Below are 57,671 nucleotides of genomic sequence, written 5' to 3'. Positions count from 1 at the left end.
GATTCGGGTAACGAAAGAGGCCCAGCCTGGGGAATATGAAATCAGCAGCCAGGTGCAATATCAGGCCTGCGATGAATTTCGCTGCTTGAGCCCGACAAAACAGAAACTGCATGTTACTGTTCTAGTGGACCGACTCAATTCAGTAAAAGAATGAGAGAAGTGACCAATCGACTTACCGATTGACGTGGCAGATCTGTTCGGTCTTATTGATTTTTTTCAGTAAATTCTGAACAGCTGCATCTGAGACAGCAGTTTGTTTTAGATTGAGTTCGAATAGTTTTGTCATCTTATTAAAGAACTTCAAGCTGGCGTCGGTCACTGCTGTATTATTGAGTGATAATATTTGCAAACCAGTCAAACCCTGCAATTGACTGAAACCAGCATCTGTCAATTTCGTATCATCCAGATAGAGTACCAGCATATCGGATTTCGTTTTAATAATTTCCAGACTGCAATCTGTGATGTCAGTCCCGTTCAATTGAATTGACTTCAAGGCAGGTAATTTCATTAAAGTCTGGACGCCCTGGTCTGATATTTGGCAATTATTGAGTGATAAACCGAACAACATGTTCATTGAGGTCAAATATTTTAGTCCGGCGTCGGTCACCTCCGTGTTACTTAAATCAAGAGTTAACTCAATATGCGATTTTCCTAAGATAGATAAGCCCGCATCAGTTATTTGATTGCCTGACAGATTAATTGATGACCATTGTTTTCCGTTTCGCAGCAGGTATATCAACCCTGCATCAGTAATCTGATTATTGGATACATCCAACATTTCCAAGCTGGGAAAGTCAACGATTTGCGACAGACCAGCATCAGTCAGCTGAGTCTGATCCAAATACAGCCTCTTCAAAGCCGGTAACTCCTTCAGATATTTGATGTCAGCATCATTAATATCTGTTTCTGAAAGGATCAGATTTCTTAATCGAGTAAGTCGCTCTAAATTTTTGAGCCCCGCACCGGTGATTTTTGTTTCATTGAGAAAGAGTTCCTCCAATTGATCCAGATTTCTGAGAGCAGCTAATCCTGAGTCCGTAATTTCAGTCTCATTGAGCATGAGAGATTTGAGATTTTTCAAACCCTGAATTTGCTGCATTCCCTCATCCGTAATTTGAGTTTCATGAAGATAGAGCCGTTCCAACTTTTTGAATTGACTGACATATTGAAGACCACGATCAGAAACTGCAGTCTTTCCTACATTTAACGTATTCAGGTCTGAACTATTTGAAAAATGCTTTAGAGACTCATCTGTAATTTTTGTTCCAGCAAGAGTTAATTCAACAAGCTTTACTTGCGGAAGTTGCTGGATACCAGCATCAGAGATCTGGTTGTTTGTAATAAACAGACTTTGTAAACCCTGTAAATCTCCAAGTAGTGTCAAACCCTGATCCGTAATTTCGGTACCGATAATCCACAAGGAGGTAACCTCAGTCAGTTTGCTGACATGGACAAGGATCGAATCGTCTACTGGAATTTCATTTAACATCACCATACTGACCGTTTTGTCTCCCAGACTTCCGGTACTTTCATCCGTTCCCGGTGCAAAGATGACTTTACCCCCCGCATCTCTGATGGCCTGAATTGCTTTATCTCGAGGAGACTGCATACATCCCTGGCAGATAAAACAGCACAGCACTAAAATCATATTTTTTTTCATTGTGATTCTCTGGTGAGTATCAAACTATTTTGAGTAACTATCAATTGATCAACCTCAAGGCAATAGTTTCGAGTAAAATCTACCCGCTGTCCCAACGTTCTCCCACGAAGCTGTCATTGATCATTTCAATCTGTTCACGGATCGCAGTGATGTGTTCATGATGCAGTCCCAGCGTCAAGACGTTAAATGCCGCCTCCGGGGTGGGATTGTGATAGTATTCATCCGGCGTCCGCGCAGGCATTGTCGTGTCCAGGGGGAAATCAGTGACTCTGACAAATGCCAGAATACAGCAGACCCGCTGAGCATTGTTTAACTCATTGTTCTGCGGAACCGCTGTGCTCTCATACTCCAGGTCGAGTAACCGGTTCCAGACGGAGTGGACGACTTGAGTATCACCGTCGAACAAATCGACTAGAAAAGCAGGCAGGAATTTCAGAAAGCCCCAGTAGGACATGAATACCGGCGCTTCGTGGTGAAAAGAAATCAGACTGTGATCCAGTTGATCCCAGCGTTTCCCCGAAAAGTCCCGGATGATTTCGTCATAGTCATCCCCGCGGCTGTGAACCAGCTGGTCTCCGTCGCAGTCTGTGAAATGAGTCGCCGGTGGAAACGAATCATAAATACTGTCAATGACGATCTCCCGGTAGTCACGATTCCAGTCTCTGTTTTTAACAATAATCATATTGGCATGTCTTCATGTGAAGGAGTTTCACTTCCTGCCTCCATTATAACAAAAGGAAAGCGAAACTCCCGAGCCCAGATTCACTGGTACTCTGTGAATCCGTTTCTACGTTTTTTCCAAATCTCTGGTAGCAACCCAGTTCCGGTTTGCGTTTTTATTATCAGAGGGAAAAGCCTTTAACCATTCTACAGGGCTCCCCCTCATAACCTCTTACTATAACATGACATACAACACAGATCATAAACCCTTGTATTTATACCTGTCTTAAAACATTCGTTATGGAAACCTCTGTTTCCACCTGCTGACGCTTTTGAACGAGCAATCGACTGCAGTATCGGGCCAACTGTATTTTTTAGTTTGACACTTGTTGTCCGATAGGGGGATTTTACTTATGCGAAAAATCAACACGTTGCTCACAATTCTGGCGTTATCGATGTTTGCCACAGACGCCTTTGCCCAGCGAGGAGGCGGGGGTGGCGGCCGTGGAGGGGGAGGTCCACGTGGTGGTGGAGGTGGAGGCCAGCAGATGGGTCAGCAGGGTGGCGGAGGTGGACAGTGCCAGCAGGGAGGCGGAGGAGGCGCTCAGATGGGCGGCAGCATGATGCGTGGCGGTGGCATGAATGGAATGGGAGGCATGCAGACTGACACAACAGACACCACGGCCCTGGTCACTCAAATGATGTTGAGCCTGGATCAGAATCGGGATGGTATGATTGTCGGCAACGAAGTCCCTCCCAAGATGCGTTCCCGCGTGAAAGACGCCGATGCGAATGGAGACGGCATTTTAAATCGCATGGAACAACTGGCCGTCATTGATCGGACTAAAATTCTCAGCGGCCGTTCCGATGTCAACGGGCTCGGTCTCAATGAAGACATTTTCAAGCGACTGGATACCAATCTGGATACCTTTGTCAGTCCAGACGAAGTCCCCCGTTCTCTTCAGCGTCTGTTCCGCACGATCGATACCAACCGGGACGGAAAGATCGATACCGATGAGCAAAAGGCAGCTCTGTACAAGATCAAAGGAAGACTGAACCCGGAAACCCCCCGCGCAAAAGAACCTAAAACTTAAACCTGTGCTGTTGGTGATCATCGCTGTGCCGGGAATCGATTAAGACTCTAAATGGTGTAACTCCTTGGGGCAACTGTTACCTCGAACTCCGAGATCGAGAACGGCAGTTTGCTTAGCCAGTCGACGATTGATTCCCGGCACTTTCTCTTTTTGCCGTTCAGCTTCAACCGGTCTGATGAAATAGATTCTCAAAATAACTGGCGACACGTTCCAGCTCAGGCGGTTCACTGCGGAATGCGATATGACCGTCGGGGCGAATCAGAAACAGGCTGGGATCGATGACACCAAATCGGGCATGCACTGTTCCTTCAATGTCATGCAGCCAGTATTTCTGAAGCAGGGAGTCCGACTTGAACTCTGGTGGCGGGTTTGTCGAAATAATCCAGAAAGCTCCACAGCCCTGAAGAATGGGAGTGAAATCATCGACCGCAGGCAACTCTGTCTGGTCTGTCGCCATCCAGAACAGACTGTGTCCCTCGTTGCAGATCAAATGGCTCAACTGCAGGATTTCTGCTGATCCAGATTTCAGCAGCGGGCCGGCATCAGGAGTGCAATCGCCGGGCAGTGGTCCGAACCATTGTTGCCGGGCATCGTCGCCAGCCGCATGATACCCACTCACCAGAGGGCTGTCGCGATAGTGTAATTCCAGTTCGGATTCTGCCTGGGCTGCCTGCAGCTTGCCCCTGGATGTATACAGCATGGCACATAAAGCACGCTTGACCCGCTCGACAGCAGCCGGGTTATCGGGAATACTGCGCAGTTCTTCTGCAGTGTCTCCCGAAGCGCCCACAGCGTCTGCCGCGGGCCGCCGTTCCTGCTCATAACTGGCGAGCAGTTTCGCATCCGCCGTCCCCTGGATAACCAAAGCCAGTTTCCAACCCAGGTTGAAGGAATCGTGAATGCCCGTATTCATGCCATGCCCTTCAATCGGACTGCAGGCATGTGCCGCATCCCCCGCCAGCAGAACTCGCCCCGATTGATAATGGGCACTCAATTGTCGATATGTGTGGTACAGCATCGGTTCATCCGGGTCCAGCAGCCGCGAACCGGGAGACAGAGAATCGAGACCGGCGTTGATCTGTTCCAGTAGAGCCGCGTTATCGATCTCATCATCGGCCCGGAAATAAATCCGCCAGCGATCCTGTGGCAGGGGAATCGGATTCAAAGCCGGTGCTTCAATCTGAATCGCCGCCCGATCATTAGCATGCTGCCAGTCTTTGATTTGACCATCGATTACTCCCCAGCGCCGCAGATAGCGATGACTTTCCACATCAATGCCACACGCCTCTCTGACCCGGCTGTGAATTCCATCCGTTCCTACCAGCCAGTCTGCGATTACAGTCTGTTCTGTTCCCTCTGTGGATCGCAGCTGCGCAGTAACCTGTGATTCATTCTGCTCCAGGCCGCTCAGTTCCCACCCCCGTGTAACGGCACCTCCCAGTTCAATGAGTCGCTCGGTCAGGATTTCTTCCGTTTCATTTTCCGATAAATTCAGGTCGTAAGGATGCCGGCACTCCAGGCTGTTGAAGTCCGTCTGCGCGACGATCTGACCATAGGCGAAGATATTAAAGCCCCGCATCAGATGCCCCCGCTCCAGAAACGCATCGATGACGCCCATCGACTCGAAGATTTCCAGAGAGCGGCTGTGAATTACGGTCGCACGATCAAACGGCAATGGCTCCGGACGCCGGTCGATCAGCAGAAAAGCAATGTTCCGTCGTGCCAGTTCCACAGCGAGAGAGAGCCCCGTCGGACCGGCACCGACAATGAGTACCGGAGTGCGTTCAGGCAGACTCGAATTTCCCTTCGACATCGGCTTCCCTTCAATGAAGAGTCTGTTTAAATAGCAAAGTCAGAGCATCGAGAAAATGATAGCTAATCTAAGGGATGCCTGCTACTGCGCCTGTCGCAGAGATGCCCGATGCCCACTCCCAGCAGTGACGTCAGGATGCACACCAGCACGATCACCCGGATTGGCAGACTGTCGCCATGTATCCAGTTCACTCGAAACCAGTCAGCGATCACAAACATTCCCACAAAACCAAGCGGCAGTCCCGCAATGAATCCACCAATCCCGAGAATGATTTTAAACATGTGGTTTCGCCTTTCACTTCTCAACGGGAATCGTTCTGAAGCGCACCCTTTTAATTATACCCTTTTCTGACGAAATCCAGCGAGTTAATTCCTGGCTTTTGAGACTGCAGACAGCATCGCCTGCAGTGATTCACGCGCAAACTGTTTCTGCTTGCGGCGTACATAGGGAGCAGCGATTTTGGATAGCAGTTGCTGCGGTCGCGAGAACGCATAAAGATCGTACCAGACCGAATCATCGTCGGCCCGCCATTCCACCTGAAAACGTTCTTCGCCACACTCTGCATGCTCAGGCAGTGTGCCATACGCGAACGCAAAACGTTGAACGGGTTCCGTCTCTTCCAGCGTATACACAACCCGACTCGCATTCAGAACCCACAGACCCAGCGCGTGCGCCAGAATTGCCACCGTCTGTCCCGGCTCTGGTAACGCGTCGGGACGATGCAGGCTCACCCAGTTCAATCGAAAATGCTGCCAGTCACACAGCGCCCGCCTGGCCTGTTCATAAACGGCTCTCCCCTGCCCCAGACAGATCCGGTTATGATCGACCTGAAATCCATCAGGCGGAGTTGGTGCCCGGGTTGCTCCGATCGAGGAGTAGGTCAACTCCAGCTGAGACTGAATCGCGATGAATTCGTTGATCTGTTCTGCAGAAGGTTGCTGAAGAAGAAACATGGTTTCCTGATTTTTTCGTAAAAGTAATGAACCGCCGGCAGCGAACTTGCGTTACCATAGATAGAGATTAAGCAGTAGATTCTCTCAACAGAAGTGTATGGGCTCTATGGACCTGATAAATCCCAAGATGGTTGAACATGGAGGAATGGAGGCTGAGTGCAAAGCCTTTCGGATACGGAAAAAATACCGAAATGGTGGTGTGGCGGGGCTGACTCTGGCCTCAATCATGGCTATCGGCATGATGCTGGAAATCAGGGCTGAAGCGCCCCCGGATCGACAGATGTCACAAATGATATTTGCAGGTTCCCTCTGCACTTTCTTCGCGAGCATTTCTCTCTGGATGGTCCTATCATATTATTTCGATTCTCTGACGATTCAAGGCAGTAAGGTTATTGAGCAGGGAGTCCTGCTGCGGAAAGAACTCGACCTGGAACGCATCAGACAGCTCCGCTGGATCGCCAGTCCCTCTGGTGGTATCAAACTGAAAACCCTGACTGATAAAACCACGATCTATCTTGAAAACTTTCCGTGTGAAGATCGACTCTGGATCGTGGAATATCTTCGAGCGCAGATTCCCGAACCAAATCAAGAGGGCTGGGATCTGTTTTGTCATCGTGTGGCGATGCCGCTCAGGCGATATGATCCCCAGGCACTGCCTGTCCCGGATAATGATGAAGTCCTGCTCACCAGGAAACGCTGGGACCGGCTTCTGATTCCTTGGATTCTATTATTTACAGTGGGGGGAATCCTTGCCGCCTGGAAGTTTAACCTACCGCACCTCTTGTCTGCTCCTTTACTGCCAATGATTGTCTGGTTGTCCATGCGTTATTCCACTCCCAAACAGGGAATGGTATCGCAAAAACTCAGTGCGGATAAAGAGTCCCGTTCATATCTCATTTTTCTGGGAGGAATGCTTGTAGCATACTTGATATTATTGAATGGTCTGAAGTTTATCGCTAACCCACCTGTCAGTGAATCTACAATTATGTTCTGTTTGACAGTAATCTGGTTTGCAGTCGTGCTCTGGAAAAGCCACCGGATCGAAAAAGCTCAACAAAAAAAACGACTGGAAGCATCGAAAGCTTCTGTCGCAGAATGGGAAGCCGGACCTTCTCCTCAGACTACGGACAGAAACGTGGGTTCGAGATTATGATGGAGCGACCTGAAATTTCAGTTGTCCCAGTCGATATGGATCAAATCGAACAAGTCATTCAGCCACAAAAGCAGTTTCGTACTGACGGGATTATTAATCTGGTCTTTTTCTCTCTAATATCCATCGGTGGTGGGCTTGCAATGTGGCTCTCAGCACCGGTCGACCGGAGAAACTATGCTTTTCTGATTGTGGGCATTTTATACCTTCCGATAGCATCCATCTCTATCTGGAGTATCCTGGTCTGGAAGGGTGTCTCAGTCATTCTTCACGGTGGTAATCTGATACTGCAAGGCATCTTTTCCAGGCGCGAACTAAAACTGTCAGAGATTGAGGTTATCCGGTGGAGCCTGTATTCTCATGGTCAGATTAAAGTCCGAGCCGTCTCCCAAACCGGTTGTATCAACTTGTTCTATTTTAAAAAAGAAGAACAACTCTGGATGATTCAATTTTTCCGAAGTCACTTCCCGGAAACCCAGCAGGAAAACTGGCCGCTGTTCTGCCATAAGATTGCACTACCACTCCGAAACCGACATTTGAATAAACCACGAACACCTCGGCCCGATGATTTTCTACATACCCGAAAGCGCTGGGACAAATTAACCATCATCTTTGCCACTGTGACAGCTCTGATCAGCATTCTGCCAGCCTGGTACTTTCAACAAATCAAATACTTACTGTTACCAATTCTGCCACTGTGTGGCTGGTTTGTCCGTTATTCGATTCCAGAGGAAGGCATCCCTGTTTCGACAAGTGAAAATAAAAACTTCAATGAAGCAGCTTATTTCTTTGGCATCTGGTCACTGGCATGGCTCATCATTTATCTTCCCTTCAGATTTGAACTGCTACCTGCTCCCGCCGGAATCAGCGTTGGCTGGACAATCACTTTTATCTGGATCCCCGGCTTGTACTGGAGGCTTTTTCTGATGTACCGGAGAGAACACCAGAGGGACCTGGAGGATGCGAATCTGTCAGTACAGGAATGGGAAGTCGGCAATTCGTCTTCCGACTGACGTCTGACCGACTCCCTCCTTCATTCTGTTCTGCAGCATCTCTTTCGTTAACCGTATGTTGGCTTCTGTGGCCAACCCACGGGGGAGTCTTCGAACGCTTCCTGGCGACCGTAGGGTGTGATATCCAGCAGGCTGTAGGCATTCGTCAGACCTTCACAGCCTCGCGCAAAAGTGGAATAAGTGTGATAGATGTCATCACCCATCCGGAAAAAGACGCTCATGCCATGCATTTCACCCGACAGAAAATAGGGCTCGTCATTTTGGCGCTGCTGAAGTTCCGCCTGGGAACGATAGTTGTATTGGGGCGGCGTGATCTTGTCATCGAGCGTCACATGGAAATCGTAGTTGAAATCGTTGCCATTGGAAGAAACCCAGGTCCGGTCCCAGCCCTGATCGGCCTTCATCTTCAACAGTTTTTCCAGCGGTGCCCGTGAAATCAAAGTAAAAGTCGTATCGCGTGCGTTGAGCATCGACAGATCCCCCATCGCATTGATCAGCCCCGTGCAGCCTGCACAGCCTTTCTCCCAGTCAGGGGCAAACATGAAGTGATAGACAATCAGCTGGCGACGCCCTGCAAACAGATCCAGCAGACTCAGCTTGCCATCGGGCCCGTCGAACTGGTAATCTTTCTCCAGCTTGACCATCGGCAGCTTACGCCGCAGCGCATTGACACGGTCCAGCTGCTGCGTCAGTTTCTTTTCAGCAGTTAACAGATCCAGTCGTTCGCTCAACCACTGTTCCTGGGTCACAATCTCGGGATGGGCGACAGCGTTTTCGGTACTCATAGTAATTCTCCTCGGTTAAGAATGTTTTCGGTAAGGGAACATTGCTCTGCCGGTCAGCGGGTGGGCAGAGAGGAAATGTTTCAGCCGCAGGAACACAAACAGCGTCAGGACCAGACAGCTTGCCACGATCAGGAACAGCCTGAGCCAGGCTGCAACGGCCAGTGAAAGTCCGACTCCGGTGAAAAACGTCACCCAGGCGGCGACACAGACCGGGCATTTGGGCATCAGAATCAGAACCAGAGCCGACAGAACGGAAGCGAACGTCTGCCGATACCCGGAACCTCGTTTTCGAGGCGGGATCTCGGCTGATGTCCCCGAATGAGTCAGGCGATCTGTCCGACAGCAACAGGCATCGTCAAGTTTCATCAGCTGCTCCTGATAACAGGGTGAGTTGGTGTTCTACCCTGTAGTCGATTCACTCGCAGTCGAATCGACAGGAATCAAATCTTTTTTCCGGCATCTCTTTTCAGTGGAATCCCTTCTCAATCTGTAACCGAACACAGCCGGACTGACTGTGACCCTAAGCTCATACGTACACTTCATTTAATGACCTTTTCCCGTGTTTCGTTAGGCGGTATTTTCGGCTTCGTTCATATCGAGTTTTCCATATTCTCAGGAATATTCTTGACTTATGACGCAAATCAAGTATTGTCGACAGTGTCGACAATTTTTCCGTTAACACAAACTTCAAACTTCATACTTCAAACGGGTTCCCCATGTACGAAACCCTGCAAGCCAAAGCCTATCGAACGATTCGTGAGCGACTGCTTTCCGGCGTTGATCCTCAGGGAACACGTATTTCCGATTACGTCTTATCGAAGTCCCTGGGAATCAGCCGCGCCCCCATTCGCGAAGCGATGAACCGGTTGATTTCAGAACGGCTTCTGGTTCAAAAAGCTGGTTTAGGGGTGTTCGTTCCCCAGCCCTCTCGCGAGGAAATTAAAAACCTGTATCAGGTTCGTGAGTGGCTGGAAATCGGCGCATTGGAAACGGTTGTCGGCCGGTTGGACCCTGCAGCGTTGCAGATCATGCAGGATTCCTGTTCCGCGATCCGCAGGATGGCTGAAGATCTGGAGCAAACCAATTCGTGCCTGGAGCGCGGTACATCCTTTCCCCGCCTGAGTGTCGCCGATTCTGAATTTCATCTGACAATCATGCGGGCGACGGATAACAAACTGCTGCTCGATCTGATTCAGAGCAATCGGGTTCTTGAGCAGGTCTGGGATATCAGCGTCCGTACCTACTCTGCCGAAGTCGTACATCGCATCTGTGATGAACACGAAGAAATCCTGGCAGCAATTAAAAGCCGCGACCTGGAACTGAGCCGGCAGACTCTTTGCAATCATCTTCGGATTGGACGTAACATTACCCTGCGTCATTACGATCAACAATTGCTTCAGGATTGAAGCCACCCTTTACATACTGAAAGTGAACCACTTGAAATAAGACCTATTTCGATTTCGAAATACAGCTCGAATCATTACACAGTAAAGCCAAATGCCTGGAAGGAGATATGATGAAATCGTCGAGCCGAAAAGCAGGATTTACTCTGATTGAATTACTGGTTGTCATTGCCATTATTGCGATTCTGATCGCATTACTGTTACCGGCGGTCCAGCAGGCACGCGAAGCAGCGCGGCGGAGCACGTGTAAAAACAATTTAAAGCAGATCGGTCTGGCGATGCACAATTATCATGATACACATCGTGTGTTCCCGTTTGCTTATCGCCTGGGTAATAATAAAAAACGGACCTGCTGGTTTCATATGATCCTCCCGTTTATTGACCAGGCGCCGCTCTATAACAAATTCGTAGCCGTTCCGGATGTATCTGCGAACGAGTACATCAGTCGTCCCGGCTTTTCAGCCATTTATACGGCGGTTGTGCCATCCATGATGTGCCCATCAAATCCGGGTGTTCCCGGTCGCAGTGTCGGGGGAGCCGTCGGTTCATTTCAAGGCAGTTATGGTGTCTGTTATAGCGGAACCCAGCGAACCGGCATCACCATCAATGTCACAGACGGCATGTTCTATTACAATTCGTGTACCCGGCTCCGCGACATCCTGGATGGTTCGTCTAACACCATTCTGGCCAGTGAAGGAATTGTGCGTCCAAATACAAGTACCACTAAATATGGAGAAATTGGCGGCTACTGGGGCGCCTGCTACTGGGGTTCCTGTGGATTCACAACAGCAGAACCTCCTAATACGACAGTGGCAGATGTGAATTACAGTTGTAAAACCACATCTCTGGCGAATGCCCCCTGTACGAATAACACAACGGCAGGTCAGCAGTATAATTTCGCCCGCAGTTATCACGTAGGGGGAGTCCATGTTCTGCTGGGGGACGGAACGGTCCGTTTCATCTCGGAAAATATTGACACACCCACATTTCGAAACCTGGGCAGCATTGCGGACGGAAACGTACTCGGCGAGTTTTAACCAGTTCCCGTTTCAGAGTCGTTGCCCACCACACCGTCATCAATCAGAGTATCTGATATCAATCAGGTTCTATAGATTCCCTGTTTTAGAAGAATTAAACGATGAAATACCTGCGAGAATTCTGTTTTGTCATCTGTCTCGGACTGTTGTCAGGTGGATGCGGAAGCCCCTCTGGTGATGCACCAGTGACTTATGAAGTAAACGGGACCGTTACCTTAGACGGTGAACCGGTTTCAGAAGGAGCGATGGTTTTTCTGGATGCGGAAGGAAACGGCAGAAGTTTCGGAACACGCATCGAAGCAGGCAGTTTTTCCACAGCCATGACAGCCGGCAAGAAAAAAGTGGAAATCACGGCAACGCGGGAATCAAAAACGAAAATGGAACCCGGCCCCAGCGGTGGACCTCCTGTCCCCGCACTGGAACAGTATATTCCGAAAGAATACAACACACAGACCACACTGGAAGCAGAGGTCGGTGCAGATGGAGAAAACGAGCTCAAGTTTGATTTGAAAAGTAAACCATAACTCAGGTCAACGATTCAGTTCACAGTCCCTCCCCTTCAGATCGTCGAGAACATGACTGTAGACGCCTTGCTCATCTGGTCGACTAAAGTAATCAGCTGGGTGCAGCAGACATCCTTTTTCCTGAATTTCTGCGACGACTTTTTCGATCCAGTCACATAATGAGTCAGCAACCTGGACCAGAACATCGGGTGAATGGTTCATAAACAGCACGCTCCCCTCCGGGAAGTCTGATTCCTTTGTCGCGATGCAGGTAAAATCTCCATTATCAAAACTGTGAAACAGAATTATCTCTTCCACATACTGCAGTACCTCTGAGTCATACAGCTCTTCCAAAAAAAGCTCCATGCCGTTGGTGACAGCATAAAATTCGCGCAGTTCCTGAGGAAGAGGCATCTGCTTCATCAGACTTTCCAGCTCTTCCGCAGACAGCGGTTGCTGCAATTCCACAACAAGTTCCCCGCCATCCTCATCTTCCGCCGTCAGATCGGATATTTCCTCCAGTAGTTCTTTAATGCGTGACATCGCACCACTCTCTCAATGATTGGGTTTTTATGACAAATAACAAGTTTTACTTCCAGAGCACATCACAGTTCAGTATTGCGTCTCTCTCTATCCGGCTCGCTCTGCTGTAGCCAGACTGCAGACAGTCTAAACAGCTCTGATGGGTGCAACTACTGTTTTATCTGATTATTTCGTGGAAACAGGAGCGACGTCCTGTTTCGAACGAGAGAAGCTGCCCAGTTTACCTGCCATCAATGCACCATATTTAATCATGGGGCGCTCAATCAGATAATAAGATAACAGGGCAATGAAATAACTGATCACAACTGAAACAACAACTAACAGCAGACCAAGCAACAGGGGATAATCGCCCGTGATCTGCGGACTGACGATTGCCAGTAGCCCCCAGGCAAGCCAGTAGAGAATGATAAAGTGATAAATGTAAAATGAGTAAGACACCTGCCCCAGTTTACGAACCAGCGGAACGTCTAATACCCGGCTCAATGGAGGATTGGACCTTCCATCGGCAATAATGGCAATCAGAAGCGTAGCAGATACCGCTTCCAGCAAAAGAACACAGAACAGATTTCCGGGCGAGAATACAGAGCCAGCCGAGATCAGACAGACAATACTGATCAGAAACAGTGCATTCCAGACCTTCTGATGGACATGCTGATTCAGTTTTTCCATCAAGGTCGGCATCATCAATCCCAGGTAAAATACATATCCATACAGAAAATAGAGACTGCCCGGGAAAAGCCCACGAATCAGGCTGCAGCCGAGCAGAAGCAACAGGATCAGCAAATTCGCTTTTGTCCCCACGCTACGGCTGAGATAATAAGCCAGCGGGAACACGGCGGACATGACCAGTTCCACCTTCAATGTCCAGGCCACCTGATTCAGGTTGGTTTCCAGCAACGCATAATTGGCCAGTACGTTGTCCAGGGTAAGCGGATTCTGATACCAGGCTTTGAACCAGACAGACGTATTGGGATACGCCGCATAGGTATAAAAGCAGCTCAGAGAGACAATCATCAGCGACAGGCAAACCAGATGCGCAGGATAAATTCGAAACAGACGTTTCACATAAAAGGCAAAACAGGTTCCGACTGATTTTGATTTTCGATCCAGTGACAACCCGAGCACAAAACCACTCAAAACGAAAAAGACCGTCACCGCCGCGCCACCATTAAAGGGAATGAGCAGCAGTCGCGTGATGATCGCCTGTGTGCCCTGCGTCTCCCATAACGGGGTCATCCAGATTATTTCGTTCTGATTGACGGAAAAAACAATCAGACAATGCCCGACTGCGACCATCAGAGCAGCAATGCCCCGCAATGATTCGAGCCTGGTGATAAACATGGTCTGTTTCCGTCTGTCTGTGGTCATAGCTGTGAACTCAGGTAGTTACCTCAGTTTAGCCATCCCCAAGGGGCAGACACAAACAGAAAAACGAAGCAGAACAGCGTTTCCAGTCTGAATTTTGTCAAAGTCAGTTTATTTCACCGGTTTCCCATTCCGTCGATCAAATTGAAACGGTTCTGTTGAATTATCGGTCACGGTGACTTTCAGGGGTGGTGCGATCCCCCCCTGATCGACTTGAACACGCAGCAGATTTTTCGCAGTAAAAGGACGATCATAGATCCAGGTATGTCCGTCACCATGGATGTAAAGAATCGGCTTGTTAAAGGTAATTGCTTCTGCATTGAAGGGGTCGAAAAAGTCATTATGAATTTTCACAGGTTTGGCATGCCCGAAAATGACCAGACTACTGATTTCCTTACCGAAGCGACGCAGATTGCTGCGTACCCAGTCCAGATTCTCGGCGTGGCGCTGTTTCCATTCCGCAGGATCGTGAACCCGACCGCCAACCAGATTCAGACCAATGAACAGGACATTCCCTTTCACAAAGGAAAAATTCTCTTCCCGTTCCAACTGGCGAAAGATCCGAAAAGAATGCTGCCAGCGACGATCGAATCGCATGAAATATTGTTCCCAGAATTTCCAGGCTTCCGTGGGATTGGCACAGTCGTTCCATTCGTTGTCTCCCGGAATAATAAAGACCGGGACCGTTGATTTCGCCAGCATGCCCGCGACTTTCGCATAAACGCCTTCATTACAGGGGGTACTCCCCGTTTTGATATCGCCAACATGTACAACGAATTCCGCATCGTCCGGCAATTCCGAAATCTGTTTCGGCAGCTCGATATCTTCCGCTGGTTTGTAGGGAACGTCCCCCATCACATAAAAAGTGACCTGAGTTTCAGGTTTGCTACTTTGGCTATCATCTTTCTGAGCAAAAGTGGTGGAACCGTACAGCAACAGGAACGCCAGTAAAAATAGACGAAATCGCATCGTTTTGTCTGTCCTCAAGCAGAATTGAATTAAAGTGCCACTCCCCCGGGTCGGAAGCATGCACTAAAAGCATGATGCGCGAAGAAGAGAACAGCAAGCGTTCAGCGATGAATATTGTGATTCGCGAAGTGAATTTATCCGAACAGTTTACTGGCTGTCGGGTAGACGAATACAAACCAGTAGCCGCTGAGAAAACTGATCGCGGCGAAAAAAGCACAACTGGGATTGAACCTGTTCCCGAAGATCATAAAAGCAATCCAGATCACACCAATCGAAGTGATTGAACCCTTCCAGACATACTGCCAGGACGGACAGTGTTCTGCAAGCCGCTTATGCCTTTCTATGGAATCAAGGGACGATTCGCCTTCAACCAGAGATTTCCCCTGATCACCATTCAGGCCCAGCTGAGTGAGGGTGATGACAAACGGTAAAAAAAAGAATCCCGCCATGAAAAACAGGATGACGTTTGCATTTTCAGAATTCAACATTCGAAGTAACGCATGTGTCTCGTCAAAGGTGGAGAAAGTCATGACTGCGCTATAGAGCAGTGCCAGAGGTCCGAAGAGTGAGAACATATTTGTCATCAGATTTTCTGCCTGTTACTGAAACTGCATAAAGAACCGACTGGAAGCGTCGATTGCCAGAAACAGTAATACCAGAATCATCCACGTATTCATAAAGTAACTGATCCTCACTTTGCGCCGCTGTTCGAACGACAGGTTCTCTCCTCTGAAAGCAATCTTTATCAGCAGCAGGAGCGAATACAGTTGCAGAGGAAATAATAGGATGCCATAGACGGCCGTCTTCCAGGCTCTGTCGACCATTTCATTCAGATCGGAATCAGGGGTCTTTGCCGCACTTTCTTCTTCGGCTGCTTCGTCTTCTTCCCACTCACTGTCAAATTCTTCTGCTTCTTCGTCCAGACCTGCTGGATTGCGCCAGTCCGCTTCGGTAATCGTCACCGGTTCATGGCCGTTTACAACGTCGAATGCACGCGGCGCATCTGACTCGGCAACCTGCACCTTGACCCCGCCGATTGCATTCCCCAGGTACCAGGCCATGCCCACCGCAGCTTCATCGGACATAAACGATCGAATACCCGCCGCTTCCAGCTGATTCTGAACCAGACTCGCTTCCACAGGTGAACTTAACGTCGCAACAGTGATTAATTCTTGTGACACAATAATATTCCCCCATTCGATCTAACATGATTCCATTCAGTTTACTAGTGGAACTGATTCTATCGTGAAACAGGCTGGACAGATTTGATAGAGAATTAAAACGCCTTCTTCTCCGCCCCAGAGGCTGATGACTTTATCTTCTGGCTCACCTCTGACTGATGCCAGATAATCCATGGTTTCTCCGCAGGCTTTACACTTGGTATGACCAAATATTTGCATCTGACTCACACCGCCATACAGAGCACAAAGCTGATTTCTATCTGGGGAAGAGGCGGCGTCTTCCTGATCTTCAAGCTCATCCAACCAGAATTCTTCCAACTCTTCGTCAAAGACAACTTCTTCAGGTTCGCCTAACAGGATGGCTTTGGACTCAGGCAATACATCCGGATATTTGCCATCCGGTAAAAAAGGAGCGTCATTCCTGACCTTCAAATCATCCTGATATATAAATTCCACTTCAGAGTCTGACTTGAGCCGATACTGAATTAAAGGTTGTTCATATTGAAAGGCATTGTACAGACACAGAAAACGGCAGCCTGGTATTACCAGGGGAATCGCTGGATCAGCTAAATCAATCGTATACAGCAACTGCCAGGGAGCCGTCCCTTCTGGCGGAATAACACCGTCATGTGGTGGAATTCCACCAAACTTATGTAAGTAAGTTGAATCTTCAAAAGGGACAGCAGAGAGCATATTACTCATCACTGCATCATCCTGGTCATAAAACAACTCAAGCATCTGATGCCATTCTCATTTATTTTTTATGATCAAAACCGTTTTATGGCACTTTGACAATCACATTATCATAGTGAATCGACTCTTTCGGTGTGACCAGGCCAATCTTGTCTTTGGTCGCATGCGCGATTCCAGGTGACTGCAGGGAACCGATCAGCTTGCCATCGATAAAGGCCTGCATCAGATCTCCTTTGATGCGGACGGTAACGGTATACCACTTGTCCTTTTCCAGCTTCACCGGGAAAACGGCCTCCGACTTTTTCAGAATAGCCTGTTCTTCCGGCGTCAATTTTTCTTTCGCCTGGCGTTTCTTGAAGATCTCATTGTTAAACACGCCAGTCTTACCATCACGCAGAGTGACTTTGGTGGGCGAGACAACCACGCGACACAGGTGCCCCGCATGCGATCCTTTAAACTTGTGCTGGTTGAATGTCAGGTTGGTGGAAGGGGAACCCGCAAACTTGAGATCAACGGTCAGCTCCACATCGCTGTAAGGTTTGGTCAACAACTGATGCACGGCGGCATGTCCGCCATCCTTGAGCTCCACCCCCTGCAGGACACCATCTTTGATGACGGAAGAACTCTTGTAGAGATTCCATTGCTTGCCCAGCTGGGGTTCTGAGAAATCATCAGTAAACAGTGTTTCCTGGAAGTAATCTGCGGGAATGGCTTCGGGGGCTCCCGCGAAAGCCGAGAGCGGAGAAAACAGACAGACCAGAGTCAGCAGACTACGTTCAAATGGCATGAGGAGCACCTTTATGATTAGTTTGAAGGAATGGATTCAGAAACAGGTTCCATGAGATAAGATTTATTTTATCCCGGTCAGAGACGCAATTCACTCCTGAAGCAGAAAAAGTGATCAGATTTCCAGAGGATATCCGCTGGGTATCACTTCAGAATCGAATCCAGTGCAGAAAGACAATTCCAGTCGGAATACTTACATCTCACATCGTTTTACTGAGTTCATACACATACAGGACCGGCATAACCAGCAGGAACAACCAGCCGATCAAATCCAGGATCGAAGGGGGCGAATCGCGACGCAGTCCGCGTGTGAGTCCGGTGACGGACAGGGATTCTTTATTCCAGATAATGACCAGACCGGGCAGCGACATCAGTACGGCAAATGTCGCCTCCCAGAGTCTGCTGTCAGAAAACTTACCAATCGTCGCGCCCAGAATACCGTTGGCAACCACAACCAGCAATGTGATGATTCTTTCTTTTGTGAGTCTCATGCTGCAGCCTCCCCTTTGTGGTTACGTCCGACTTCACTGCTTCACTGTATTCATGATACGAAAAAGAGGATCGACGGCAAATTCCGGATCGGAGAAAGGAGAAAGACGGGGGAAAGAATCAATCTAATCGATGGTCAGTCAGCAGGACTGTCTGTTTTAATTTCTTATCCAGAATCATGAACTGGATCTTTCGAACCTGGATCGCTTGCATGCCTGTCAGAATACCGGGATCCAGAGTTTTTCGACAATGTAAACGGAATCGCGGTTCGAGGATCACTGCCAGCCATTTCATCCCGAAAGAGAAACAGCCTGGTAATCCTGAACCGCGAAACACAGGGACCAAACTCTCGTTTACTCAGACCTGAATCAGCACATTCAGGTCTCCTCGTTTACTGTACCAGGGCGGCGGCGGCAAAAGCGCCTTCGACAACTCCATCGGTGGAACGTAAATCTGTGTTTGGTCTTAAAAAACTATCATAGGTGTACGATTTTTTAATCTTCACATAAGTGTTTTTATCGCCTCCCCAATGGGAATTGATCACCTCACACACCGCCCAGCCCACTACATGAAATTCCACACCACTCCCATTACCCATCACGGAATCATATATGGGGATCAACTTTGTCTTACCTTCTGCTCTTACAACGGCAGATTTCATTCCGGTTGAGATTCCCGGGTCGCCATTCAGGTACATTGGACGTGAACTGTCGATATATTCGGTCGAATCATTTCGCCCTTCAGCAGCAAGTGCATCCAAGTCTTCCTGCCGTAACCCGACATCAATCTGGTCCCGGATATCAGAAGTACTGTTATAAGGCTTGCCGATATCACAGGTCCCCCAGTTACCGGGGATTTCTGCTCCGATATTATCTTCCAGTCTGCCATCACCATAAATGGTCCAGATCTCGCCGACCTCTGTAGTATCCCATTCTGCTTTGGGAATGGTGAAAGGCATGACCCCGACACCAGGCGCGAGCAGGCTCCCTTTCTGCAGGATCGCCGTTGAAGTGGCATTTAAGTCCGATTCATTAATTCCCAGCAGACGGGCGAAAAACAAGGAAACGGGTGAGTTCGCCTGAGTATCAAAGCGGAGCGTCACCCGCACCGTGTCAAAGGTGCCCCAGTCGACAATGGTAAAATTGTCATACACGCTTTCCGGGTCGTAGCGTCCGATCTGAATATCAGCATCGAGCACCTGGAAGTTTTCTATTTCCTGGATATTTAAATCTGCATACTGACGCAGAGTGGCCTTCACTTTCGCGAGGTCCTGTGTGCCATTGACATCGGGGACCAGATCCCGCACCGCCGCCAGCACAGCAGCGTCGGCCGCGCGCTGCAGATCCGCCCGCTTCTTCAGCAGATATCCATAGTCCACCGCAAACGCCACCATGCCCAGCAGGGGAACCAGTAAAATCGCAGTAAACACTGCGATGGCCCCCCGACGTTCACTTTGTTGTCTCATTCCTGAATGGTTTACATACCTTCGATCCGGCATCGGCTTTCCCCTCGATAGACAGTGATGTTAGACTGTGTCCAGTTTTATTGTAGCGTCTCCAGGTCCATTTGGACCGAGTCTATTAGATTGATAGACGCCATGGTTAAATGTGTTGCGCTCTAGAAATCCTGTTGATGAAATGATTATTCACGACGCATAACTGTAGTCGTTTCGATGGAAACACCATTCAGCCCGGCAAAACCAGACAGCCAGCGCACGGAATTGAATTGAAAGATGACTTGAACGGAAACCGCTGAACCGGAGGGAATCGTTTCCAGATTTCCATTGGGGATTGAAGCATCTAAAGAATCGAGGATATTCACAGTCAATGCGCTGCCGATTTCACTGGAAGCCATTTGGGGAAACTGACCGGAGAAATAATTCAGCACCGCCTGCTCTACTTCAGACTGATTGAACACGTTATTTTGAGAAGCACGTCGTGCTCCTTCATAAGAGGCATCATTGACGAGTTGTGCGACATTCACATACTGACTGACGTCAATGGTTCCCATGGCGATCATGACTAAAAGCGGTATGACTAAGGCACTTTCCACAGCTGCGATTCCGCGGCGTTTTGAATTTTTCCGCAATGCATTTTCAGTATGATTCACGCGCATGATGCCTGACTTTCACTTCTTGAAACGAAAACAATTCATTCCCGCTTCATGATCGCCTGACCCTGTAAAACTGTATTTTCCAGGAATCCGGGGACTAACCATGAAATATCAGAGTAGTTCACTTCTACTCTGGCTGTAATTTCGACACCGGATATCATTCCGGTCAGATTTTCAGGAGAGATCGTCACACGACATTTTTCGACATCCTGAGAACTGGACATCGCGGACTGCAGAAACGCACGGATCGTTGCCTCGGCATCTTCGTGCGTCAGCGTACTGGTCAGGGCTGCACGGCGGCAGCCTGCACGAGCGGCATCAGAGAGAGCCTGTTTAATCATTCCCATGCGGACAAATTCGACCAGTCCAAACACGAGGAGAATGAAGAGAGGAAAGACAACCGCGACCTCGACAAGAGCTGTCCCGCGTGGTGAATTCGAGCTAAAAAGACGACGGTTCGAATAGTGAAGTCTTTGCATAGCCTGTATCTCTCTTTCTGATAAATGGCTCTACATAAACTTAACCTATTTCTCAAAGTTGGCTGAGAATTTATAACGATTTATCGGCCTGGGTAGATTTTTCGAGCGGGTTGAGCGGTTGCAACAATTATGCAGGCCTCTTTTTTTCCAGCGCCGATTCGAATTGCCCAAACCACTATACATCAGCGACTTATAAACAGAATCAACACTGTGAAACAGTTGTAAACCGGGATTTGTCATTTATCAGGAGAGGCATCTTTCAGAACTAAGACCACGTTTAAAATGTTGTTCTGATGTCGGACAGGATCCATGAATTAGCAGAAAAGGCTCATTCTAATCCTGTTCCGGCCAGCTCTCAGAGACCACGAACAGCCGCTCACTCTCCTGGTAGACCGTTCCCTCCGGTTTCAGGACACTGAGCATCAACGGTCGGTGGTTTTCCTGAAAATGCGTATCCAGAGTTTGCTTCAATTCAGAAAAGGTCAATAGCTGCCCATCATCCGGATCTCTGACAGACGGGGATAACCAGTCAGGTTTTTCCCGGATCTGATAAACGGCCTCTCCATACTGCTGTGTGAGCCAGTCCAGTTCAGAGTGATACAGCCAGACGCCTTTCAGGTGTGCCGGAGAGAGTTGCTCCGGAAGCTGAGCCGGTGGCGTCTGCCGGGGATGATAAAAAATGATGCCTTTGACATACGCTACCCGTCGTTTGACAGCAGGGAAATGTGTTTCGCTCAGCGTCAGCTGATGTTCGAATAGCCGCCGTCGTTTCTTTTCAAACGTATCTCTGGCATTGGGCCCGATGAAATGGCTGCCGGTTTGATTCTTATGCGGATAATGCAGATAAAATTTGACCGCTGTCTCCCAGTGGTTCAACTCACCTGCTACATCTTCAAACAGGAAATCGATTTCACCCACCGTCTGGTTTTCGACAAACAGCTGATGATGCTGCGCGATCACCTTGACGCGACGAACCCGCTCCAGCCAGTACAAAACCAGCCCTTCAAAGTACTCTCCGACACGAAAGCGGGAATAAGGCATCAGGAATTCTGACAGTTCCTCTGCATTGACTTGTGCCAGATCCAGTTCTTCAGACGCAACAATGTCTTCATCAGTCAGCGTAATGAGTGCAGGACTGGTAATGGCCCAGTGCAGGTCACGCAGAATTTGTGACGAATGCAAATCATGACTGAGGGGATGCTGCTTTTCTGGTTTCATTGTTCCCAGGCTGTGTCCAGTTTTATTGTAGCGTTTCCAGGGTCATTTGAACTGAGTATATTAGATTGAGAGACGCTATGGTTAAATGTGATGCGATCTAGCTTAAACGGTATCGATTAAGATAACCATACACACCAAGTAAAAGGATGAAATCAGGTTCCAGTCAACTGCCTTCGACTGGAAATGCCTGTAGCGAATGAATGAAGCCATTATCATGAAACAGCATATACGGGAATGTCTGAGCCGCCTGATCCTCTGGTTGAAAGGTCGAGAGCCTTTGCTATTGGTCGTCTGCCTGGGTTTTGCCGTCTCCACCTGGGCCTTTATCGAAATTGCAGATGAGGTCCTTGAACAGGAGACGCAGGCATTTGACAAGTGGGTCATTCGCTCTCTACGCAAAGCGGACGACCCGGCAACTCCGATCGGGCCCGTCTGGTTACAGGAAACAGGTCGTGACCTGACTGCGTTCGGCGGGGTGGCTGCACTGGTGTTCTTTACGGTAATCGTGTCAGGCTATTTGTGGATCGAAAAAAAGCCGCGCGTGATCGCGCTCCTGTCGGCGGCCGCTCTGGGAGGATTACTGGTCAGTTCCCTGCTCAAACATTTTATCAGTCGTCCTCGCCCCGATGTGGTGCCACACCTTTCAGAGGTCTATACCAGCAGTTTCCCCAGCGGACACTCCATGCTGTCGGCAGTCATCTATCTCACCCTCGGCGCTCTGCTGGCATCAGTTATCCCTCGAACTGTTTTGAAAGTTTATGTGATCAGTGTCGCGATCCTGCTGACCATTCTGGTGGGCTTAAGTCGAATTTACCTGGGAGTACATTACCCGACTGACGTCATCGCTGGCTGGATCGCGGGACTCAGTTGGGCCCTGTTCTGCTGGAGCATTGCCCGCTGGTTGCAGAATCGGAATCAGATTGAGGATGATGAAACAACCCGTGAAGAGGTTTGAGGGTCCGACTGAACTACTCTGTGAATTCCATCGCATACAATTTCGTATGGCGCAGTTGAAACTGCAGACGGATCGACTTGCCAGCCAGTTCTTTCAGCTGATGACCGCTGCTCCATTTCACGGGGAAGTCAACAGAATCCGCGTGGATCGCTTCACAATCAGCCGCAGTAAAGCCGGGAATCGCGTTGCCTGCTGCATCCAGAACAGCAACCGCAGCAATCCCGGTCCCCGAGACGTCGATGTTTAATTTCAATTGACTGCCGGTTATCGTCAGCGGATTCGTAGTGAGTACTCCCGTTTCATTGCCGGCATCCATAGAGACAAAGCCATCCAGACGCGAGGTTGCGCAGTAGATCCCTCCCAGATCCCGTTTTAACCATTCCGCGCGATTTTTCAGATCACGGTCCCAGACAACAGGACGACCGTGTGTGTGCGGCCAGCCGACAAAGTACTGATGCAGCTCACGGCCGCGGCGGATCATACCCGTCCCCATACTGACCAGTTGTAACTGAAGGTCGTCAATGAACTCAGGTTGAATCCAGGCATCCCGCTGACGGTCCCAGTGAATGCCATCGCGACTGACTGCCAGTTGCACATCAAAGGCTCCATCGTTGCGATTCAAAGCACGTTCTTTCAACTGAGGCCCGTGATACAGAAAATAAGCTGCTGGAAAGGCAAAATACGCGTTCTCTGCCCACGGATATCTGAAAACATTGCTGGTATAAAGTTGCACGTTTTCGGGATCTCGATCATCGGGACGCATCACAATCGGCAACTCGCGGCTGATCGTTGCTACTTTTTCCTTGCCCCAGACATGCAAAGGAGAAATCTGAGTATCGTACGGCCAGGGTGTCTCAATGTCCTTCACAGCCACTCGGCAGATCGAACGTTTCGGGTCCCAGGCGCGAAGGTAGACCGCATACTCCTGAGTTTGCGGATCCCAGCAGCCAGAAGGCTGACTATCGGGAACGCGAGGGAACAGTCGCACATCAGACTGCTCCCAGTGAATACCATCTGCAGAAGAAGACAGATACACGCCGGCCCGTGCAGGGTCTGGCCAGTGCCGATTGTGCAACAGGCGAAACCGCTTTTCCGCTGATGCGTGTGGATCAAGAAACACACCTGCTTCGACTGCTTCAAATGGGAAGATATTATTGAGTTTCGATTCCTGATAATCGCTTAACTTCAATTCAGGTCGTTTCCAGGTAAGGCCGTCCTCACTGGTTGCCAGACAGAAGTGCTTCTGCTTTTCACTATCATAAGCGCCGTAATACAGCATCGCAGTCCCGTCATGGTCCACCACACTACAGTAAAATATGAACCCCAGCGCTTCCCACGGCATTTCCTGTTTGAGTACGCGACGCAGCGTGTGAGGCGTGTTGTACTGGCGTTGCACATGCTCAGACATTTCGGGATCGAGCAATCGATCATCCAGAAATAACTGACGCCCGAGGCTCAGTTGAATTGTTTCCGGACGCTCTCCATCTGCATAGCTGTCAGGTAGATACATCAATAAAGAGCAAATGACGAACGAAAATAAAGAGTAGAATAGTCGAGACATTTTCAGATCAGAAATCATGAATCAGATGTATCCGAAGGGGCGAGGTGTTCCAGGCTGGTATCAGTTTTTGAGACGATATCGAGTGTTTCCGCATTTTCTATTTCAACAGTAACAGTTTATCCATTAGTATAGCAGTCAGGAAAGTGATCCGCCGCTCATCAGACAGATTGCCGGTCAGAAAAGGAACCGCTGCATGCAACTGACAAACAGACTGACATATCAACTCTCATTTGTATTCCAGTTAATGCTCGTACTGCAGGCACTTCTTTCTCTCAATGTCACAGCAGTCAATGCGCAGGAAAACACGTCTGCACTGGATACTCTGATTCAGGAGATTGAACAGAATGAGACGTTATACACCTCTCTTAATCTCGATCTGAAAGTGATGTATGAAACTTTTCCGAAACATACCGACCCAGACAAACAGATTGTCAATGAAACGAAATACGCAGTTCTGCTGCAGGGCAGGAAATTCCGTCGGCAGAGAAGTTCTCAGGGGCGTTATCAGATAGCATATAAATCTGTTCCGAGAACCCCCATGAAAAATTCACACAGAAGAATCTCAAACTCAATTGAAGTCTATGATGGAATGACTCATCGTGGGCTCTGGAACAGCGCCTCGCCTTCCCCTATCATCGAAGAAGAGCCAGAGTACGATAGACGAGGTGAGATTTCCGACGAAATCCCCAGTCTATCGAGTTTAGTGCGTCCTCATATGTTCCTGCTGGATGGAGGATGGCCCAAAGCCCCGCTCTCAACTTACCTGAAAGGAACCTCTGCGATCAGAGCTTATCCCAACCCGGGTCATTTTGATGAGAAACTCGTGATTGAAGTGCAGGTTATTGGCGAGGAGGAATTCCAGGGGCTGAACTGCACGAAAATCCGCTGTGAAACAACTCACCTGAACGGTACCCGCTATAGTGGCAGCGAACTCTGGCTGGCACATGATCGCAACCTGATTCCCCTGCGAAAAGTAAGCTATACCTACCGCTGGTCAAAAACGATTCCCGTCGCAGAATCGATAGTAGACGAGTGGCAGGAGGTCAGCCCCGGCGCCTGGTTCCCGAAAAAAGCACATACAGACCGCTACGATTCTCTCACGATCAAACGTGATGCTCGACAACAACTGTCCTGGCGAAAAACTTACGAAGTAAAAGATATCGATTTGAATCCGCACATTCCGAAAGATGCTTTTACAAAACTGGATTTCCCGCCTGAAACAAAGGTGACTGTGTATCGGAATGGGAAACGCATCGAGTAAACAGAAAACAGGACCGGAAATCCACCGGAATAAATTATGACGAACCAGATCATTCAGATTTTTTTAAAACAGCAGTCAGCACACAAAATACCATTCCCCGTTTTTGCGGTTCGAATCTTTCTCCTGCTGCTCTCTGTCACACTATCACCTGTGTTCGCTCGTGGCCAAGAGAAAGAGCAGGCGTCCTCAGTAGAACTGCAGAATTTGATCCAGGCAATAGAAGAACAGGAAAATCTATACCGGAACTTGCGGCTCAACCTGACTTGTTCAGAAGTCGCTCATGCTGGTTGGTTTCAAAGTGACGATTCCAGAAAAGTGCACCGCAAGTCCATGATCACTCTCGTAGTTCAGGGTAAAAAGTTCGCCGAGTGGACGATGAGCAGTGGAGCTTTTGTAAATCACTTTTTTGGCGGATCAGGCTGGGAGAATGAAGGATTTCCTTCTTAAGATACTGCAAAGAACAAAAACAAAACCCCACAGTTTGAGATCCTGACCGGAACCAGAGATATCACTTCTATTTTTGACGGAACCATTTATCATCAATTAATGGAAGAAAAATTAAGCACACAAGATGCAACGGAACCACCGCCTGCCAGCCAAAGTGGAATGTTTGCGCATCAATCTCCTGGATTGACGAATCTGGCCCGTCCGCATATGTTTCTGTTTGAACCAGTCGGTCCCCGTGTTCCCCTCTCAGTTTATCTCGAAGGCAGAGAAGCCGTCCGCAAATATTCAGGTAAGTCGAAAACGAAAAACAGGTACACAACCCGGATTCAGATTCTCGGTGAGGCGAAGTTTCAGGATCTGGAATGCACGACTGTCCGCATCGAAACGATAGACGCCAACGGAAAACCACGCTCTCGAACTGACCTCTGGCTGGCAAAAAAGCGAAATCTGATCCCAATACGCAGACTGAATTACTCCTACCGCGAGTCAAAGGATCTGCCGTGCTCAGAATCCCTGGTGAAAAGCTGGCAGGAAATCCACCCCGGAATCTGGTTCCCCGAACAGACTCTCACTGAACGTTTCGATTCGATAATTCTCAGACGCGAATTAATCCAGGTCACTTCGTGGCGTAACGATTATCAATTGGAAACAATCGAACTGAATCCAGTCCTGCCAGACGACACCTTTACGAAACTTGAATTATCGACCGAAGCCAAGTGATTATGTTTATGGTCGATTATTAATACGAAACCGCAAAATGTGGAACCGGGATCAATGCAAAGGTTATATAACGCGAATAAGTTCGAGAGTCTGATCTGCTTCATAATGATACTGTCAGTCACATTTCTGCCTGCAGCTAAATGTAGCGCAGAGAATGATACAGAAAAGACGGAAGAATTACAGAAACTGATTCAGGAGATTGAACAGAATGAGAAACTGTATACTCAGCTGAAACTCGAAGTGACCAATGTAGATGAAATGTTTCCTGCATCAAATGAGGTTGATCGTCAAATTCGTTTTGAAACGAATACAACCCTTTTCCTGCATGGGAATCAGTATCGCGAAGAGGAAATAAAACAGGGTCGATTTAAGGTTCACTATCTTATCCCTCCAGATAAAGAAATAAGAATGTATTCGAATACAGGAGTGATGAAAGAGATTCAGGCATATGATGGCAAAACCCTTCGCATTTTTTCGAGTACTGATTTAACTGCAGTCATAAAAGATGGAAAACCGATTCAAAAGAGCGATACTGATCGTACTAATGAGCCGCCGCGATTTTCAAATCTGGTCCGTCCACATACGTTTCTGTTTTTTAACAGCCGTCCTCATGTTCCACTGTCAACCTTCCTCAAGGGGCCAGACTCAATTTCCGCATATCCCGGCGTAAAACGTGAAATACGAGGAAAGTATCATGTGCAGATCCTAGACGAAGAGGAGTTTGCAGGGCTGAAGTGCATCCGACTCAGCATTCAAATCACCGCGAGCGACGGTAAACTGCTAACGCGGCACGAACTATGGCTGGCGCGCGAACGGAATCTTATTCCAGTCCGTAAGTTGACTTTTTCCAGCCACAGGTCGGATATAATCTCCCGATCAGATTCCAGCATCGACTCCTGGCAGGAAATTGCCTCTGGTGTCTGGTTTCCTGATAAGTCGCACCAGGAAGAGAATAATATTTTTACCATCATCCTGGAAAAACGGGAACAACTTCTCTGGCGCAGAATGTATGACGTCCCGACTATCGAACTGGCCCCGCAACTGCCAAAAGATGTTTTTACCAGCCTGATTTTTTCACCAGGGGCTTTGATGAAAGACAGTGATAGCGAGAATCAAAAACAGAAGAAATGAATGATCTCTGATGAAACGATTTGCTGCGATTGTCATCCAGCAACGAATCATGGCAACAGATATCAGCTCGATCAGAACTTATTAAACAACATCCGCCCAGAATTCGTAACACACTCCATTGTAAAGGAGCTTTGATATGTGGCAGGAAACACGACAGATAAGACAGCGCTTTATATCTGTTCACAGCATCGTATTGCTTCTGACTGTTTTTCTTCTGCCTGTCATTGCGCGAGGCGAAGAGCAAGCGCCCGCACTCTCAGCCGAACTTCGGCAACTGATTCACAAGGTAAAACAGAACGAAGCCTTGTATCAGAGTCTGAAGCTCAAAATGAAAATGACGGAAATCGATCATGCTGAGTTAATACAGTATGATGGTCCGAAACCCATCGAACGCCATTCCACGATTTCTCTCATCAGACAGGGAGAGAAGTTTCGGCAACAGATCCAGACGAAAGGCCGTTATGTGATGACCTTTTCACTCGGTCTGTACTGGCTTCAGGATGGTTATCGTGCAACTGATCCTGCAGGGACTCATGAGAACGAAACATGGATTCAGGTCGAATCGGGAACGAAAGAAAAGCTGACTCTGTTCGATGGAACAACGTTTCGCAGTTTCTGGGAAGAAAGCATGACCGCAGAGGGAAAAGAGGAACCGTCGCGTCGCTCGAAGCGTGGTCTGATTTCCAATTCACCGTCCGGAACTTTGAACCAGATCAGCCCTCATCGTTTTCTGTTTGAACCCGAACAGCTGCCAGCCCCGCTCTCCAGCTACCTGACCGGTAAAAAAGCGGTCCAGGCGCATACCGATCAGTTTGTTGCGAATACCCGGATCATTGAAACAGGTAAAGCGACTGTTCAGGGCTTGAATTGCATCACCCTTCGGATTGAAACCCTCGACTCGAGTGGAAAACCGCGTTCTCGTACCGACCTCTGGCTGGCACAGGACCGAAACCTGATTCCCCTGCGCAGGGAGTACTTTATCTACCACGTCTCAAAAGAACTTCCTGTTTCGGAGTCTGTCGTTGATCGCTGGCAGGAAATCCAACCTGGAATCTGGTTCCCCTGCCAGGTACATACGAACCAATACTATGCCAGAATGGGAAAACGGGTACCCAGTCAAAAACCATCAATGCATAAAGAGTATACACTCGAAAGCATCGAATTGAACCCACAGCTGCCGTCCGATGTCTTCACAAAACTGGACTTCGCACCAGGTACGCCAGTCACCGTTGTTTCTGACCGCAGACTGGTAAAACGCTACAGGCAGGGTGAGGAAAAATGATCTTGCTCCTCATGAACAGCATCTCCAGGACTCAGGAATTTTACTGAAACCTGTGAAGCAGTCCCTGCTTTACTCTTCTTCTTTCAGCATCGGAGGCACTTCCCCATCCACCGCGGGGGGGGCAGGTTCTTCGATCATGGGTGGCACATATTGTTCATCGGAAATGGTAACTCGACCTGAATCGTAGGTCGGGATCACACCGCCACCACCGAGGGCCTGATAAGTATTCACGATCGCAGCCAGTTGCTGCTGCTTCGTTTCAATCAGGACCACTTTGGCATCCTGCAGGTCACGCTGTGCGAGCAGCACATCCACATATTCGGCTCGGGCGTTCTGAAACAGCTTTGTAGCAACATCGACCGATTCTTCGAGTGCTTTCAACTGCTGTTTTTTGACTTCGACGCTGCGACCGTAATTCTCAACCTTGTTGATGCGGTTAACCACTTCCGTGAAGGCATTCAGAACAGTTCGCTGGTATTCATAGACCGCTTGAATCTGACGGGCATTCGCGTTGAGGTAATCTGCCTTGATGGCACGTCGGTTGATCACGGGAGCGACGAGTTCACCAACGGCATTGTAGACCAGTGATTCTGGTGTGATAAACAGATACCGGGGATTAAAGGCCGAATACCCTACGCCAGCATTTAATACCAGTGAAGGATAGAAGCGAGCCTTGGCAACCTGAATCTCAAGTCCTGCTGCCTGCAGTTCCCGTTCTGCCTGACGAATGTCGGCACGGTTATTCAGCATCTGTGAAGGCACACCAATATTGATCGTGTGCATGTTGAGTTCAAAGAAATCCACCTGCTTGCGTTCGACAGGCTGTGGATAACGACCGGCGAGGAAGTTAATTTTGTTTTCGGTTTCGATCAGTTTCTGCTGGATGATCAGCTTTTCACTCTGGTTCTTGCGAACTTCTGCCAGGAATCGCTGCACGGCCAGTTCGGTTCCGCGAGCTGCTTCTTTGTTCGCCTTGGCAACTTCCAGACTTCGTTCCTGAAGGCCGATCGTGATGTTTAATGTCTCTAACCGTTTGTCGAGCGCCAGTAACTCATAATAGTTTTCGGCAATCTCGGCAATCAGACGCGTCGTGATATAGTTCCGCCCTTCTTCTGTCGCCAGGAAACGTAAGGAAGCAGCGTCTCTCGAATTCCGCAGCTTTCTCCAGATGTCGATTTCCCAGGAAATATCGGCTGCGAGCAGGAAATTAGGCAGTGGCTCAGGAAACCCTTTTCCTGGAGCAATCTGTAATTGATCTTCAACGGCACCAGCGCGGGTATAGCGACCGGGTTTATCGATATCTGCACCAGCCCGCAAATTGAGGAAAGGCAGGTACGACCCTGTCCATGCATAGGCCTCGTTGTTGGCGATATCAATGTCCTGAGCCAGGATTTTCAGTTCCTGGTTATCAACCATCGCCTGATCAATCAGCCCCGAAAGCATTGGGTCATCAAACAGGACCGCAAAATCGAGTTCGGCCGAATTGGTTTCGTCGTAACTTCCGTTGAAGGTGTCCGGCATTCCGGGACCTTCATCCGCGTCTTGCAGACAGGGAATCCTACAGGCTGTAAGAGAAAGCATGAGAGATGAAACGACAGTTGGCCAGAGCGCGAGCCTCTTGAGTTTCGAAGTTGTAGATCTATATGAAAGGTTCATCTGCCTAATCCTTGACATCGTGACCAGTGTTATAAGTTCCTGGTTATCAACCACATCCGTGTGGATTTCATGTGTGGATTGTCAGTCGATGATCTTTAATTGGCGGCAGATCCAGATGCATGTAGAGACAATCACCGTTAGTTCTTTTTTCGACCTGTGATATGTCTCAACTTAATTGTTTTCATGGTAAGTTAGAATTATACAGGGGATAGAGAACCCGAGGGGAATGAACAACCGGAAAACATTGAGTCATCAAGGAGAAAGGGAGAAACCTCCTTAAGATCAATTTTACTTCGCAAGCGAAGGATCGACGATGCCTGAACCGATTTTGATTGATTCAAGCACCGAGTCCACTAGCGGTTTATGTATCGCGTTCGAACAGCTCACTCAGCGGCTCATCATGTTCGTCCCTGATCAGTTTCTTCCCGTCAGCCATCTTGCCGAACAGGTAGTAAAGTCCGGGAATGACCAGGACTCCGATCAAAGTACCCATGAGCATCCCACCGACTGCCGTAGATCCAATCGTACGGTTTCCAATCGCACCAGGACCGGTGGCACGGACCAGCGGAATCAGACCGGCGATAAACGCGAAGGAGGTCATGACAATCGGACGGAATCGCAGATTCCCCCCTTCGATGGCTGCATCTTTGATACTCAAGCCTTCCTGTCGACGCTGAACGGCGAATTCAATAATCAAAATCGCATTCTTACCGAGCAGACCGACCAGCATGACGAGACCAATCTGACAATAAACGTCGTTTGCCAGCCCCATTCCCTTCAGGAATAGAAATGATCCAAACAGACCCACGGGTAACGAAACGATCACCGCGAGCGGCAGGAGGAAACTCTCATATTGTCCTACCAGCACCAGATACACGAAGACAACAACGATGGCAAAAATGTAAATCGCAGTATTTCCCTTGTTGGCCTCGTCATACGCGAGTCCCTGCCAGCCGATGCCGTAACCATGGGGGAGTGTCTGTTCGGCAACTTCCTTGATCGCATTGATAGCCTGACCACTACTGTAGCCTGTTGCCGGAGCACCCTGGATGATCGCGGTTGTATACAGGTTATAGCGGTTAATTTCATTCATCCCCTGCATCTTCTTGATCTTCATAAACGAAGAGTAAGGTACCATTTCCCCATCCTCGTTTTTGACGAACATGTTTTCCAGGTCTTCCGGGTACCGCCGAAACTCGGGAGCTGACTGTACATAAACCTTATAGAACTGGCCGAAGCGAATGAAACCCTGCTCCCAGGTACTTCCGACGACGATAGAGAGGTTATCCATCGCATCAGCAATCGAAACACCTTTCTGCATGGCAACATCATTATCAATTACGATTTCATATTGAGGGTAGTTGCTGGCGAAGAAGGTAAACAATCCCTTGAGCTCTTTACGTTTTCCCAGGTCAGCCAGAAATTTCTCTGTGATTTTTCCAAACTCTTCGTAATTGCCACTGTTCGTCTTATCTAGCAGACACAGCGAGAAACCACCCGCGGCACCGAAACCGGGAACGGCCGGCGGCTCGAAGAACTCAAGTTTCACATTAGAAATTTCACGACATTTTTCCTCGAGCTTTTCAATAATCTCTTTCGAAGTCAGTTCACGTTCCGCCCAGGGCTTTAAGTTAATCAGACAGGTACCTGCGTTGGAACCACGACCTTCGGTCAAAATTTCATAACCAGCCAGCGAGGTCACAGAGGTCACTTCATCAAAGCCCTGGCAGATTTTCTGCAGTTCGTGTGACTTGGAGTTGGTATACTCGAGCGTTGAGCCGGGAGGGGTCTGAATAATCCCGTAGATTACCCCCTGATCCTCCAGCGGAATAAAGCCGGAAGGAAGTACCTGGTTCACCAGCAGGATTCCATAACAGAAGCCACCGATCACCAGCATGGTCAGCAGTCGTAGTGAAACGATACGACTTACGATGGCTACGAAACCGCCTGTAACTTTCTCAACCCCTCGGTCGAAATAATGTAAAAAGATACCGAGTGGCCCGCGTTTCTTCTCTTCACCCGGTTCACTTCCTGAAAACATCGAACGGAATGTGAAGATGAATAAGACAGCCATCACACAAGCGATACCGAGGGTTCTATTTTCTGTAAGATGAACCTGTTCGGAAATCAGTTCGTGAATAATCTCCACATGCAGCAGTTCGTAGATTCCAAACCCTGCAGCCAGTCCAAGCACGATCGACAGCAGACCACGGAGAATATATGCATGACGCCCTGCTATCTTTTTCATACCACGATTCAGTAAACCGACCAGTCCACGTTGTTCTTCGTGAGCTGCGTGAGGTTTAAGAATCATTGCACAGAGCACCGGAGTCAGTGTCAATGCCACCACACCGGACAACACGATAGACATGGCCATCGTGAGTGCGAACTGGCGATAGAACACGCCCACTGCCCCGGGCATGAAGGTCACTGGAATGAACACTGAAGTCATCACCAGGGTAATGGCGATAATCGCACCACTGATTTCATGTACGACCTCTCTGGTTGCCGCATACGGCGAGAGGTGTTTCTCGTGCATTTTGGCATGCACCGCCTCCACCACCACGATGGCATCGTCCACCACAACCCCGATCGCCAGCACCAGAGCAAACAGCGTGATCAGGTTGATCGACATCCCGAACATACTCATGAAGAAGAAGGTACCAATCAACGAGACCGGAACCGCCAGAGTCGGAATGAGTGTACTGCGGAAGTCACCCAGGAACAGATACACCACCAGAGATACCAGAATGAACGCTTCGAGCAGGGTATGGAGCACCTTTTCAATCGAGGCATCCAGAAACCGGGAAACGTCATAACTGACCGCATAGTCCATACCTGGAGGGAATGATTCCCCTTTGACTTCTTCCAGCTTCTGCTTGACCTCTTTAATCACTTCTGCCGCGTTGGAACCAGGAGTCTGCTTCAACACAATTGAAGCGGAAGGATAGCCGTCGATGTCTGAATACAAGTCATAGAACGATGACCCCAGTGTTACTTTGGCGACATCACTGAGACGCAGAATCTCCCCATTGGGATTGGCTCTTAGAATAATTTTCTCGTATTGTTCCGGCGTGTTATACCGGCCCACCCACGTCAATACGTACTCGATCGTCTGCGATGTCGTACCTGTTGCCTGACCCAGTCGTCCAGGCGAGCCGATCATACTCTGTTCTTTGATCGCCTCCATGATATCTGAGGAAGAGATGTTGTAGGCACGCATGCGATCGAGGTCTAGTTCGACGCGCATCGCATAGGCACGGTTCCCCAGGATCGTCGCCCGGCCAACCCCGCGAATTCGCTTGATTTCAGGCAGCAGGTTGGCAGTCACGTAGTTGTAAAGAAAGTTCTGGTCGTGGTTGGGGTCTTTACTGTAAACATTCACATACATCAACATACTCGTCATGTTCTGCATGACGATGATCCCCTCGCGTTCCACGATGGGGGGAAGACGGTTCTTAACCATCTGGATTCGGTTATTCACGTTCAAAACCGCCACGTTCGGGTCGGTACCGGGTTCGAAAACGATCTTGATCGCTGCTTCACCGGCACTGGTAGCTGCAGAACTCATGTAACGCATATTCGGAACGCCGTTAATGGCTCGTTCCAGGATCACGAGAGTAGAGTTCACCAGAATCTTGGCACTGGCACCAGGAAAGGATACTGAAACCACCACACTTGGCGGTGCTACAGAGGGGAACTGTGAAATCGGCAGACCAAAGATCGCCAGCGCACCCATAAACAGGATGAGCAGGGAGATCACGATGGCCAACGCGGGGCGGTGAAGAAATTTAGCAAACATGGCGGGAGTTCCTATTCTGCGTGATATTTCAGATTCTCAAGAGCTTTTTCTGGAGACAGGTACTCATATTCCACCTGCTCCCCATCGCGAACCTGTCGGATCCCCTCCAGAATGATCTTATCGTTCACATCGAGTCCCTCTTTAATCAGATAGATATCATCCAATTCTTTTAAAATTACAATTTCGCGTTGATGCACGATGCCAGAATTTTCAGCATGTTTGCTTTTATGGTTTTCGGCATGTTCATCTGCATGCTCTGCTGCATGATTTCCAGCATGTTGTTCTGCATGCTCACCTTCATGTTTTTCAGAGATTTTTTCTTCGTGTTTTTCGGCATGATGCTCGGCATGTTGTTCTGCATGCTCTCCATGTGCCTTCGCTTCATGTTTTTTCGCATGCTCCATGTGATCCTTCAGGTCATCCTTATCAACGACATAAGCATACTTCTTGGCAAGAATTTCGTACGTTGCCCGCTGCGGGATCACGATCGCATCTTTAATAACACGGCTGAGCAATATGGTTCCGGTCTGACCATGTCGTAACAGGCCATTCGGGTTGGGGAAATCGGCACGGAAGGAAATGTTTCCGGTGTGGTTATTGAAATCAGCTTCAATCGCACCAATCTTACCGACATAGGGGAACTTCGAACCGTCTGCCAACTGGAGCTCTACTTTAATATTGTCCCGGTTGGGGTCGGCTTTAAACTCGAGATAACGTGCCTCAGGGACGTTGAAGTAAACCCACATGACACTGTTGTCAGACAAAGTCGTGAGAATGTCACCCTCTGAGATCAGGCTCCCCTGTTGATGATGCTGTTTGTCGATAATGCCATCAAAGGGTGCTTTAATCGTTGCGAAGTCCAGTTCAGCCTGGGTCAGTTGCATCTTGGCGGTCACTTTTGCCAGCTTTGCTTCTGCCAGTGCGACTTCGGGCTTCGCGACGACTTTCTGATTATACAACCGCTCTGTGTTATCGTATTCGATCTGGGCCAGTGATACTTCAGCCTTCTCGGCGTTCAATTTGGCCTCGTAAAGGGTGGGTAATATTCTGAACATCGTAGAACCCGCCTTTACGGACTGTCCTTCTTTGACGGGGATTTCTTCGAGGTATCCACTTTCCAGAGCCCGAACCTCAATATGTCGATAAGAGTGGATCTGGCAAACGTACTGCTGTGTACTGACCACGTCCTTCTTCATCGGGCTGGTGACAATAATTTTGTGTTGTGGATGATGCTCTTCATGCTGCTCAACATCGCTATGACCTTCCAGTTTGGAACAGGCGTGCATCGACAGGGTAATGAGCATCAGGCTGAGGATAGAAAGTGGTGAGAGTTTCATAATGTTTTTCTCGCAGTTGTTTCCCATGTCCTGTAAGGGAGCATTTATCGAGGACAAAAAATAGAATGAACTATGAACTTTTACGCAATCGACATACCAGCGCGCCGATTTTATTGCGAACTGTTTTTGCCAAGTCTATTTCCACCCTGAATAACAGGACTTTTTTTACAGGAAGAAATATTTTTTACAGTCATTCTCCTTTAGATTTTCTGAGGTGAATTTGATGTGGTTCAGGTTTTTCGTGCAACTTCTTGCAGTCGAAAACGCAAAATACTGCACTGTCTAACGTAAATATATGCAGGCCCCGTCAGGAGTTTCCGCCGTAGTCTCTCTACTCCGGTGAATAGGAGACTGGAAATATTCAGAGAACAAAAACTTGAAGAGAACTGCATAAACGTGATCTGATTTTCAGCAGCAGTTAAGACCAGTTGACGGTTACCTGCCGTTCAACATGCTGGGTTAAATGGAACGATCTGCCTTGGAGAAATCGAACAGGACCTGGAAGCAGGCCTGGCGCAGGATTGTCGCGTTTCAGGTCGAATCGTTTTCAATTGTGGCAGATAATGGCATTCATAAGTGTTCGAAGCAGGTTCGATAACTGGTGCTCATGTGGAAGGTCTGCTGAGGAAAATAATGGAAAACACTGTCAGGCCAGCATTGGGTATAGTGCAGGTTTTACTACATATGACGATTGATCACATCGAAAAAAACAGACAACGCGCGCGACGCATAACTGCGTAGTTTCATCGGGGTCACCAGAGATTCAAGTCCAATCTGTGTGGTGAAAATCGAGCAGTGGTATAGACTGGTGACAGTACTCGGAGAAACTTGAAGTGCATTTCTCCCCTGCTCGACATGAGCGATTCAGCAGGTGGGTATGTTCAGCCGTGATAGTTTGGTATAGAATATCGGATAGTGCCTCGCTTCACGTTCCTTTAGTGCCGGTGACTGACTGTGCTGTTTCGACTGTTCCTGCTGTTCACGATCATTCCTCTCGCCGAGCTGTGGCTGCTGCTCTGGTTCAGTTCGCTGACCAGTCCGGTTGTAACGTTTGGTCTGGTTGTCGTGACGGGGATTCTGGGAGCCTGGCTGGCTCGGAAACAGGGTGCGCAGGCCTGGAGGAAAATACAACAGCATATGGTGCAAGGTCAGCCTCCCACCGGTGTGCTGCTGGACGGGCTGATGATTCTGATCGCCGGCGCGTTTCTGATTACCCCCGGTATTATGACTGACATGGTCGGCTTTGCCCTGCTCATTCCGCCCGTTCGCGAAATCCTGAAACTCCGGGTCGGGGAATGGCTCAAACAAAGAGCGTTGATGCAGGTACGCGCTCAGAATACGTTCTACACCAGCGCCACCCATTTTCAGGACTTCCAGCAGTCAACAGAGCCCGGTCATTACCCCGCAGAAGAAGAGATTATCGACGTCGAATTCACTCGTAAAGATTCCTCAGAAACAGAATAAATGGCTTTACAATTGCATCGGGGGTGACGTCTCATATAATCGAAAACAGGCGGATCATCGTGTCTTTGTGTTAACTTCCTTTAGTTATTAACCACCGATGCCCTCTGCTTTCCTACCCGCTGTTTATCATTCAATTCAGGAACCCGATATGCCCCTGCTCCACTTTCGACGCCTGCTCTCTGTTGTCTCCCTGCTGGCTGTGTTGATGACATCTGCATCTCTGGTGACAGCAGAAGAACCCTACTGGGATCAGTTCCGTGGTCCACACGCCGATGGCACATCGCAGGTAACCGGATTACCAACCACCTGGAGCGAGAAAGAAAACATCGTCTGGAAAACCGCAATTCACGGGCGTGCGTGGTCTTCACCTGTCGTCTGGAAAGATCAGGTCTGGGTGACGACCTCCACGAAAGATGGTAAAGAGCTGGGCGTCGTCTGTGTCGATTTCAATACCGGTAAAATCCTGCACGACAAAAAGATTTTCGATGTCGAAAAACCACAGTACATTGACCCCAGTAATTCACACGCCTCAAGTACGCCAATTATTGAAGACGGACGGATCTATGTGCATTATGGTGCCTATGGCACTGCCTGTCTGGATACAAAGACAGCCAAAGTCTTGTGGGAACGTCGAGATTATCCATGCAATCACTGGCGGGGCGCCGGTTCGTCACCGATTATCTATCAGAACCTGCTGATTCTGCAATATGATGGTTACGATTACCAGTACATCGTCGCACTGGATAAAGAGACCGGGAAAGAAGTCTGGAAGAAAGACCGGGACATCGATTACGGCACCAAGAACGGCGACTTTAAAAAAGCATTCGCCACTCCCCGAATAATCGAATATGAAGGTCGCGTGCAACTGATCAGCCCCGCAGCGAAAGCAACCATCTCTTACAATCCGCTGACAGGAGATGAATACTGGAAGTTCTATTACCCACAGCACTCCGCTGCCAATCGTCCGCTGTTTGATGGCGAGAAAATCTATGTCGGCACCGGATTTGGCAAAGCCCATCTGTATGCAGTCAACCCGGGCGGGAATGGGGATGTAACGGATTCACATGTTAAATGGATCGAACAGAAAGGAATCCCTTCCAAACCTTCCCAGCTGTTGATTGACGGTCTGCTGTTCATGATCGACGACAAGGGAATCGCGACCTGCCTGGATGCAGAAACAGGGAAAGAGGTCTGGAAAGAGCGAATGGACCGCAGTTCATTTTCCGCCTCTCCCATTTATGCGGACGGAAAGATCTATGCACCGGATCGCGAAGGCGTAACCCGTGTATTTAAACCCGGAAAGGAATACAAAGAACTTGCCGCAAACAAGCTGGAAGAAGGCTGTGTTGCTTCGCTGGCGGTCGCCGGGAAGTCGCTTATTCTGCGAACAGAGCATTTCCTGTATCGGATTGAAGATCAGTCAGCAGGGAAATAGTCGACTCGCTGAATTACGCATCGGCAGCGGTTACCGCAAATTCAAGGCGGACCGCTGTCTCTTTTCCGACTGAGATTTTTCCGCTAAAGAAATACGCACCGCCCAGCTTTTCAGTCAACGTCACCTCGATATCAATCGTTTCTCCCGGTTTCACCATGCGGCGGAACTTAGTGTTGTTCAAGCGGGTGGCAACAGGCACTTTACCGGTATCGGGTGCATCCGTTTTCGCAATGAAAACAGCAGCAGCCTGCATGGCGGCTTCACAGAGAATCACGCCCGGCAGAACCGGATGGTCGGGATAGTGTCCCTGAAAGATATCAATCTCAGGTGAGACGAACTTGCGGGCGTGGATACAGTTTTCTTCCAGCGCGACAACTTCATCAAGCCACAAAAAAGGCTCACGGTGAGGAATACAGGCTTTAATATCGTCCAGATTCACGAGAACGTTCCGTTTCGTATTTGATTAAAGTCAGACTCGGTGAGAATCAGATGCGGGCCGCAGCGGGGGTCAGATATTTATCAACGTCGTTGCTGACGATCACGCCATAATTCACGGCTCCCAACCAGCCGGACATGATGATGCCCACCGAACCGGCATGGTACAGACCTTCAATCTGTTCGGGCAGTTCCTTACTGACTTTGAGCCCTTCGAACTTGGTTCCGAAGGATGCGCCCTGCAGATGCTGTGTGTACCGTTGGAAGGTCCGCGGTGTGGATGCTTCCAGGTGATCCACGCGGTCACGAATGTTCGGCACATACTGTTCGAGGCAGTCGAGCGTGGTTTCGATCAGATGATTTTTGTCGGCTTCGTACTGTTCTTCGGGGAGATCAGCCCAGTCACTGAAATTCGCATTGGTGGAAGAGACGATCAGAGAACGGTCACTGCCCGGCCGCGTTTCAGGATAGTAGAACGAGAAGGTACGACTGCTGACTTCTTTGCTGAGCATGGCTTTGATATCGAAACCTTTGTGCTCGGAATGAAACAGCAGATCGCCACAGAAATCAAGTTCGTCGCCCGGCTTGAGCGCGATGTAGACCTGGGTGCTGCTGTTGTTCAGCCGCACGGCTTTGGCTTCCTCAACATATTCGGAATCGAAATGCTCTTCGCCCACGAGGTTGAGGATGGTCCCTTTGATGTTTGAGTTGGACATGATGGCTTTACAGCCGATACGACGACCGTTGACCACCACGCCGGTCACACGACGATCGGGGGTGACTTCGATCTTTTCGACCTGGGTCCGGATGCGGACATCGACACCGTTGCGTTCCATTTCCGCCTTGATCAGTTTGACCAGATGATCGGTGCCCCCGCGGAAGGTGTAGACACCTTTCTGCATGAAGTTCGAGAAGACAATACCATAGGTGATGGCAGGATCTTCAAGCGTCGATCCGTTCGCGTACGAGATCGGCTCCATCAGCAGACGGACGACATCGTCGCGACCGGGGAAGAACTCTTCAAACAGTTCGCGGGTCGTTTTGCCCTGATCGTCGAAGAAGTTCATCTTGCGCGCGGTATCGAAGAAGTTTTTGACGGTTTCGGTTTCGATGCCAAACTTTTCGATCAGCAGGCGGGTGAAGTCTTCACGGGTAAAAGTGGTCTCCAGCGAGAACTGCGGATTTTCAAATCGCACGCCTCGCAGGGGAACGATGTTGTCGGCGATTTCCTGAGTCCAGTATTTCCGGCAGCTCTTGAGCATACCGTAGGGAAAGCCATGCAGTGAAATATCAAAGATATGACCGTTCCGGCGTTTGAACCAGGTGGCCATTCCGCCCAGCTGGTAATGATGTTCGAGGAGCAGTACAGAATATCCCTGGCGGGCGAGGATGTTAGCAGAGGTCATACCTGCCAGACCACTGCCGATCACAATCACATCATATTCGTCTTGAGCGTCTTTCAGAAAATCTTTGGCCATAATAATTCAGCGTTGTATTGAGTGTAGCAGATGAAAAAGAGAGGACAGTGACGGTTCACTGCTCCTGCATGAATGGCAAGTTTTTGCATCTCCTGTTTATCGAAAAACAGGGGCTTTGTCTACTAAACCGCAGTAATTCAGGATGCTGTGACAAAAGTGTGACAATTCCCCTCAGCTGAATAGAAAAAATCGCGTCTTTTTGCCCTGCCATGAAGCAAGAGTACAGCATTACCCTCTCCGGGATGTTTACTTTGCGTTCAGTAGATGCAGGTTCGCAATGCTGATTCCGGAAAGCATGGAGCCAATGATACCCAGAAACCCCTGATCCGTACCGCAGAGGAACAGATTATCAAAAGGAGTCGTGCCATCCAGTATTTTCTGCGGAGCACCGTAGACACACCCGTTGATATGCCCGGTGAATTTTTTGATCGTGCGTGGCGTAAACGTATCGACGTCGATCACATGCGGGCGGAAGTCGGGAATGAACCGCATTGATGATTCGAGAATCTGGTCGTACCAGTACTTTTTCTCTGCGATATATTTTTCTTCTGGAAGATTCATCCAGTAATCCGGATTGGCCAGAGCCGTAATGCGAATTGAACCTTCTTCCAGAGGCTGGTCGTACTCAAAATTATTGGGAGAGCAGATGATGCCACTGCGAACATCGACCGGATTTTTAGACTGTTCGTAGTAAAAGTCTTCGGAATCGTTATAGAACACAATCGTCTCGTTGTGCCCTAACTCGGCAGGTTGTTGATCGAGTACGGAAATGGTTTCGACGAATGATATTTCTCCAGGAGTAAACCGGTCATCCACGGGAACCTCCGCACCACACATCTGCAGTGTCTCAGCCGATCCTGCTGAAGAGAGCACATTTTTTGCTTCGAGAACCTGCCCGTCATCAAGCACCACGCCTGAAACGTGATTGCCGTCGGTGACCAGTTGCTGAACTCCGGCCCGTAATTTGAGTTCCCCTCCCAGTGATTTGAATTTTTTCACCAGGTTTTTCAGAATCAACCGCACCCCTTTATAGGGACGGGCAAACCCTTCCTGGTAGATGCTGCGGAACATGATTACGAACTGATTGAAATCCATGTCATGCTCGGACGGGCTGCCATAAAACATCAAAGGACAGAGCAGCATATTGATCAACAGGGGATCTGAAATGTGTTCCGCCATGCGGGCCCGGGCGGAAACCCAAGTCTGTCCCAGATCGCCAATGTTGTGGGCGTCGATCTCCGCAACCAGACGCTTGAAACCATCAATCTGACTGGGAAACTGTGTTGCGATTTCGGCTTCGAAATAAGCAAACTCGTTATTAAACCGCAGCGTATGCCCGGGAAAAACGACAGACGAACCGAACTGGGGACTGAGATCAAAGTCTTCCCAGCTGAAGCGGAGCTGTCTGAGAATTTTATTCAGAGGCCCCCGTTTCCCGCCGGGAGGCGAGTAATTGGTGATCGCGTGCAGGCCCACATCATGATTTCGCCCACGCAGTCGATAGAAGGAATTCAGGCCACCAATGGTGGTGTGTCTTTCCAGAATACAGACCTGCTTCCCATAATAAGCCAGCCGGATTCCAGCGGCCAGCCCAGACAGGCCGGCACCGATAATGATTGAATCGTAGGTCATGGCGGAGGGATATCAGGGGATTCAGACGGTGCTTTCCGCATCCTTCAGGAGTGGTGTCAGGTAGGTTACAGTGCTGTCCATTGTTACCAGTTCACCATAGTCTTCTTCGGGAATCTGTACTCGATAGAGCTTGCGTAACTCCATGACGATATCCAGAAAATCCATGCTGTCCAGTTCCATCTGCTCCCGGAAAGGAACACTGTCATCCAGATCCGATAGATCTTCATCGGGAGCAATACGAGACAAGATATCCAAGATTACCGATCTGATTTGTTCCGGCGCCATGCAGAAACTCCAAACTTTCTAAAAATCCAATAACGTCGATTTCGTGCAGCGAAGCTCACAAAGATCACGGGGAAACCCGCTAAAGGGAAGCCCCTTATAACAAACAAAGAATCTCCCCGCTAGAAGCCGGGTCTGAAAAACCCGCCCCTGATCAGGAATACTATAACCCGATCTAATAATGGATTTAAACCGACTCAGGCCTCGATAAAGCAGAGTTTTTCAGAAAATCCATCAGGAATCATCATTTACGATGGGTGAACACTGTTCCTCGCCAGGCAGATTCTACCGCCGTTATAGCGCGGCAGGCCGCCGTTGAACAGTCTTTTCAGGCAGAATATTTTTTGACAATCAGCACGGAATTGATTCCCAGCATTCCGAACGAGTTATTCAGAATACATTCCACCCGTTCCATCTTACGTGGTGTATTAGGAACCAGTTGAGGCAGCTTACATTCGGGATCAATCTCATCCAGATTCAGTGTGGCATGGGCGATTCCATCTTCGAATGCGGGCAGATTCCCCAGCATTTCCAGCGCGCCGGCCGCCCCCATCGCATGTCCGATAAAACTCTTGGTATTGTTGATCGCCAGATTCGGGCAGTCGCCAAAAACACTGGCCAAAGCTTTGGCTTCTTCGATATCTCCCTGATGGGTCGCCGTGGCGTGGCTGCTGACAATATCAATATCTTCCGGCTTCAGTCCGGCCCGTTTTAGCGCCAGATGAATGCACTCTGCCTGCCGCGTGGAATTGGGAAGCACGAAATCGCTGGCATCAGAATTCATGGCATAGCCGACAATTTCCCCGTAAATCGTCGCTCCACGGGCTAAAGCATCGGGAAGACGCTCTAACGTACAGACAGCGCCTCCCTCGGCCACCACGATCCCATTGCGGTTCACGTCAAAAGGTCGACAGGCCTTGGTAGGATCTTCATTTACCGCCAAAGCCCCCTGGCTCTGGAAACTGGCAAAGATCCCGAATGTATGAATACTCTCAGAAACCCCGCCACACAAGGCGAGATCAACCTCATTCAACCGCAGCATCTGCACGCCTTGAATAAATCCGGCGTTCCCTGCAGCACAGGCGGCACCCAGCGTCAGATGCGGACCGGTGATCCCCAGGTTCAGGGTCACTTCCCCGGCTGGATTATTCGCAACAGTTCGTGGATTGTGATGGTGTGACCAGACTTTGGTGTCATAATCGAACTGAGAAATTTCGTAGACTTCGTTTTCCGTCTCGACATTTCCGTGCTCGGTAATTCCCAGATAAACGCCGACACGATCTCGAGCCACATTTTCCCAGTCCAGGCCTGATTGATTTACCGCTTCATTCGCACAGTAAACGGCAATCGAGCCGGCACGCGTGCCGCGGCGGACTTCTTTTCGTTTCTGATAGCGTAATTCATCAAAATCACAGACGCCGGCGAGTACATCTCCCATATAGCGGATGTTGTAGTCCACAACTCCCGAACGGCCTTCCAGTAGACTTTGCCGAAATTCATCCAGATTGTTGCCATTGGGAGCGGTCAAACCGATCCCTGTAATGACAATTCTGCTTTGATCATCCATTGATGCCTGCATGGATTTATACCACTCTGATCGATTTGATAATGCAATGAAGGTTCATGAGCCACTCGACCGCAGCGGCCGGGCAGAGGAAATGTTAGAGTTTAACCCAAGGAGATTACCCGTTCTACTGTAAACTCGCAAGTGGCGCAGCAATTCAGATTTGCGATTCGCAATAGAATCAACGTCACTTCTACTATAATTTCTGTATAGTGTTACCTGTGATGAAACCTCTTCCCAAAAAAGAACCTCAGTCAAAATAAGGCACCTGAAAATAGAAGCCATAAACTCCCACTAGAGGCAGACTTACAGAAGTTTTCTCAGCAACAGTCAGTAACTGGTTCAAAAAAGGAGGGATTCTCGCCGTCCGATTTTGATTTGAGCGTACGAATAACAGTATGAACGTGTCCCTGGAAACAGAATTTGATACCGACTCCCTCATGAATCAGATCCCCCATGAACAATTTGTTTCGCTGCTGGCTCGACATCACAGTCTGATTCGCGGGTTTATCGGAACATTACTGCCTCATCAGACAGATGCCGACGATGTATTTCAGCAGACCTGCCTGGTGCTGTGGAGAAAATGGGATACCTTCGACGAAACGCAGAGTTTTTCTTCCTGGGCCTGCGGGATCGCCTTTTATGAAGTGAAAAACTTCCAACGGGTCCAGAGCCGGGATCGTCATTATTTTTCTGATGAAATTCTCTCGCTCATCGCAGCACAACAGTCATCAACACTGAGTGAAACCGAACACAGACAGCGGATCCTGCAGAACTGTATTCAGAAACTGGATGCCGAAAGCCGCAAACTCATCCAGGACTGTTACCACGGAAGCCAAAGCATCAAAGAAGTGGCCGAGCAGACAGGGCGTTCCTGTGATGCACTCTACAAGAAATTATCACGTCTGCGGCTGAAACTGATGGACTGCATGCAACAGACACTCCACTCTCCGGAGATGGGATCATGAACCAGAAACCCACGCCCGACAACCAGACGATTCTTCTGATCGACGCTCTGCTTCAGGGCACAATCAGCGCTGCGCAACAGGCAGAACTGGAACGGTTACTCGCATCTGATCCTGAACAGCGTCAACTTTATATCGACTACATGCAGGTCCATAACGGACTCTCCACCTGGGCTAACGAAACGACAGAGCCTGCCACCTGGATTTCTCAACCAGCATCCGAGACGCCTCCGTCTCAGCGGAAACCCCCCCGTTTTCTGCTGATGCTGATCTCTTCGTTAGTCGCGGCGACACTACTGATCTCACTGGCTTACTACGCCGGGTGGAATACAAGGCCCGATTTCGCGCCCACCATTGCTGAAACGCCGCTTGAACAACCAGTTAATGAAATCACTCACCCCCAGACAGACCATATTGCACTCTTAACCCAAGCGGTCGGCGTCGAATGGGATACCAACCGAAATCTGCAGGCCGGTGCAGGTCTCTCAGCCGGCTGGTTGAAACTGAAACAGGGGACCATTCAGGTGGAACTGATCAGCGGCGCTTCGATTCTGATCGAAGGTCCCGCAGCGGTCAAACTGATCTCACCACTCAAAGCATTCTGCCAATTCGGAAAAGTACGCGCATCCGTGCCCGAACAGGCACACGGCTTTACCATGGAAACATCCCGACTGAATGTGGTCGATCTGGGAACCGAGTTTACTCTCTCTCTGGATCAGTCCGGCAGCGGACAGGTTCAGGTCATCGACGGTAAGGTAGAACTGCATTCTACAGACAGCCAGGCAACACCAGTAAACATCCAAAGTTTGACCACCGGCGAAGGCGTGCAGTTCGATCAGGGGGGCACGATTGACAGGCTCCAGGAAGCAATTCTTCCGCTGATCAATCCGAAAGAACTGTCACAACTGGTTGAACAGCAGCAGGCACAGCAGTTCAAACGCTGGCAGAAACAGAATGCGGAATTAAAAGCCGATCCCTCCATCATCGCCTACTACGATTTTGAAGAGTCTTCCAACTGGCTGCGAACGCTCAATAATAAAAGCCAGCAGAAACCATCCTCGTCCACTAACGGAGCCATTGTCGGCTGTCAGTGGACTTCGGGTCGCTGGCCACAAAAACGCGGTCTGGAATTCAAACGGACCAGCGACCGGGTACGGACGCACATTCCCGGAGAATACCAGTCGCTGACCTTCATGGCCTGGGTTCGCATTGAAGGCTTTGATCGCTGGCTCAGTTCGCTGATGCTGACCGACGGCTACAACGACGGCAACCCGCACTGGCAACTCAGTGACAAAGGGGAAATGATTCTGGGCATCAAAACCGGCCCCGGCAAGAACTTTTTTTCTCCCGTCGTGTTACAGCCTACAGATCTGGGACGCTGGATCTTTCTGGTTACCGTTTACGATCATCAGAAACAGGAAGTCGTGCACTACCTGGATGGCGTCGCGGTCAGTCATCACAATATCGAAAACCCGATCCCCCTGGTCATCGGCCCTGCAGAGATCGGCAACTGGCGTCCACAGGAACACTCAGGCGCCCACTCCATCCGCAGTTTAAACGGACGACTGGATGAATTCGCTTTATTCGGTCGTGCGTTATCTGCTGAAGAAATATTGAAGCTGTATCAGTCGGGAAAACCGAATTCCTGATTGATTTCTCTCACCAATTATTGTGACATGGTAATATAAACATTCGATAACCATCCCCTGAATACTCACCCGATCCTACATCATAAACAACGAGGCATTGATGCGAAATCTTCTACTCGCGCTCATCATCATCCCCGGATTTGTTTTCAAAGGTTTGCTCCCGGCAGCAGAAAAGAAAACCGAACTGCCAGCCGACCACGCCCAACGCATGCAGCAGGGACTGGAGCTCTTCAAAAAAGAAGTTCGTCCTCTGCTCGTTGCCAAATGTCTGAAATGTCATGGCGGAAAATCAGTGAAGGGAGACTTTGATCTCTCCAGTCGTAAAAAGCTACTGGAAAGCGGCATGATCGACAAAACAGCCAAAGACAGCTATCTGATGGCGCTCGTCGAACACCGAGAAGAACCTTATATGCCTCTCAAGGAACCGAAACTCTCTGAAAAAGAGATTGCCAGCCTGTCGAAATGGATTGACCTGGGTGCCCCCTTCGACAAACCACTGGCGACATCAGGAACTGCCGATGACGGAGCCATGCAGGTTACCAGCGATGACCGCAAATTCTGGTCGTTTCAACCACTGCTTCAACCTGCTGTCCCAAAAGTGAAACAAAATGAGTGGGCTCATAATAACATCGACCAGTTCATTCTTGCGCAACAACAGGAAAAAGGACTGACTCCTAATGAAGAAGTCAGCAAACGCGTTTATATCCGCCGTGCTTACTATGATCTGATCGGTCTACCTCCCACGCCGGCTGAGATCGAAGAATTCCTGGCAGACCAGTCCCCTGATGCTTACGAAAAACTGATTGATCGACTGCTGGCCAGCCCGCATTACGGCGAACGCTGGGCCCGTCACTGGCTGGACATCGCCCGTTTTGCAGAGAGCCATGGTTTCGAACACGACTACGATCGCAACTATGCCTACCACTATCGTGACTTTGTCATCAAAGCCTTAAACCAGGACATGCCCTACGATCAATTCGTGAAGTGGCAGCTGGCGGGGGATGAGATCGAACCGAATAACCCGCTGGCCCTCATGGCGACAGGTTTTTTAGGAGCGGGTGTCTTCCCGACTCAGATTACTGCTAATGAAGTTGAACGCACCCGCTATGACGCACTGGACGATATGCTCAACACGACCAGCCTGGCAATGCTGGGGCTGAGTGTCGGCTGCGCCCGCTGTCACGATCACAAATTCGATCCCATTCCCAGCAATGATTACTACCGCATGCTGTCCACGTTCACGACGACCGTGCGTACGGAAATCGAACTCGACCTGGATCCGGAAAAATACAAGAAAGAGAAAGCAGTCTTCGACCAGGCACACGCGCCGCTGGTCAAGGCATTACAGGAGTACGAGACTTCATCTGTCGAACCTGCTTTTGAAAAGTGGCTGCATTCAGGCAAAGCGGCAAACGTTCCACTTGAGGAATGGATTGTCCCCGAAGTGATCGGGCATACCTCGAAAGGTAAGGCCCGCTTCGAAAAACTGGACGATGGCTCCGTGCTCGTCAGCGGTCCGAATATCAATCAGGATCAGTACACATTCACGCTCCGTACCAGTGTAAACCCCATTCGATCGATTCGCCTGGAAGCGCTCTCGCATCGTTCTCTGCCGAAACAGGGTCCCGGGCGTGCAGTGAATGGAAACTTCTCTCTGACCGCCTTCAAAGTTAAAGCCAAATCTTTAGCAGACAAGAAAGCGGCAGCGAAAGATCTCAAACTGACGAATGCCCGTGCGACACATGAGCAGAATCAGACCACACTTTCCGCTGCCAGCGCGATTGATGGTCAATACGGTTCCGGCTGGGCCGTCGACCTGGGTGGGATCGGAAAAGATCAGGCGGTCATCTTTGATCTGGAAACACCCCTGGATCAGGCAGGAGAGACCGAACTGACCATCAGCATGTCGTTCACGAACAATGTAAATCACAGCATCGGCCGTCCCCGATTTTCTGTCAGCAGCACCACTCCCTCTGCAGTAAAAACCGGTGGTGGCAGTCCCGAAGCGCTTTCACAGGCCCTGCAGCTCGTTCAGGAAGGGAAACCGGAAGCACTGTCAGCCGCTCAGAAAGAAATTTTGAAACGTCAGTTTGAGCAACAGGATCCACAGTGGGTCGCTTTGAAAGAGAAAGTCGAAACGCATCTGAAAACCGAACCACAACCTGCCTTGACTAAAGTCATGATCTGCAGCGAAGGTCCGGAAATCAAACCGGTTCGGCATCACACTCAAGGCAAAGACTTCTTCGAAGAAACCTTTCACCTCACCCGGGGTGACACAGACCAGAAAGTTAAAGTCGCCAGCCAGGGATTCCTGCAGGTCCTGATGCGTACTCCTGAAAAAGAAGCGTCCTGGATCGCAGCACCTCCTGAATCGGCTTCCACCTCCTACCGACGCACTTCACTGGCAAACTGGATGACTGATACGAACCAGGGGGCCGGCGCACTGCTGGCACGTGTGATGGCCAATCGACTCTGGCAACATCATATCGGCACGGGAATCGTCGCCACCCCGAACGACTTTGGCTTACAGGGCGAACGCCCCACGCATCCCGAGTTGCTGGAATATCTGGCGAATCAACTCATCCAATACAACTGGCAATTGAAGCCATTACATAAAGAAATCATGTTGAGCGGCACCTATCGACAGTCAACCGATTTTGATCCCGCCAAATCCAAAATCGATCCCGAGAATCAACTCTACTGGCGGCGCTCTCCGCAACGCCTGGAAGGAGAAGTCATCCGCGATGCAATTCTTTATGTCGGCGACCAACTGGATCCAACAATGTACGGCCCCGGCTCATTGCAGCAGGATAACCAGCGCCGCAGCATCTATTTCAAAATCAAACGCAGCCAGTTGATCCCGATGATGCAGCTGTTCGATGCCCCCGAGGCACTGGTCAGTATTGGCCAGCGTTCCAGCACGACAATCGCACCGCAGGCTCTGCTGTTTATGAATGCCGACTTCATCAGAAAAAGCGCCGGCTCGTTCGCTGCACGACTTCTAAAAGAACATCCGGAATCACTCGAAACAAATATTCAGAATGCCTACCAGATCGCATTAGGACGAAAACCGTCGAACAGCGAAATCGCAATCTCGCTGGCTTTCATCCAACAGCATCAGGCATCGTACCAGGCAGAGAAAAAAGAGAATGCCACACTCCTGGCGTTAACCGATTTCACACATGCTTTACTCAGCACCAATGAATTCATCTACCCGAATTAAAATCTGAGTCATACACCACAATTAAAGAAACCGTTTTCTAAACGTATTTCCTACTGAGAGGTTTTCAAATGAAACCATCATCCAGCGAATTACCGACAATCTCACTGAACCAGTTGCTGGCACGACGACAGTTACTCAAGCGCGCAGGCAGCGGCCTGGGGACACTCGGGCTGCTCAGCCTCCTCCAGCAGGAGGGAGTGCTGGAACAGTCAGCCGCAGCCCCTTCGATTCAGGCCACCAATCCCCTGGCCCCCAAATCAACTCACTTCCCGGCGAAGGCCAAAGCGGTGATCTGGCTGTTTATCAACGGCGGTCCCAGCCAGGTCGATACCTGGGATTATAAACCCGAACTGGAAAAACGGGACGGCGTAGCGTTGGAAGGCTTCGACAATAAAACCGGCTTCTTCCAGAATTCGGTCGGCCCGCTGATGAAAAGTCCCTTCAAATTCAAACAGTATGGCGAATCCGGAAAATGGGTCTCCGAGATCTTCCCGAACATGGCTCAACATGTCGACAAGATGGCGTTCATCCACTCAGGCCATACAGAATCAAATAATCACAGCCCTGCTCTGTTTATGATGAATAGCGGCCTGCCCAAAATGGGATATCCCTGCGTCGGATCGTGGGTCACCTATGGCCTCGGTTCTGAAAGTAACAGTCTGCCTGCTTTTGTTGTGATGTCAGACCCGCTGGGACGTGGACTGCCTAAAGGTCAAAGCCTGAACTGGGGTGCCGGATTTCTGCCCAGCGTTTACCAGGGAACTTACTTGCGGCCCACAGGCGAACCCATTGATAATCTGCAGCCTCCCGCTGTGCTCACGGAAAAAGGGCGGCAGCGTTCTCAACTGGATCTGTTGAAATCGCTGAATCGCCAGCATCTGCAGCAGAACGATGGTGACCAGGAACTGGCGGCCCGCATTGAAAGCTTCGAACTGGCTTACCGGATGCAGAGTGCCGCTCCCGAAGCCCTCGATATTGCGCAGGAGCCGAAACATCTCCAGGAACAGTACGGCATTGGCAATAAGAAGTGTGAGCATTTTGCCAAACAATGTCTGATTGCCCGACGCATGGTCGAACGCGGCACCCGCTTTGTGCAGATCTACTCAGGTGGCATGGAGAACCAGCGCAGCTGGGACGGTCACTCTGATATCAAAGGGAATCACAGTGGCTTTGCGGAAGAAACCGATCAGCCCATCGCCGCATTACTGGCCGACCTTGAAGCGCGGGGCCTGCTGAATGAAACTCTGGTGATCTGGGGCGGAGAATTCGGACGGCTCCCCATCGCCCAGAAAGGCGCCACGCCGGGACGCGATCACAATCCGCATGCATTCACCACCTGGCTGGCGGGGGGTGGAGTCAAGGCGGGAACCAGCTACGGCGCCACGGATGAAATCGGCTTCAAAGCGGCAGAGAATAAGGTCCACGTGAATGACCTGCACGCGACCATCCTCAGACTGCTGGGCATGGATCATGAAAAACTGACTTATCTTTACAGCGGTCGTCGCTTCCGTCTGACCGATGTAGGCGGTCACGTCATCAACGACATCATTGCCTGAATCAGTTAATTCTCAGAAGATTTTAAGACATCGTTTCAGTCGACTTGAACTTTTTACGATACTCGGAAGGAGAAATCCCCATCAGGTTCACGAACTGTTTTGTGAAATAACTCTGGTCATAAAAGCCCGATTCGAGCGCGATTTCAGACACCCGTTTTTCGGTTCGCGTCAGAGACTGGCAGGCAGCGTTGATTCTCACTCTCAGAATATATTTCTGAGGTGTGATCTGATACAGCTTTTTAAATTTGCGATCAAACTGACTCACAGACAGATACATCAGATCCGCCAGATCAGAAATCTGAATCCGTTCCTGATAATGTTCCAGCACATACGCAATCACTTTATCCAGTTCCTGGTACGACTGAAACTCCGTGCCTGCCACTTTGATATCACGCAGAACTCCCGCGACACCTATGACTTTTCCACCATCACCAAACAGAGGAATTTTACTGCACAGATACCATTTGAGATTCCCGTGCCGGTCGGGTATTAACCAGACCTGATTGGGCAATGGACTGCCAGACTCCATGACGCGTCGATCTTCCGCCACGTACTGCTCAGCGAGATCTTTGGGATGAATGTCAAAATCAGTCTTACCGATGATATCCTCTTCGCGAGGAATCGCGCGGACGTCCATCCAGGTATGGCTGATATTGATAAACCGCCCCTGGGCATCTTTCGCGAAAAAGTAGGCATCGGGAATGTAATTAAACAACTCTTCCAGATGGAGCTTATTATCCAGCCGTTTCAAAAAATCATCACGGAATTTCTGAGAATTGAACATGCGTAAATAATACAAATTTATGCGTGTTTTCTACAAGACGACATTGATCTGAGCGTCTACCATATGCGAAAATAAACGAATCAGCGTTTTCTTAAGTGAAGACAGTCATTCGTCTATTTTCAATTTCGAAATTGAACCACAATTCAGAGTCGGCAATCGCGAGATTGACTCTGTCTTGAAATCCATAAGATTGGGGTGCATTATGCTGAAGTTTACCGGTCGAGGCACGGCACATACCTGTAACGGCGTGACACGCAGAGATTTTCTGCAGGTGGGAACGCTGGGCGCCATGGGCCTTTCGCTGCCCCAATATCTCGAAGCCAAAGAAAAAGGGCTGGTGGATAAAAAGAACGATAACCGTTCTGCCATCATGATCTTCAATCTGGGAGCCCCCAGCCAGTTAGACACCTTCGATATGAAACCGGATGCTCCGGCGGAAATTCGCGGTCCCTTCAAGCCGATCGACACAGCATCCCCTGAAATCAACATCTCCGAAATTCTCCCCCTGCATGCGAAAGTCGCCGATAAGTTTTCGCTGGTGAGATCCTGCTACCATACCGCCGCCGCCGTACACGATGCCGGCTGGCAGATGATGCAGACCGGCCGCCTGTTTACGGGCGGTATCAATACCCCTCACATCGGCTCGGTCGTTGATTATCTCCGCGGACGCAAAACGGATCTCCCCGCGAATGTAGTCCTCCCCGAAACCATGGGACGGGGCGGTGGAAATCTTCCCAACGGTCAGGCGGGTGGCTTCCTGGGAAAAGCACACGATCCATTCGCGTTAATGGCTGATCCCTCCCAACCGAATTTCAAAGTTCCCGATATGCTGCCTCCCAAAGAAATCGGCACGGCGCGCCTGGAACGACGCAAGAAAATCCGCGAAGTCGTGGATGACACCATCGACTACTTTGAATCCACGGAAGATGCAAAGCTGCTGAATGGAAACTTCCACTCCGCCTACCGTCTGATGACCAGTAAAGAAGCCCGCGAAGCCTTCGATCTTTCAAAAGAGCCCAAAAAGGTACGCGAGCGTTACGGGATGAACCGGTTCGGACAATGCTGCCTGCTGTCAAGACGGCTCGTCGAGTCCGGCGTACGCTTTGTCACCATTAATACGTTCCTGACCGTCTTTAATGAAATCACCTGGGATATCCACGGTTCCAAACCCTTCACTTCGATTGAAGGCATGAAAAACATTGTGGCCCCGATGTATGACCAGGCTTACAGCGCCCTGGTCGAAGACTTGTACGATCGAGGTATGCTGGATGAAACACTGGTCTGCAATGTGGCGGAATTCGGTAGAACGCCGAAAGTCAATCCTGCGGGAGGCCGGGACCACTGGCCTCAATGTTTCACCTGTTACTTTGCCGGTGGCGGGGTGCAGGGGGGACGTGTTGTCGGCAGCAGTGATCCCATCGGCGGAGTTCCCGCTGATCGGCCAGTCTCCCCCGGAGATCTGGCGGCAACCGTGTATCACAGCCTCGGCTTTGATCTGCATACGGTACTCCCCGGTCCTTCAGGCCGCCCCTTCCCGATTGTGGATGTGGGTAAGCATGAAATCCGCGAGCTGTTTTAAGCGATCCTGAATCAGCTGATCACTCATGCTGATGATAAATAAATAACACGATGATTCGAATCGTAAAAGAAACAGACGCGTTGCGCCTGCTTCAAACACCTGCATAACATCCCTCGATTCCTCACGCGACTTCATTTAATTTCATAAAGAGAAGTGCTCAATGTCTTACGCGAAACGAATAAACCGATTCAGTATTCTGACCTGCCTGCTGGCAATGTTCAGTTTCAGTCCGACTCTGAAATCCAGTTCTGCCGCAGAAACTGGTAAAACAATCGTTCTCCTGCCGGAACAGGTTCTACTGAATAACAGAGAAGCGCGCCACGATCTGTTGCTTCAGCAGAAAACCGAAGGAGAAATCTCCGGACCGGTCACTGACAAAGTCAGCCTGACTTCGAATAATCCGGCAGTCGTAAAAATCAACGGAACGACTCTGGTACCAGTCGGCAATGGAACGGCTGTGATCACCGCCCGTTCCGGTGATCAGGAAGCCAAGAGCACCGTTACTGTCACCGGAATCGAAATCCCCCATCAATGGAGTTTCCGAAATGATGTGCAACCGATCTTAACCAAAGCGGGCTGTAACTCGGGGCCCTGTCACGGCGCACTCGCCGGCAAAGGGGGATTTCGGCTCTCCCTCAAAGCCTACGACGTCTTCGGCGATTATTACACCATCGTCAAACAGTCGCGGGGCAGACGGATTGAACTCTCCGATCCAGCTCGCAGCCTGGTTTTGATCAAACCGACCGGAGCCGTTCCCCACAAAGGGGGTGTGCGTTTCGAAACCGATTCTCCCGAGTACCGTATTCTCTCAGAATGGATTGCACAGGGAGCCGCCGCACCAGAGAAAGCTGATCCTGTGATTGAACGGCTGGAAGTTTTACCGGGACGCTCGATTCTGACCAAGGGACAGACACAGCATATTCTCGTACAGGCTCATTATTCCGATCAGTCAGTCCGCGATGTGACGCGCTGGACCAGCTTCTCATCAGTGAATGAAAGTGTGGCTTCGGTCGATGCAGAGGGCACGATCAAAGTCACCGGATACGGCGAAGGGGCCATCGTCTGCAACTATTCCAGTAAAATCGCCATCTCAAAAATCACCTCGCCCTATCCTCAGGAGATTGCTCCTGAAATCTATGCAAAGTCGCCACAAAACAATTTCATCGATGAACTGGTCATCAAACAGTTACAACGCCTGAACCTGCCCCCTTCTCCCCAGTCGAATGATGCCGACTTCATCCGCCGGGCGTATGTCGATACCATCGGCACTCTGCCCACTCCGGAAGAAGTTCAGACTTTTGTCATAGATCAGACTCCAGACAAACGCAACCAGTTGATCGATCGCCTGCTGGAACGTCCTGAATTTATCGATTACTGGACTTACAAGTGGTCGGACCTGCTGCTGGTGAATGGTGCCCTGATCAGACCGGAGCCGGTGAAAGCCTATCATGGCTGGATTCGCGAGCATGTGAAACAGAATACCCCCTGGGATGAAATGGTACGCGAACTGATCACCTCCCAGGGCAGTAGTATTGAAAATGGTGCCACCAACTTTTACGCCATCCACCAGGATCCGGAATCGATGACGGAAAATGTCAGTCAGGCTTTCCTGGGTCTCTCGATTGGCTGTGCCAAATGTCACAACCATCCCCTCGAAAAATGGACCAACAACCAGTATTACGCGATGGCAAACTTTTTCTCCCGTGTTCGTGCCAAAGGTTGGGGCGGGGCACAAAGTGCCGGCGATGGCATTCGCACCCTGTTTGTCGCCACCGAAGGGGATCTGGTACAACCCCTCACAGGCAAACCACAACCGCCGACCCCCCTGGATGGGACGCCGATTGACATTAATTCCCCGGAAGACCGCCGCGTCTATTTAGCTGAATGGCTGACTTCCAGAGACAACCACTTTTTCAGCCGCGCGATTACCAATCGTGTCTGGGCGAATTACTTCGGCGTCGGCCTGGTGGAAGCCGTCGATGACATGCGGGAATCCAATCCGGCCAGCAATGAAGAACTGTTAGCTGCCGCTTCCGGCTACCTGGTCGACCACGATTTCGATCTGAAAGCATTGATGAAAGTCATTCTGCAATCCGCCGCTTATCAGCGCAGCAGTCAGCCTCTCCCCGAGAACAAGGATGAGAAACGCTTTTATTCCCGCTACTATCCCCGTCGCATGATGGCGGAAGTTCTCCTGGATGCAATTTCGCAGGTGACCGATGTTCCTTCAGAATTCACGATGTATTACGAGCCAAACCCTCAGAAAACCGACTTCTACCCCAAGGGAACCCGGGCAATTCAGTTGTACGACTCCTCGGTCATTTCGTACTTCCTGAAAACGTTTGGTCGCAACGAGAGGATGATTACCTGTGATTGCGAGCGGACAGAAGAACCGACGATGGTTCAGGTCCTGCATATTTCCAATGGGGATACGATCAACAACAAACTCAAAGATAAATCCAGCCGTGTCACGAAAATGCTGGAGGCGAAGAAAACAGACAAGGAACTGATTTCCGAAATCTATCTGCTCTGTCTTTCCCGCCAGCCGACAGACGAAGAAGAACGCAAACTGTTGAAACTCCTTCAGGAGACTCCCCCTGCAGAAAAACGCCAGGCGGTGGAGGATCTGTTCTGGGGCGTGCTCAGCAGTCGCGAGTTTCTGTTTAACCATTAAAGCGTTTACTGAACCGACATAGATACGAATTAAGATTCTTATATAAAAGCGCTGACCTGAGGCCCCTGATGACAAACTTTCCTGCAAAACTGATACTGCTCTGTTCGCTCTGCCTGCTGACCAGTCGACCTGACTCACTGTCTGCAGCAGAAAAGCAGATCGATTACCCGAAACAGATCGCCCCCCTGTTCCGTAAATACTGTGAAGGCTGTCACAGCGTCGATGATCCGGAAGGAAAATTCGCGATTGACTCATATCAGAGTTTGCTCAAAGGGGGCAAGCATGGCCCGGCAGTTTTACCAGGCGACAGCGGCAGCAGCCGACTGGTCCGTATGATCAAAGGCGAAGCGAAACCAATCATGCCGCCGGAAGACAGCGGCGAAAAACTGACTGACGCAGAAATTGCCCTGCTGGTCGAATGGGTGAACCAGGGAGCTAAAGGCCCTTCCGGTAAAGAACCAGCCCGCATGGAGCTGACTGTACCAGACATTACGCCCGCTAAATCGGTTCAGAAGCCGGTAACATCACTGGCCTGGTCTCCTGAAATCAATCAGATTGCCATCGCCCGATTTGAAGAAGTCAAGCTCCTCTCACCCGACCTGAAAACAATCAATCAGACCTGGAAGGGATTGCCTGGCAAGGTGAACTCTGTCCGTTTCAGCCCGGATGGCAAGTGGCTGATTACTTCTTCGGGCACCACCGGTTTATTCGGTCAGGCTGCGATCTGGGAGGTGGAATCCGGAAAGAAACTGCATGAGTTCGTGGGGCACAAGGATGTATTGTATGCGGCTGCTATCAGTCCCGACAGAAAATGGCTGGCAACGGGCAGCTATGATCAGAACATCATTCTCTGGGATATCGCGAGCGGCAAACAGGTCCGATCTCTGACCGGA

The 57,671-nt window shown here is 49.7% G+C and carries 51 protein-coding genes (2 of these 51 cut by a window edge); 22 read left to right on the top strand and 29 right to left on the bottom strand.

Annotated features, from left to right (window positions below; genetic code table 11):
* On the top strand, positions 1-154 hold the 3' portion of the coding sequence (locus ACN0YN_RS21315) for a hypothetical protein (RefSeq protein WP_417387041.1). Its footprint begins 491 nt before the window's first position; only the last 154 of its 645 coding nucleotides appear in the window; its start codon lies off the left edge, out of view; the stop codon is at positions 152-154.
* An 18-nt stretch (positions 155-172) separates the two neighbouring features.
* Here the strand turns inward: ACN0YN_RS21315 and ACN0YN_RS21310 are convergent, their stop codons facing one another.
* Entirely contained in the window at positions 173-1,660 is a 1,488-nt protein-coding gene (locus ACN0YN_RS21310) for a leucine-rich repeat domain-containing protein (RefSeq protein ID WP_417387040.1), read from the bottom strand.
* A 79-nt stretch (positions 1,661-1,739) separates the two neighbouring features.
* A complete protein-coding gene (locus ACN0YN_RS21305) occupies positions 1,740-2,342 on the bottom strand; it encodes a hypothetical protein (protein WP_417387039.1) in 603 nt (200 codons plus the stop codon).
* Between the two features lie 391 nt (positions 2,343-2,733).
* Here ACN0YN_RS21305 and ACN0YN_RS21300 point away from each other — a divergent pair, with 391 nt between their 5' ends.
* Positions 2,734-3,414 (top strand): EF-hand domain-containing protein, encoded by a 681-nt coding sequence (locus ACN0YN_RS21300; protein ID WP_417387038.1) that lies wholly within the window; start codon positions 2,734-2,736, stop codon positions 3,412-3,414.
* A gap of 163 nt (positions 3,415-3,577) precedes the next feature.
* Here the strand turns inward: ACN0YN_RS21300 and ACN0YN_RS21295 are convergent, their stop codons facing one another.
* The 3 genes from ACN0YN_RS21295 to ACN0YN_RS21285 form a co-directional block, all read right to left on the bottom strand.
* On the bottom strand, positions 3,578-5,227 hold the full coding sequence (locus ACN0YN_RS21295; protein ID WP_417387037.1) for an FAD-dependent monooxygenase: 1,650 nt from the start codon (positions 5,225-5,227) through the stop codon (positions 3,578-3,580).
* A 62-nt stretch (positions 5,228-5,289) separates the two neighbouring features.
* A complete protein-coding gene (locus ACN0YN_RS21290; protein ID WP_417387036.1) occupies positions 5,290-5,508 on the bottom strand; it encodes a hypothetical protein in 219 nt (72 codons plus the stop codon).
* Positions 5,509-5,592: 84 nt separating this feature from the next.
* Positions 5,593-6,180, bottom strand: a complete 588-nt coding sequence (locus ACN0YN_RS21285; protein ID WP_417387035.1) for a DUF1990 family protein — start codon at positions 6,178-6,180, stop codon at positions 5,593-5,595.
* A gap of 106 nt (positions 6,181-6,286) precedes the next feature.
* On the opposite strand from ACN0YN_RS21285, the gene ACN0YN_RS21280 reads away from it, so the two are divergent.
* Positions 6,287-7,333, top strand: coding sequence for a hypothetical protein (locus ACN0YN_RS21280; protein ID WP_417387034.1), 1,047 nt, complete (start codon positions 6,287-6,289; stop codon positions 7,331-7,333).
* 437 nt (positions 7,334-7,770) lie between these two features.
* Positions 7,771-8,343, top strand: coding sequence for a hypothetical protein (locus ACN0YN_RS21275; protein ID WP_417387033.1), 573 nt, complete (start codon positions 7,771-7,773; stop codon positions 8,341-8,343).
* 47 nt (positions 8,344-8,390) lie between these two features.
* Here ACN0YN_RS21275 and ACN0YN_RS21270 read toward each other — a convergent pair whose 3' ends face one another.
* Both ACN0YN_RS21270 and ACN0YN_RS21265 read right to left on the bottom strand, forming a co-directional pair.
* Positions 8,391-9,128 (bottom strand): DUF899 domain-containing protein, encoded by a 738-nt coding sequence (locus ACN0YN_RS21270; protein ID WP_417387032.1) that lies wholly within the window; start codon positions 9,126-9,128, stop codon positions 8,391-8,393.
* A 15-nt stretch (positions 9,129-9,143) separates the two neighbouring features.
* Positions 9,144-9,494, bottom strand: a complete 351-nt coding sequence (locus ACN0YN_RS21265) for a hypothetical protein (RefSeq protein WP_417387031.1) — start codon at positions 9,492-9,494, stop codon at positions 9,144-9,146.
* Positions 9,495-9,844: 350 nt separating this feature from the next.
* Here ACN0YN_RS21265 and ACN0YN_RS21260 point away from each other — a divergent pair, with 350 nt between their 5' ends.
* The 3 genes from ACN0YN_RS21260 to ACN0YN_RS21250 all read left to right on the top strand — a co-directional run bounded on the left by ACN0YN_RS21260 (position 9,845) and on the right by ACN0YN_RS21250 (position 12,092).
* The gene (locus ACN0YN_RS21260; protein ID WP_417387030.1) at positions 9,845-10,534 is read left to right on the top strand and encodes a GntR family transcriptional regulator; all 690 of its coding nucleotides are present in this window, start codon (positions 9,845-9,847) and stop codon (positions 10,532-10,534) included.
* A gap of 107 nt (positions 10,535-10,641) precedes the next feature.
* Positions 10,642-11,568, top strand: coding sequence for a DUF1559 domain-containing protein (locus tag ACN0YN_RS21255; RefSeq protein ID WP_417387029.1), 927 nt, complete (start codon positions 10,642-10,644; stop codon positions 11,566-11,568).
* Between the two features lie 101 nt (positions 11,569-11,669).
* Positions 11,670-12,092 (top strand): hypothetical protein, encoded by a 423-nt coding sequence (locus ACN0YN_RS21250; RefSeq protein WP_417387028.1) that lies wholly within the window; start codon positions 11,670-11,672, stop codon positions 12,090-12,092.
* A gap of 6 nt (positions 12,093-12,098) precedes the next feature.
* Here the strand turns inward: ACN0YN_RS21250 and ACN0YN_RS21245 are convergent, their stop codons facing one another.
* From ACN0YN_RS21245 to ACN0YN_RS21190, 12 genes are all read right to left on the bottom strand, one after another.
* Positions 12,099-12,614, bottom strand: a complete 516-nt coding sequence (locus ACN0YN_RS21245) for an SMI1/KNR4 family protein (RefSeq protein ID WP_417387027.1) — start codon at positions 12,612-12,614, stop codon at positions 12,099-12,101.
* A 165-nt stretch (positions 12,615-12,779) separates the two neighbouring features.
* Positions 12,780-13,982 carry an acyltransferase family protein gene (locus ACN0YN_RS21240; RefSeq protein WP_417387026.1) on the bottom strand — a complete coding sequence of 401 codons (1,203 nt, stop codon included), beginning with the start codon at positions 13,980-13,982 and terminating at the stop codon, positions 12,780-12,782.
* A gap of 108 nt (positions 13,983-14,090) precedes the next feature.
* A complete protein-coding gene (locus tag ACN0YN_RS21235) occupies positions 14,091-14,948 on the bottom strand; it encodes a hypothetical protein (RefSeq protein WP_417387025.1) in 858 nt (285 codons plus the stop codon).
* A gap of 134 nt (positions 14,949-15,082) precedes the next feature.
* Positions 15,083-15,532, bottom strand: coding sequence for a hypothetical protein (locus ACN0YN_RS21230; protein WP_417387024.1), 450 nt, complete (start codon positions 15,530-15,532; stop codon positions 15,083-15,085).
* A 15-nt stretch (positions 15,533-15,547) separates the two neighbouring features.
* The gene (locus tag ACN0YN_RS21225) at positions 15,548-16,129 is read right to left on the bottom strand and encodes a DUF2007 domain-containing protein (protein WP_417387023.1); all 582 of its coding nucleotides are present in this window, start codon (positions 16,127-16,129) and stop codon (positions 15,548-15,550) included.
* A 36-nt stretch (positions 16,130-16,165) separates the two neighbouring features.
* A complete protein-coding gene (locus ACN0YN_RS21220) occupies positions 16,166-16,867 on the bottom strand; it encodes a hypothetical protein (protein ID WP_417387022.1) in 702 nt (233 codons plus the stop codon).
* A gap of 40 nt (positions 16,868-16,907) precedes the next feature.
* Positions 16,908-17,609, bottom strand: a complete 702-nt coding sequence (locus ACN0YN_RS21215; protein ID WP_417387021.1) for a family 16 glycoside hydrolase — start codon at positions 17,607-17,609, stop codon at positions 16,908-16,910.
* Between the two features lie 199 nt (positions 17,610-17,808).
* The gene (locus ACN0YN_RS21210; RefSeq protein ID WP_417387020.1) at positions 17,809-18,099 is read right to left on the bottom strand and encodes a hypothetical protein; all 291 of its coding nucleotides are present in this window, start codon (positions 18,097-18,099) and stop codon (positions 17,809-17,811) included.
* A gap of 389 nt (positions 18,100-18,488) precedes the next feature.
* On the bottom strand, positions 18,489-19,562 hold the full coding sequence (locus ACN0YN_RS21205) for a pilus assembly protein TadG-related protein (RefSeq protein ID WP_417387019.1): 1,074 nt from the start codon (positions 19,560-19,562) through the stop codon (positions 18,489-18,491).
* A 176-nt stretch (positions 19,563-19,738) separates the two neighbouring features.
* Complete coding sequence (locus ACN0YN_RS21200) at positions 19,739-20,206, bottom strand: TadE/TadG family type IV pilus assembly protein (RefSeq protein WP_417387018.1); 468 nt, start codon at positions 20,204-20,206, stop codon at positions 19,739-19,741.
* A gap of 41 nt (positions 20,207-20,247) precedes the next feature.
* Positions 20,248-20,688 (bottom strand): TadE/TadG family type IV pilus assembly protein, encoded by a 441-nt coding sequence (locus ACN0YN_RS21195; RefSeq protein ID WP_417387017.1) that lies wholly within the window; start codon positions 20,686-20,688, stop codon positions 20,248-20,250.
* Between the two features lie 333 nt (positions 20,689-21,021).
* Entirely contained in the window at positions 21,022-21,906 is an 885-nt protein-coding gene (locus ACN0YN_RS21190; protein WP_417387016.1) for a DUF1853 family protein, read from the bottom strand.
* 214 nt (positions 21,907-22,120) lie between these two features.
* Here ACN0YN_RS21190 and ACN0YN_RS21185 point away from each other — a divergent pair, with 214 nt between their 5' ends.
* Positions 22,121-22,861 carry a phosphatase PAP2 family protein gene (locus ACN0YN_RS21185; RefSeq protein WP_417387015.1) on the top strand — a complete coding sequence of 247 codons (741 nt, stop codon included), beginning with the start codon at positions 22,121-22,123 and terminating at the stop codon, positions 22,859-22,861.
* Between the two features lie 13 nt (positions 22,862-22,874).
* On the opposite strand, the gene ACN0YN_RS21180 is transcribed toward ACN0YN_RS21185, so the two are convergent.
* Entirely contained in the window at positions 22,875-24,422 is a 1,548-nt protein-coding gene (locus ACN0YN_RS21180; protein WP_417387014.1) for a hypothetical protein, read from the bottom strand.
* 193 nt (positions 24,423-24,615) lie between these two features.
* On the opposite strand from ACN0YN_RS21180, the gene ACN0YN_RS21175 reads away from it, so the two are divergent.
* From ACN0YN_RS21175 to ACN0YN_RS21155, 5 genes are all read left to right on the top strand, one after another.
* Complete coding sequence (locus ACN0YN_RS21175; protein WP_417387013.1) at positions 24,616-25,683, top strand: hypothetical protein; 1,068 nt, start codon at positions 24,616-24,618, stop codon at positions 25,681-25,683.
* Positions 25,684-25,719: 36 nt separating this feature from the next.
* On the top strand, positions 25,720-26,130 hold the full coding sequence (locus ACN0YN_RS21170; RefSeq protein ID WP_417387012.1) for a hypothetical protein: 411 nt from the start codon (positions 25,720-25,722) through the stop codon (positions 26,128-26,130).
* Positions 26,131-26,229: 99 nt separating this feature from the next.
* Complete coding sequence (locus ACN0YN_RS21165) at positions 26,230-26,850, top strand: hypothetical protein (RefSeq protein ID WP_417387011.1); 621 nt, start codon at positions 26,230-26,232, stop codon at positions 26,848-26,850.
* 240 nt (positions 26,851-27,090) lie between these two features.
* A complete protein-coding gene (locus ACN0YN_RS21160; RefSeq protein ID WP_417387010.1) occupies positions 27,091-27,981 on the top strand; it encodes a hypothetical protein in 891 nt (296 codons plus the stop codon).
* Between the two features lie 136 nt (positions 27,982-28,117).
* Positions 28,118-29,263 carry a hypothetical protein gene (locus ACN0YN_RS21155; RefSeq protein ID WP_417387009.1) on the top strand — a complete coding sequence of 382 codons (1,146 nt, stop codon included), beginning with the start codon at positions 28,118-28,120 and terminating at the stop codon, positions 29,261-29,263.
* Positions 29,264-29,332: 69 nt separating this feature from the next.
* On the opposite strand, the gene ACN0YN_RS21150 is transcribed toward ACN0YN_RS21155, so the two are convergent.
* The 3 genes from ACN0YN_RS21150 to ACN0YN_RS21140 form a co-directional block, all read right to left on the bottom strand.
* Positions 29,333-30,784, bottom strand: a complete 1,452-nt coding sequence (locus tag ACN0YN_RS21150; protein WP_417387008.1) for a TolC family protein — start codon at positions 30,782-30,784, stop codon at positions 29,333-29,335.
* Positions 30,785-31,280: 496 nt separating this feature from the next.
* Complete coding sequence (locus tag ACN0YN_RS21145; RefSeq protein ID WP_417387007.1) at positions 31,281-34,721, bottom strand: efflux RND transporter permease subunit; 3,441 nt, start codon at positions 34,719-34,721, stop codon at positions 31,281-31,283.
* Positions 34,722-34,732: 11 nt separating this feature from the next.
* Entirely contained in the window at positions 34,733-36,058 is a 1,326-nt protein-coding gene (locus ACN0YN_RS21140) for an efflux RND transporter periplasmic adaptor subunit (RefSeq protein ID WP_417387006.1), read from the bottom strand.
* Between the two features lie 954 nt (positions 36,059-37,012).
* Between ACN0YN_RS21140 and ACN0YN_RS21135 the strand changes: the two genes are divergently transcribed.
* Together ACN0YN_RS21135 and ACN0YN_RS21130 are read left to right on the top strand one after the other, a co-directional pair.
* The gene (locus ACN0YN_RS21135) at positions 37,013-37,522 is read left to right on the top strand and encodes an FxsA family protein (RefSeq protein WP_417387005.1); all 510 of its coding nucleotides are present in this window, start codon (positions 37,013-37,015) and stop codon (positions 37,520-37,522) included.
* A gap of 148 nt (positions 37,523-37,670) precedes the next feature.
* Positions 37,671-38,957, top strand: a complete 1,287-nt coding sequence (locus tag ACN0YN_RS21130) for a PQQ-binding-like beta-propeller repeat protein (RefSeq protein ID WP_417387004.1) — start codon at positions 37,671-37,673, stop codon at positions 38,955-38,957.
* 13 nt (positions 38,958-38,970) lie between these two features.
* Here the strand turns inward: ACN0YN_RS21130 and ACN0YN_RS21125 are convergent, their stop codons facing one another.
* The 5 genes from ACN0YN_RS21125 to ACN0YN_RS21105 form a co-directional block, all read right to left on the bottom strand.
* Entirely contained in the window at positions 38,971-39,396 is a 426-nt protein-coding gene (locus tag ACN0YN_RS21125; RefSeq protein ID WP_417387003.1) for a 3-hydroxyacyl-ACP dehydratase FabZ family protein, read from the bottom strand.
* A 46-nt stretch (positions 39,397-39,442) separates the two neighbouring features.
* The gene (locus ACN0YN_RS21120; protein WP_417387002.1) at positions 39,443-40,870 is read right to left on the bottom strand and encodes a phytoene desaturase family protein; all 1,428 of its coding nucleotides are present in this window, start codon (positions 40,868-40,870) and stop codon (positions 39,443-39,445) included.
* Between the two features lie 246 nt (positions 40,871-41,116).
* Positions 41,117-42,502, bottom strand: a complete 1,386-nt coding sequence (locus tag ACN0YN_RS21115) for a phytoene desaturase family protein (protein WP_417387001.1) — start codon at positions 42,500-42,502, stop codon at positions 41,117-41,119.
* 21 nt (positions 42,503-42,523) lie between these two features.
* Entirely contained in the window at positions 42,524-42,787 is a 264-nt protein-coding gene (locus ACN0YN_RS21110) for an acyl carrier protein (protein ID WP_002646333.1), read from the bottom strand.
* A gap of 325 nt (positions 42,788-43,112) precedes the next feature.
* Positions 43,113-44,351 (bottom strand): beta-ketoacyl-[acyl-carrier-protein] synthase family protein, encoded by a 1,239-nt coding sequence (locus ACN0YN_RS21105; RefSeq protein WP_417387000.1) that lies wholly within the window; start codon positions 44,349-44,351, stop codon positions 43,113-43,115.
* A gap of 395 nt (positions 44,352-44,746) precedes the next feature.
* Here ACN0YN_RS21105 and ACN0YN_RS21100 point away from each other — a divergent pair, with 395 nt between their 5' ends.
* From ACN0YN_RS21100 to ACN0YN_RS21085, 4 genes are all read left to right on the top strand, one after another.
* Positions 44,747-45,316, top strand: a complete 570-nt coding sequence (locus ACN0YN_RS21100) for a sigma-70 family RNA polymerase sigma factor (RefSeq protein WP_417386999.1) — start codon at positions 44,747-44,749, stop codon at positions 45,314-45,316.
* Positions 45,313-46,962, top strand: a complete 1,650-nt coding sequence (locus tag ACN0YN_RS21095) for a LamG-like jellyroll fold domain-containing protein (protein WP_417386998.1) — start codon at positions 45,313-45,315, stop codon at positions 46,960-46,962. Before ACN0YN_RS21100 ends, ACN0YN_RS21095 begins: the two co-directional genes overlap by 4 nt.
* Positions 46,963-47,062: 100 nt before the next feature.
* Positions 47,063-50,185, top strand: coding sequence for a DUF1549 domain-containing protein (locus ACN0YN_RS21090; protein ID WP_417386997.1), 3,123 nt, complete (start codon positions 47,063-47,065; stop codon positions 50,183-50,185).
* 68 nt (positions 50,186-50,253) lie between these two features.
* Positions 50,254-51,741 carry a DUF1501 domain-containing protein gene (locus ACN0YN_RS21085; protein WP_417386996.1) on the top strand — a complete coding sequence of 496 codons (1,488 nt, stop codon included), beginning with the start codon at positions 50,254-50,256 and terminating at the stop codon, positions 51,739-51,741.
* Positions 51,742-51,763: 22 nt separating this feature from the next.
* On the opposite strand, the gene ACN0YN_RS21080 is transcribed toward ACN0YN_RS21085, so the two are convergent.
* Positions 51,764-52,492 (bottom strand): helix-turn-helix domain-containing protein, encoded by a 729-nt coding sequence (locus ACN0YN_RS21080; RefSeq protein ID WP_417386995.1) that lies wholly within the window; start codon positions 52,490-52,492, stop codon positions 51,764-51,766.
* Positions 52,493-52,727: 235 nt separating this feature from the next.
* On the opposite strand from ACN0YN_RS21080, the gene ACN0YN_RS21075 reads away from it, so the two are divergent.
* From ACN0YN_RS21075 to ACN0YN_RS21065, 3 genes are all read left to right on the top strand, one after another.
* Positions 52,728-54,104 carry a DUF1501 domain-containing protein gene (locus tag ACN0YN_RS21075; RefSeq protein WP_417386994.1) on the top strand — a complete coding sequence of 459 codons (1,377 nt, stop codon included), beginning with the start codon at positions 52,728-52,730 and terminating at the stop codon, positions 54,102-54,104.
* Between the two features lie 160 nt (positions 54,105-54,264).
* Entirely contained in the window at positions 54,265-56,778 is a 2,514-nt protein-coding gene (locus ACN0YN_RS21070) for a DUF1549 domain-containing protein (RefSeq protein WP_417386993.1), read from the top strand.
* 68 nt (positions 56,779-56,846) lie between these two features.
* Positions 56,847-57,671: the start of a c-type cytochrome domain-containing protein gene (locus tag ACN0YN_RS21065; protein ID WP_417386992.1), read on the top strand. It continues 2,070 nt past the right edge of the window; 825 of the gene's 2,895 nt are visible here — the first part of the coding sequence; the start codon lies at positions 56,847-56,849; the stop codon falls past the right edge of the window.

Source organism: Gimesia sp., assembly GCF_048260065.1.
Classification (GTDB): domain Bacteria; phylum Planctomycetota; class Planctomycetia; order Planctomycetales; family Planctomycetaceae; genus Gimesia.
The sequence above is the reverse complement of the archived record's forward strand: the minus strand, read 5'-3'. Positions and strand labels throughout refer to the sequence as shown.

Excerpts from the sequence above, each read along its gene's own strand:
- ACN0YN_RS21255 (WP_417387029.1), top strand. The coding sequence starts at position 10,642 with ATGATGAAATCGTCGAGCCGAAAAGCAGGATTTACTCTGATTGAATTA.
- ACN0YN_RS21110 (WP_002646333.1), bottom strand. The coding sequence starts at position 42,787 with ATGGCGCCGGAACAAATCAGATCGGTAATCTTGGATATCTTGTCTCGT.
- ACN0YN_RS21075 (WP_417386994.1), top strand. The coding sequence starts at position 52,728 with ATGCTGAAGTTTACCGGTCGAGGCACGGCACATACCTGTAACGGCGTG.
- ACN0YN_RS21210 (WP_417387020.1), bottom strand. The coding sequence starts at position 18,099 with ATGAGACTCACAAAAGAAAGAATCATCACATTGCTGGTTGTGGTTGCC.
- ACN0YN_RS21115 (WP_417387001.1), bottom strand. The coding sequence starts at position 42,502 with ATGACCTACGATTCAATCATTATCGGTGCCGGCCTGTCTGGGCTGGCC.
- ACN0YN_RS21165 (WP_417387011.1), top strand. The coding sequence starts at position 26,230 with ATGGAAGAAAAATTAAGCACACAAGATGCAACGGAACCACCGCCTGCC.
- ACN0YN_RS21195 (WP_417387017.1), bottom strand. The coding sequence starts at position 20,688 with ATGCAAAGACTTCACTATTCGAACCGTCGTCTTTTTAGCTCGAATTCA.
- ACN0YN_RS21250 (WP_417387028.1), top strand. The coding sequence starts at position 11,670 with ATGAAATACCTGCGAGAATTCTGTTTTGTCATCTGTCTCGGACTGTTG.
- ACN0YN_RS21305 (WP_417387039.1), bottom strand. The coding sequence starts at position 2,342 with ATGATTATTGTTAAAAACAGAGACTGGAATCGTGACTACCGGGAGATC.
- ACN0YN_RS21185 (WP_417387015.1), top strand. The coding sequence starts at position 22,121 with ATGAAACAGCATATACGGGAATGTCTGAGCCGCCTGATCCTCTGGTTG.
- ACN0YN_RS21085 (WP_417386996.1), top strand. The coding sequence starts at position 50,254 with ATGAAACCATCATCCAGCGAATTACCGACAATCTCACTGAACCAGTTG.
- ACN0YN_RS21100 (WP_417386999.1), top strand. The coding sequence starts at position 44,747 with ATGAACGTGTCCCTGGAAACAGAATTTGATACCGACTCCCTCATGAAT.
- ACN0YN_RS21300 (WP_417387038.1), top strand. The coding sequence starts at position 2,734 with ATGCGAAAAATCAACACGTTGCTCACAATTCTGGCGTTATCGATGTTT.
- ACN0YN_RS21285 (WP_417387035.1), bottom strand. The coding sequence starts at position 6,180 with ATGTTTCTTCTTCAGCAACCTTCTGCAGAACAGATCAACGAATTCATC.
- ACN0YN_RS21105 (WP_417387000.1), bottom strand. The coding sequence starts at position 44,351 with ATGGATGATCAAAGCAGAATTGTCATTACAGGGATCGGTTTGACCGCT.
- ACN0YN_RS21295 (WP_417387037.1), bottom strand. The coding sequence starts at position 5,227 with ATGTCGAAGGGAAATTCGAGTCTGCCTGAACGCACTCCGGTACTCATT.
- ACN0YN_RS21270 (WP_417387032.1), bottom strand. The coding sequence starts at position 9,128 with ATGAGTACCGAAAACGCTGTCGCCCATCCCGAGATTGTGACCCAGGAA.
- ACN0YN_RS21220 (WP_417387022.1), bottom strand. The coding sequence starts at position 16,867 with ATGCTTGAGTTGTTTTATGACCAGGATGATGCAGTGATGAGTAATATG.
- ACN0YN_RS21235 (WP_417387025.1), bottom strand. The coding sequence starts at position 14,948 with ATGCGATTTCGTCTATTTTTACTGGCGTTCCTGTTGCTGTACGGTTCC.
- ACN0YN_RS21205 (WP_417387019.1), bottom strand. The coding sequence starts at position 19,562 with ATGAGACAACAAAGTGAACGTCGGGGGGCCATCGCAGTGTTTACTGCG.
- ACN0YN_RS21070 (WP_417386993.1), top strand. The coding sequence starts at position 54,265 with ATGTCTTACGCGAAACGAATAAACCGATTCAGTATTCTGACCTGCCTG.
- ACN0YN_RS21215 (WP_417387021.1), bottom strand. The coding sequence starts at position 17,609 with ATGCCATTTGAACGTAGTCTGCTGACTCTGGTCTGTCTGTTTTCTCCG.
- ACN0YN_RS21180 (WP_417387014.1), bottom strand. The coding sequence starts at position 24,422 with ATGTCTCGACTATTCTACTCTTTATTTTCGTTCGTCATTTGCTCTTTA.
- ACN0YN_RS21150 (WP_417387008.1), bottom strand. The coding sequence starts at position 30,784 with ATGCCGGACACCTTCAACGGAAGTTACGACGAAACCAATTCGGCCGAA.
- ACN0YN_RS21240 (WP_417387026.1), bottom strand. The coding sequence starts at position 13,982 with ATGACCACAGACAGACGGAAACAGACCATGTTTATCACCAGGCTCGAA.
- ACN0YN_RS21310 (WP_417387040.1), bottom strand. The coding sequence starts at position 1,660 with ATGAAAAAAAATATGATTTTAGTGCTGTGCTGTTTTATCTGCCAGGGA.
- ACN0YN_RS21145 (WP_417387007.1), bottom strand. The coding sequence starts at position 34,721 with ATGTTTGCTAAATTTCTTCACCGCCCCGCGTTGGCCATCGTGATCTCC.
- ACN0YN_RS21275 (WP_417387033.1), top strand. The coding sequence starts at position 7,771 with ATGATTCAATTTTTCCGAAGTCACTTCCCGGAAACCCAGCAGGAAAAC.
- ACN0YN_RS21280 (WP_417387034.1), top strand. The coding sequence starts at position 6,287 with ATGGACCTGATAAATCCCAAGATGGTTGAACATGGAGGAATGGAGGCT.
- ACN0YN_RS21095 (WP_417386998.1), top strand. The coding sequence starts at position 45,313 with ATGAACCAGAAACCCACGCCCGACAACCAGACGATTCTTCTGATCGAC.
- ACN0YN_RS21155 (WP_417387009.1), top strand. The coding sequence starts at position 28,118 with ATGTGGCAGGAAACACGACAGATAAGACAGCGCTTTATATCTGTTCAC.
- ACN0YN_RS21260 (WP_417387030.1), top strand. The coding sequence starts at position 9,845 with ATGTACGAAACCCTGCAAGCCAAAGCCTATCGAACGATTCGTGAGCGA.
- ACN0YN_RS21230 (WP_417387024.1), bottom strand. The coding sequence starts at position 15,532 with ATGACAAATATGTTCTCACTCTTCGGACCTCTGGCACTGCTCTATAGC.
- ACN0YN_RS21140 (WP_417387006.1), bottom strand. The coding sequence starts at position 36,058 with ATGAAACTCTCACCACTTTCTATCCTCAGCCTGATGCTCATTACCCTG.
- ACN0YN_RS21175 (WP_417387013.1), top strand. The coding sequence starts at position 24,616 with ATGCAACTGACAAACAGACTGACATATCAACTCTCATTTGTATTCCAG.
- ACN0YN_RS21130 (WP_417387004.1), top strand. The coding sequence starts at position 37,671 with ATGCCCCTGCTCCACTTTCGACGCCTGCTCTCTGTTGTCTCCCTGCTG.
- ACN0YN_RS21120 (WP_417387002.1), bottom strand. The coding sequence starts at position 40,870 with ATGGCCAAAGATTTTCTGAAAGACGCTCAAGACGAATATGATGTGATT.
- ACN0YN_RS21170 (WP_417387012.1), top strand. The coding sequence starts at position 25,720 with ATGACGAACCAGATCATTCAGATTTTTTTAAAACAGCAGTCAGCACAC.
- ACN0YN_RS21265 (WP_417387031.1), bottom strand. The coding sequence starts at position 9,494 with ATGAAACTTGACGATGCCTGTTGCTGTCGGACAGATCGCCTGACTCAT.
- ACN0YN_RS21090 (WP_417386997.1), top strand. The coding sequence starts at position 47,063 with ATGCGAAATCTTCTACTCGCGCTCATCATCATCCCCGGATTTGTTTTC.
- ACN0YN_RS21190 (WP_417387016.1), bottom strand. The coding sequence starts at position 21,906 with ATGAAACCAGAAAAGCAGCATCCCCTCAGTCATGATTTGCATTCGTCA.
- ACN0YN_RS21245 (WP_417387027.1), bottom strand. The coding sequence starts at position 12,614 with ATGTCACGCATTAAAGAACTACTGGAGGAAATATCCGATCTGACGGCG.
- ACN0YN_RS21290 (WP_417387036.1), bottom strand. The coding sequence starts at position 5,508 with ATGTTTAAAATCATTCTCGGGATTGGTGGATTCATTGCGGGACTGCCG.